This window comes from Leisingera aquaemixtae (assembly GCF_019801145.1).
GTDB classification, from domain to species: domain Bacteria; phylum Pseudomonadota; class Alphaproteobacteria; order Rhodobacterales; family Rhodobacteraceae; genus Leisingera; species Leisingera aquaemixtae_A.
On sequence record NZ_JAHVJQ010000010.1, the window covers coordinates 55,303 to 111,535 of the forward strand.

Genomic DNA, 56,233 nt, shown 5'->3' on the forward strand with positions numbered 1-56,233 from the left:
GCGGCGCTGGCGGTGAAGAAGGCGGCGTAGCTTTCGACCTCTGCCGCGATCTCTGCCCAGGTGCGGGTGATCACCTTGGCGGCGCCTGTGGTGCCAGAGCTCATTTGCACCAGCACGCCGCCGCGCGGGGCAGTGCCTGTTTGCGGCAGGGCAGTCTGCTTCAGCCCGTCGCTGAGCATCACGTCGCAGCCCGCGGCCTGCGCCATTTCGCGGGCGGTTTCCGGCGGGAGGCTCGCGTGGATCGGGAAGACGCCCGCGTTCTGGGCGCGCAGGTACAGCAGCGCCGAGAGCGCGGCGCCGGCGTTCTGCATGTGCAGGCCGTAGCGGTGCGCGGCGGGCTCCGTCAGCACACGGTCTAGCCGCGCGGCGAGGTCTGAGGGGGCGATGGGGGTATCGTTCAGAACAAACATGTCTGTCATCCTTTTCCGGTGGCCAAGGCGTTGGCGATCAGGTGGCCATGCTGCGGCCTGTCAGGGTCTATCTTGCGGGAAATCAGGCTTTCGGCGCGGATCTGCGGGGTGAAGGGCGCGAAGGCGGCCTGGCGCTGCTGCAGGCCGTGTTCGGCGGTGTAGCGGTCCAGACGGGTGCGGACGCGGCGCCAGAATTCAGTTTCTGCAAAACCATAGTGGCGTTGCAGGAGGTCGGAGAGGTCGGCAAGATTGAAGACAAACAGCGTGTCCATCACCAGCCAGCGCAGTTCTTCGGCGCTGGACATGCGGTGGAATTTGTCCGGCGGCGCATCCTTGTAGACCGAGTCGATCTGCGCGAGGTCCGGGCAGAGGCCGGGGCGCGACAGCAGCTCCGGCACGTATTCCAGGCTTTCGTGGAAATCGCGGGCGATGAGGCCCGCGGGCCAGCCGTTTTCGTGCTGCAGGATCAGGTTCTGTCCATGCGCCTCCAGCCCGATGCCGTGGGCCACCATCAGGTGCCAGATGGGAAGCACCGCAGCCTCTATCAGCCGGGCGAGCCAGGCGTCCAGGCCGTGGGTTTCGATCCAGGGGGCAATCAGCGGCGTGCCGCCGGGTTCAGTCAGGGCGAGGCCGTTGAAGGGCATCATGCTGTTTGCGAGCAGGCCGATGGATTCCGGGCTTTGCCGCCAGATCGCGGCCAGGTGCCCGTCGAGCGCGGTGCCGCGGCCGGCGGTGATGGCGGCGTATTCCGGCAGGATCGTCAGCGGGTAGCGGCTGGTGAACAGCGGGTCGCTGTCCAGCACCTGCGCCAGCCAGTTGGAGATCGCCGGGGCGACGGCAACCGACTCTGGCGCGAGGGTGCGCAGCGAGGAGGTGTTGCGCATCGCCATCGCGGTTTTCACATGGGCGCGGGAGGGGTCTGCGGCACTCATCAGGGTGCGGATTGACTGAGTGGCGCGGTAAGGCGCGCCGATGGGGCCGATCTCTGCCAGCTGGCCGGCGCTGCGCCATTTGTTGAACAGCGGGTCATCCTGAAGTTTGGCGTGCTGCCAAGGGTGCAGGGGCAGAAGCTGGAAGGCGCCGGGCGGGGTGCACTGTTTCTCCACCAGCACGGTGAAGCGCTGCCATTCTTCGCGGCCCAGTTCGTGTTCCCAGAAATCTTTGTGCGGCATTTCCTGCTGCAACAGGGACTGGTGGAACAGCACGCCCATCAGGCGGAAGGTCTGGCCGTTTTCCGGCCCGTAGGCGAAGTGGTCGGTGTCCGAGAACCCGCTGCGGGCCTTGTAGCAGGGGTGATACGGATGGCCCTCCTGCAGGGTGGTTTCAAGGGCAGAGATGCCCAAACGGTGCCGCCGAGTTGCGGCGGGGATATGCAGCGCGGTCAGATCGCTGAGGTGCTCGGTGTGCTTAAGGTCGGCGTGCAGGATGTCGAGCGCGCTGGAAGGCTCCGCCACTGCCGCCAGCACATCCGCGGTGGTGGCGGGGCGCCATCTGGAGTTGTCATGGACCTCGATGCTGCCCTCCTGCAGCCGGTAGCGGCCAAAGGCGCCGCGGCGGCCGCGGGCGCGGAATTGGGCCTGCCGGAAGGACCAGCTGACGGTTTGGCTGCGGTCCAGTTGCAGCGATGCGGCCCAGCCCTCGCACAGGAGCGCCTCGCACAGCTGGCGCAGGACGCGGGGGGCGGATGTTGCGCGGGTTAAGGGCTCATGCAGGGACATCGGCACGCTCCTGCACTTGCTTCGGCTGCACCGCGGCGATGGGGTTGGGCATCTGCAGGAACAGCCCCTCCTGCGCTTGCGTTTCCAGCTCATCCACGTTGCGGGCGCGGGTCAGCAGGTTGGCCTTGGCGCTGAGCGCCGGTGAGGTCAGAAGGTAGCGGGCAAAATCTGCCCCGGCGCCGCTAAGGCGGCTGGCGGCAGAGGTCAGGCGGCGGCGCAGCTGCAGCAGCAGCGCGGGTTCCGCCGCCAGTCCGTCGCAGCCCAGGCGGCGGATCACCGCGAAGATCTGGTTGACCACCAGGTAATAGGCCATCCGCTCGTTGATATGGGCGCGCGGGTAGACCAGTGCGGGCTGCTCGGTCAGCGAGGGCTCCAGCGCGCTGAGGCGGGGCAGGGCGTCCTCGGTGATGAAATAGCCCTGGTTGTCGCGGTAGTAGCCGCAGGATGGCAGGCCGGTGCTGAGGTCCAGGAGGCTGTTCTGCTGGTGCGCCTCCAGTGCGATGCCGTGGCAGTCATAGAGGTCCAGCACCGGGTCGAGCAAGCAGTCAAGGTAGGCCTCGAACCAAAGGCGGGCGGTCTCTGCCGGGGCTTCGCCGCGCTGTGCCGCCAGCCGTTTGATGAGGCTGGTCAGGAGCGCGCTGCGGCCCGGAAGCGGATCGGCGGTGAGGGCGGCGAGGTTGTAGATACCGTTGCCCGCCGCGCCCATAAAGGGGTTGTCTCGCAAGATCACCTCAAACCCGCTTTCGCGGCGGCCAGGCAGGGACAGGGTCAGATAGGCCGGGTCGCTGATGATGCGGAAACGGGGGCTGTCGGCGTCCAGATGGTTCAGCAGCCGCGCCATCAAGACGCCGGTTTCCAGCTCATTGTGCTTGGTCACGCGCAGGGAATTGGTGAGCCGCACCGGGACCGAGAATTTCAGCATCCAGGGGCAATCGGGCGCGAAGAGCGTGCGCATGGAGGAAGTGGCGGCGAAGGCGCAACCGCCCTCCCCCAGATCGCGCAGGCGGCGGGAGGCTAGCAGCGCCTGCACGCCTGGGTCGAGCCGCAGCATCTGCGCCTGCAGCGGGTGGGTCGGGATTAGCACCTCATCGGGACGCAGCCGGAAGGCGCCGTCGAGGCCGGGGATCTGGCGGAGCAGATCGGAAGCTGTGCCTCGCGCGGCGCCTTGCGATACGAGGCTTTTGTCGGCGGCAAAGAAGGTGAGGCGGAATTTATTAGCATATTCAGGCGCATAGGCTGCTTGCTGCCAGGGCGTCAGCCCGTCGCGGCTTTTGGGCGTGGGGTGCAGCCAGTGGCCGTAGGAGAGCGCCTGCTCTGCCGCCAGGAAGCTGCCGGGCTCGGCCGTGTTCGCGTGGCGGCGCAGGATATTCTCGATCTCGGCATTACTGTTGAAGAGGCCGCGCAGGAATTCCGGCAGATTGCCCGCATCACGGCTGTTCAGCCGAACGAAGCAGTCCTGCGCAATCAGGGTCAGGACTTGAACCGCCGGCGCCGCCTGCCAGCTGGTGGAGCCGTCAAAGAGGATTTGCGCAGGGCCGAAACGGTGGGGGCCGGCCTCCGAGAAATAGGCGATCTGGACCCGCAGCCGGGCGGGAATGTGGCTGAGCGGCAATTCAACCGCATCGCGGCTGCCGGTCAGGATGGCGCTGCCGGGGGTAATTTCGCGCAGGTAGGTGTTGAGCAGCGCCTGCAGCGAGGCGGTTTGCGCTGCAGCTGCGGCGCAGGGGCCGGGCTGGTGAGGGGGCTGAAAGCTCATCGCGGGCCTCCCGGCAGGGAGGGGGAAGGGGCGGGGTGCATGGTGCAAACGGGTCCCGTAGCCGTGCCGCGGCGCGCGCGGCAGGCGCCGGCGCGGTGCCGGGCCAGCGGGCGGGCCGGGTCAGATTTCGACAAGAACTAGCGGGATGGCTGGCTGCGGAGCGGCGCGGGCAAAGGGCTGGGCGCCGGATGTGAAGGTGAGATCACGCCGCCTGTTTAGCCTGTTCGGCAGCGCGGGGAAAGGGATTTCTGACTATTTTACTGAGGTTTGCGGCTTCGCGCGGAAACCTACCGCAACAGGCAGACGGAGCGGCAGCGCCGGGCAGGCGCTGCCGCGGGATGCTTAGAACTTGAGCGTGGCAACAACAGAGATGTTGCGGCCCGGCTCGTTGAAGGCGGTGATCACGTCGGACGTGTATTCGTTGCCATAGGTCGCGCGGTCGGCGTATTGCTTGTCGAACACGTTGTCGATGGCGGCGCGGATGGTCAGGCCGTTCAGCGACGGCGGGCTGTATTCGGCAAAGAGGTTCAGCACCGCGTAGCCCGGCTGTTCCTGAGTATAGTCAGCATGGACGCCATTGTCGTTGGACAGGGCGGCCTCGACGCTGCCGCCGACTAGCAGGTTCATGGCAGAGACCTCCTGCTGCACCTCAAACGTCAGAACCTTTCCGATCGGGGTGCCGGAATCGACCAGGAAGAAGCTTTCGGCTGGGGCGTCGTTGAAGGAGACGTCGCTGTTGTTCATGCTGAAGCGGGCAAAGCCGCTGTTCCAGCCGTAGGTGGCGGCGATGTTGAAGCCCTTGCTCTCGAAGTCGTTGGCGATGACCGTGTTTCCGGCAACGCCGCGGATGTTGTCGATATTCGTCTTGAACAGTTCGCCGCCCAGCGTCCAGTTGCCGCGCTGCCAGTCGGCGCCGACGATGATGTTCCTGGCGCGCGAGGATTGCAGGGCGGAGTAGTCCCAGTCTCTGAAGAACAGGAAGTTGTCCTCCAGGTCGTAGCCGCCGAAGACGTTGGAATAGCCCGCGTGCAGCGACAGCGCATCTGTCACGTCATAGACCAGCGACAGGTTGCCGCTTGCCCCGGACGGCGAGTCGGTGAAGGCGTTGCCGGTCTGGCCGAAGTCCTGTCCGGTGAAGTCCTGCCAGTCATAGCGCAGGCCGGCCGAGACGCTGAGGCGGTCGGTGGGATCGAGCCGGGCCTGAGCGAAAACGCCGATGTTCTTGCTTTCCTCGCCGGTTTCGCCGTTGGTCCAGGTTGCGGTCACCGTGCTTTCGCGGACCTGGTAGTCAACGCCGGCGGTGATTGTGTTGCGGTCCGACAAGTGGAAATCGTTCTGCAGCGTCAGCGCATATGTTTTCGAACTGGTCGCAGTGGAGTCGCCGAACGGGTCAGAGGGGCGGTCGACGTTGATATCGGAGAAGCCGAGGGTCGCCGAAGGGTCCCAGAGGCCGGTTTCATTGCCGCTTTCATAGCGCAGCGAGGCGATGCGCCGCTTGGTGTAGTAGGGGGCGAAGCCGCGGGTGCTGGCGCCGAAGTTGGGCTGGAAGTTGCGGATCTCGTTGTCTTCAGCCTGCTGGAGCGACAGTTCGACCCGGTCGCCCTGGTCGCCCTCATAGGCGAATTTCAGAAGGCCCGCGGTCAGGTTTGCATTGCTGCCGGTCACCTCGTTGCCGTCGCCGTCCTCGAAGTTGTCGCCGGTGGCGCGCTTGGCGTAGGCGAGGATTTCAAAGCCGTTGCTGCGCCCGGCAAGCGTCAGCGCACCCTGGGCGGTGTTGCCGTTGCTGGAATAGGACAGGCGGGACTGGCCGCCGAAGGTCGCGCCGTCCTCCAGGATGTCCCCGGCGTCGATGGTTTCCATCACCACCCGGCCGGCCAGCGCGCGGGGGCCTGCGTCGGCAGGGGCAACGCCGGGATCGACGCGCACGGATTTCATCAGGCCGGGGTCAAAGGCATTGGCGCTGACGTGGTGGAAGGTGCGGTTGTTCTGGCTGACGCCGTCCACTTGCACTGCGAGGTTCAGCATGTCGACGCCATTGACGAAGATCTTCTGGGCGATGGGGATGCCGCCGCCGACGGAGACAGCGGCGATGCCCGCAAACAGGTCCTTGAGGTCGCCCATGGCGGCGCGTTCGATCTCGGCGTCGGCCACATAGATCGAGGTGGCGCGGTCGGCGGCGTTGCCGATCGGATCGCGCTGTTTGACCACGATCGGGTCGAGCGACAGGACCTCGTCGTCCTCCGCCAGCGCGGCGGAGGCGGTGATGAGAGTGAGCGCGGTGCTGCACAGCAGCCCGGACAGGCGGATGTTGGAAGTAGGTGCCATAATTAACCCGTGTTCTAAGAGCTGTTAGCTTGGGTTAATTCCTGGCTTGCCTTTTCAAAGGCTTGGGCCTCTTAGGGAGCTGCCGTGCCGGGGGCAAGAGGGTATTGTTGAGTAAATTAGTTCGGTTCTCGCTGTTGCAGTTTTGCCGCTCAAGTGCAGCGGCCGGACGCAGTTGGCCCCGGCCGCCAACGCGTTACTTGGCCGCTGCGAAAGACATCAGCGCATAGGTTATCTGGGCGGTGGTGAATTCCGACACCCGGCTGTCCTCGGTCGGGGCCAGCTCCACTACGTCGCAGCCCGCCAGATTGCGGCCTGCCAGCGCTGAGCGCACGATGTTGAGCGCCTGATAGTAGCCGAGGCCGCCGGGGACCGGGGTGCCGGTGGCGGGCAGGATTGCCGGGTCCAGACCGTCGACGTCAAAGGAGACATAGACGTCCTGCGGAAAATCCTCGGGCAGGGTGACGGAGTGGATGTTGCCGGTGACCAGTTCCTCTGCGTCGATGGAGATCACGTTGCAGGCGGCGCGGCGGTCGACTTCCTCCTGGCTCATGGCGCGGACGCCGTACTGGGCGATGCGGATGCCATCCTCCTCGGCCAGCAGCTGCATCACTGAGGCGTGGGAGTGGCGTTCGTCCTGATAGGCCTTGCGCAGATCGGCGTGGGCGTCGATCTGGACGATGCCGACGGGGCGGCCCAATGCCCGCGCAACGCCGCGCACCGCACCGTAGCTGAGTGCGTGCTCGCCGCCCAGCGTCACCGGCACCGCGCCTGCGGCCACGGCGGCCTCGGTGCGGGCGGCGATGCGCTCCATCACCTGGGGCAGTGGGCCAGTGCAGTCGACGGCGTCCTGAGTCACGATGCCCGCGGCGCAGGGTTCAGCATCGCGGTAGAGGCGTTCCAGCTCGACGCTGGCCTCAAGAATGGCCTCCGGGCCGCCCTCCGTGCCGCCGCCGTAGGAGACGGTGCGCTCCAGCGGCACCGGAATCACCCGGAAGCGGGCGGTGGCTGGATCGCGTTCGGCGTCGCTCAGTTCGCCTTCGAGGAAGTAGGTCATGACAGGCGGTCCTTGAAATCGTCATAGGAGGGGGTGCGCAGGAGTTTCAGCGCGTCGGTATCGGAGTTCCACAGCGCAATTGCGGGCAGGGGAACGCCGTTGAAGGTGTTGGTCTTGACCATCGAGTAATGCGACTGGTCGAGGAAGGCGATGCGGTCGCCGGGCTGCGGCGGGGTTGCAAAGCCGTAATCGCCGATCACATCGCCCGCCAGGCAGGACGGCCCGCCCAGCCGGTGCGGCGGCACGTCTGTGACTTCGCCCAAGAGGTCGGGGCGGTAGGGGGCCTCGATCACGTCGGGCATGTGGCAGGTGGCGGAGATATCGGTGATCGCTAGCGGCATGCTGTTTTCCGCCACATCCAGGATCTCGCCCACCAGGATGCCGGAATGCAGCGCCACCGCCTCGCCCGGCTCGATGAAGACCTCGACGCCGTAGGTTTCGCGGATATGGCGGATCAGGGCGATCAGCCCGTCGCGGTTGTAGTCCGGCATGGTGATGTGGTGGCCGCCGCCGAGGTTGATCCATTTCAGCTGCTTGAGGCGGCCGCCCATTTTCTCTTCCAGCGCGGCAAAGGTGCGCTGCAGCGGCTCGAACAGCTGTTCGCAGAGCGTGTGCATGTGCAGGCCTTCGACGCCGTCCCAGTCCTGATCGTTCAGCTGCGACACCGGCGTGCCGAGGCGCGAGCAGGGGGCGGTGGGGTCGTATTTCTCGTTCCATCCTTCGGAATGCTCCGGGTTCACGCGCAGGCCGATGGAGATGCTCTCGCCTTTCGCGCGGGCGTCGGCGATCAGCGGCGCAAAGCGGCGGTGCTGGGCCGGGGAGTTGAAGATCAGGTGATCCGACAGGCGGATGATTTCCGGCAGGTCGTCTGCCTTGAAGCCGGCGGAATAGGTGGTGACCTCACCGCCGAATTCCTCGCGCGCCAGCCGCGCCTCGTACAGGCCGGAGGCACAGGTGCCGGACAGGTAGCGCCGCACCAGCGGAGCCACGGCAAACATGGAGAACGCCTTGAGCGCCAAGAGGACGTTGGCACCGGAGGCATCCGCGACCTGTTTCAGGATCGTCAGGTTGCGCTCCACTGCGACCTCATCCACCACAAAACAAGGGGAGGGCACGCGGTACAGGTCAAATTTAGCGAAGCTGTCGGTAGAAAGCGCTTTGATGTCCATGGGTTTCTCTGATCCAGAGGCCCGGTAAGCACAACAGAGCTGAGCGGCTGCCCGGGCGGGGGCGGAACGCGCCCGCCGTGGGGCGGGCAGGCGCGTGCCAGCCGCTTGCGCGACTGGCGTTTGTGCAAGGAAAGCCGAAGCTGATCAGAACTCCGGGTGGCCTTCCAGTTCGACCACCTGCCAGGGCAGGCCGTCGGTGTTCAGCATGTCCATGAAGGCATCCGGGTCCAACTGTTCCGTGTTCCACACGCCCGGCTCGCGCCAGGTGCCGTTCATCACCATCGCGGCGCCGATCATCGCAGGCACGCCGGTGGTATAGGCCACTGCCTGGCTGCCGACCTCGGCGTAGCATTCCTCGTGGTCGCAGATGTTGTAGATGTAATAGGTCTTCTCTGCGCCGCCGTCCTTGGCCGGGCCGGTGATGATGTCGCCGATGCAGGTCTTGCCCTTGGTCAGCTCACCCAGTTCCGACGGATCCGGCAGCACGGTTTTCAGGAACTGCAGCGGGATGATTTCCTGGCCGTTGTGGATCACCGGTTCGATGCTGGTCATGCCGATGTTCTGCAGCACGGTGACGTGGTTGATGTAGGCATCGCCGAAGGTCATCCAGAAGCGGGCGCGCTCAATCTCGGGGAAGTGGGTCGACATCGACTCCAGTTCCTCGTGATACATCAGGTACATGTTCTTCTTGCCGACGGCGGGGAAGTCGAACTCGTACTTATGGGTCATCGCCGGGGTTTCGTGCCAGGCGCCGTTTTCCCAGTGGCGGGCCGGTGCGGTGACTTCGCGGATGTTGATTTCCGGGTTGAAGTTGGTGGCAAACGGCTTGCTGTTGTCGCCGCCGTTGCAGTCCAGCACGTCGATCAGGCGGATGCCCTCCAGCTTGTGCTTGCGCACCCAGGTTGCCATGATCGAGGTGACGCCCGGGTCGAAACCGGCGCCCAGGATCGCGGTGAGGCCCGCTTCCTTGAAGCGCTCCTGATAGGCCCACTGCCATTTGTATTCGAACTTGGCCTCGTCCTCGGGCTCGTAATTGGCAGTGTCGAGGTAGTGGATGCCGGCCTCGAGGCAGGCGTCCATCAGCACCAGGTCCTGATAAGGCAGGGCCAGGTTCACCAGCAGTTCAGCGCCGGTTTCCTTGATCAGCGCCACGGTGTCGGCGACCTTCATCGCGTCCAGCTGGGCGGTGCGGATGGTGACGCCGGTGCGTGCCTTGACGTTGGCGGCTATGTCCTCGCATTTCGAGACCGTGCGGCTGGCCAGGGTGATCTCCTTAAAGATCTCCGGGTGCATGGCCATTTTTGTGACAGTGACGGATCCGACGCCGCCGGCGCCAACAACCAGAACCTTTTCCATATGTTTGTTCCTTTGCAGAAGGGGCCGAGACCCCGGTGTTCCGATGTGCCCCTGGGTCGTCTTCCGGGGGGCGGCTTCAGTCGAAATAGGTGCTGCCGGCAAGGCTGTCCTTGTAGGCGGCAATCATCTGGCGGCGCTCCGCGGCGTTGACCTTGCCGGATTTCACGGCGCGCTCCACCCGCTTGCGGAAGGTCTCCAGGCACTGGCGCGGGTCGTATTCGACATAGGACAGCACCTCAGCGATGGTATCGGCCTCGGTCTCGTGCTCGATATCAAAGCCGCCCTGGCCGTCCAGAGAGATGGTGACCACGTTGGCATCGCCAAACAGGTTGTGCAAGTCGCCGAGCGTTTCCTGGTAGGCGCCGACAAAGAACACGCCGATCAGGTAATGCTCATCCTCGCGCAGGTCATGCACCGGCAGCGCATTGGATGTTCCGTCGGCGAGGATGAAGTGATCCAGCTTGCCGTCGCTGTCGCAGGTGATGTCGGTGATCATCGCGTTGCGGGCGGGGGCCTCGTTCAGGCGCTGCAGCGGCATCATCGGGTGCAGCTGGTCGATCGCCCAGACATCCGGCAGTGACTGGAACAGCGAGAAGTTGCCCTGGTAGTGGTCGGTGAAGGCGCCAAGGGCGCTGGCGGCCTCTGTCAGGCTGTCGTCGCCGCGGGCAGCGGATTTGAACAGGCCGGCCAGATACAGGAAGCCCTGTTCGGCGCGCGACAGCTGCTCCAGCCCGATCTGGCCGCGGCGGAACAGCGCCCGCAGCTCGTCCCGGTAATAGATCGCGTCGTTCAGCGCCTCCTGGAAGCGCGGTGCGCCGATATAGGCCTCTACCGCCATGAGGTCGGAGACCAGGTGGTGGTCGTCGGGCTGCACCTCCGGTTTCTGCGGCGCATCGTACAGCGTGGCGCCCAGCACCTCGAAGATGAAGATCGAGGAATGCGCCACCACGAAGCGGCCGCTTTCGGTGACGATGGTGGGGTGGGGCAGACCCGCCTCATCCAGCGCATAGCGGACGGTTTCGACGATATTGGTGCAGTATTCGTTGACGGTGTAGTTGACCGAGTTGTCGTCCGGGCGGCGGGCGCCGGTGTAGTCGACGCCCAGGCCGCCGCCGAGGTCCATATGGGTCAGCGGCGCGCCCATGCGGGTGAGTTCCACAAAGAATCGGCAGGCCTCATCCGCGGCGCGGCGGATGTCGAAGATGTTGGGCACCTGGCTGCCCAGGTGGCTGTGCTGCAGCACCAGGCAGTCGAGGAAGCCGCTGTCGCGCAGGCGGCCCATCAGCGTCACCAGATCATGGGCGCCGAGCCCAAAGGTGGAGCGGTCGCCGGAGCTGGCCTGCCATTTGCCGGTGACGCGCTCGGTCAGCTTGACCCGCACGCCCAGAAGCGGCCGGATGTCCAGATCCTCCGCCACCCGGCGGATGATGTCGAACTCCTCAAGTGTTTCGATCACGATCACCGTGTTGTGGCCCAGCTTGCGCGACAGGATCGCCAGCCGGATAAAGGCCTCATCCTTGGAGCCGTTGCAGATCAGCAGCGCGTCCTCAGGAAGGGGCTGCGACAGGGCAATCATCAGCTCCGGCTTGGAGCCGGCCTCCAGCCCGTAATTGAACTGCTGGCCCGCGGTCATCAGGTGGCCGATCACCTCGGCCTGCTGGTTCACCTTGATCGGGAACACGCCGCGGTAGCGGCCCTTGTAGCCCGCGGCCTCAATCGCTCCGTTGAAGGCGTCATGCAGCTGTGTCAGCGACTGTTCCAAGAACTGCTGCACCCGCAGCACCACTGGGGCAGAGATGCCGCGCGCCTCGATTGCCGCGATGACCTCCGGCAGCGGGGTCGGCTTGGCGCCGGGCGCCTGCGGCAGCCGCAGCGCCACGGCACCGTCCGGGGTCACTTCCAGCATGCCGCTGCCCCAGGCGTCGAGGCCATAGAGGCCCTCGAATGTCTCCGCGCCGCCGCTCATCGGATGCGCGCCTGTGCAGGGCGTTTCGGGAAATCTGAGAGGGGGAGGCGGTGCGGCATCGCGGGGCCTTTCTGTCCAGAGTTCGAGGGGCTGGGAGGTGCAAAGCTGACGGTTCGGGTCGAAGCCTTATCAGGTGCAGGACCGTGCGGTGGCCGCTTCCTTACAATCGGGGGTCCGCTGCATCAAGAGGTTTTCTGCAGACAGGCCGGTGATTTGCGCGCCTTCGCCGGGCGGCCGCAGCAGCTGGCTGCCGTGGCGGCAGCGAAATGGCGCATCTGGACTTTTGCAGCACGTGCCGGTAAGCCCCCCCTTGATTTTCAGCAAGCCTTCGCAGCCAGCCGAATTCCATCTCATCAGAGGACAGGAAATGGCACATTGGAAGGTTTTGCAACTGGCGGCGCCGGTTTTTTTCGCCATGGCGGGTGCGGCATCGGCGCAAGGCGTGGCGGTGGAGACCGCGCGGGGCAGGGTGGACCTGCCTGAAATCCCTGAGAGAATCGTGGTTCTGGACGTGGCCGCGGCGGATACGCTGGACGCGCTTGGGGTGCAGCCCGTGGGCGTGCCGGCGCAGATGTTTGTGAGTTACCTGGACGATCTGCAGCAGGGGGCCGACTCCGTCGGCACGCTGTTTGAGCCGGATTTCGAGGCAATTGCCATGCTGGCGCCGGACCTGATCGTGGCGGGCGGGCGGTCCTCCACCCAAGTTGAGCCGCTGGCGGAGATCGCGCCAGCCATCGACATGACGATCTGGGGCACCGATCTGGCCGCGCAGGCGCTGGCGCGATTGCGCACCTATGGGGAGCTGACGGGGCGCGCGGACCGGGCGGCGGAGCTGGAGGCGGCGTTCGAGGCCAAACTGGCAGAGGCCCGCGCGGCGGTGGCCGGGCGCGGCGATGCGCTGATCGTGATGACCAACGGGCCGAGGGTCTCGGCTTATGGGGCGCAGTCGCGGTTCGGCTGGCTGCATCAGGCGCTGGAACTGCCGGAGGCGGTGCCGGATCTGGATGCGCAGACCCATGGCGAGGCGGTCTCGTTCGAGTTCATCGCCGCCGCCGATCCCGACTGGCTGATCGTTGTCGACCGGGCGGTGGCGCTGGGGCAGGGCAATCAGGCCGCCGCAGTGACGCTGGACAATGCGCTGGTAGCAGGAACCAAGGCCTGGTCGCAGGGCCGGGTGATCTATCTGAACCCGGCCAATATCTATGTTGCGGGCGGCGGCATCCAGTCGATGAGCGCGACACTGGACGAAATCCGGGCCGGGTTTGCGTCAGGTGAGTGACCCCGCCGTTTCCCAAGCGCGCGCACCGCGCCGCCGGCTGCTGCTGGTGGCAGTGCTCTTGGTGCCGCTGGCACTGGTCAGCCTGCTGGTGGGGGCCGGGCCGCTGCCGCTGGGCACGCTGCTGAGCGACCCGCAGGCGCTGCAGGTGCTGGCGGTCAGCCGTATCCCGCGCACCGCTGCGGTGCTGCTGACCGGCGCCGCGATGGCAGTGGCAGGCGTCATCATGCAGCTTTTGGTGCGCAACAGGTTTGTCGAGCCGGGCACCACCGGCACCAGCGAGGCAGCGATGCTGGGCCTGCTGGCGGTGACGCTGCTGGCGCCCGGCGCGCCGATTCTGGTCAAGATGCTGGCCGCCGCCGGGGCGGCGCTGGCGGGCACCGGGGTCTTCATGCTGCTGGCCCGCCGCATCCCGCCGCATCAGGTGCTGCTGATCCCGCTGTCGGGGCTGGTCTATGGCGGGCTGCTGATGGCCTGCGCCACCTTCATCGCCATCGAGGCCGGGCTGCTGCAATACCTTGGCGTCTGGATGAGCGGCGAGTTTTCCGGCATTCTGGCGGGCCGGTATGAGCTGCTGTGGCTGGCAGGCGGGCTGGCGCTGCTAGCCTATTTTGCCGCCGATCAGTTCACCATTGCCGGACTGGGCCGGGATGTCAGCCTGAACCTGGGTCTGCGCTACGGGCGGGTGCTGGGGTTCGGCATTGTCACCGTGTCGCTGGTGTCGTCCCTGGTGATCGTAACGGTTGGGATGCTGCCCTTTATCGGCTTGGTGGTGCCCAATCTGGTGTCGCGGCTGATGGGCGACAACCTGCGCGAAAGCCTGCCAGTGGTGGCCGCTGCCGGGGCCGGGCTGCTCTTGGTCTGCGATATTCTGGGGCGCGTGCTGCGCTACCCGTATGAGATCCCGGCCGGCACCGTTTTCGGCATCTTCGGGGCAGCGGTATTCTTGTATCTTCTGCTGGGGCGGCAGGCCAATGGCTGACCGGCGGCTGATCGCGCTGGGTTGCCTGCTGGCGGCGGCGGCGGCGCTGTTCCTGTTCTGGGGCTTGCGCGGTCCGACCGCCTATATTCTGGAATTGCGGCTGGTTAAACTGGCGGCTTTGCTGGCGGTCGGCGCCTCTGCCGGGGTGGCGACGGTACTGTTCCAGACCATCAGCCAGAACCGCATCCTGACGCCCTCGATCATGGGCTTTGATGCGCTGTTTCTGCTGCTGCAGACCGGGCTGGTGGCGGGTCTGGGGGCTGCCGGGGCCAGCCGGATCAGCGGCCTGCCGGGGTTCGCGCTGGAGACCGCGGTGATGCTGGGCGCAGCGTTGGTGCTGTTCACCAGCCTGCTGGGCCGTACCCGACACGACATCCAGCTGATGGTGCTGGCGGGCGTGGTGCTGGGGGTGATGTTCCGCACCCTGACGGTCTTTTTGCAGCGGCTGATGGAGCCGTCGGAATTCACCATGGTCGAGGCGCGGATGTTTGCCCAGTTCAGCGGCATCGACCGCTCCGCGCTGATGGCGGGACTGGGGCTGATGGCGCTGGCGGGCCTGTGGCTGGTCCGCAACCACCAAGTGCTGGACGTGGCCGCTCTGGGCCGTACGCCGGCGCGCAGCCTTGGCGTGGCCTACGACGGGCTGCAACTGCGGGTGCTGTGTCTGATTGCGGCGTTGGTCTCAGTCGCGACGGCGCTGGTGGGACCGCTGGCCTTTCTCGGCCTTCTAGTCACCAGCCTCGCCCACAGCCTGATGCAGAGCCACCGTCACGCGCTGCTCTTGCCCGCGGCGGCGCTGATCGGGGCGCTGATCCTGGTGTCGGGCCAGACCGTGTTTGAACGCCTGCTGCATCTGCAATCCACCCTGGCGGTTGTCATCGAGTTCTGCGGCGGATTGTTGTTCCTGGTCCTGCTGGTGAAAGGAAAAATCCGGTGATTCAAGTCTCGAACCTCAGCTTTGGTCCGGCGGCGAACCCTATTTTGCAAGGCATAGATGCCGAGATCCCCGCAGGCCGGGTGACAGCGCTGATCGGCCCCAACGGCGCGGGGAAATCGACGCTGCTGAAGCTGATCGCCCGGCAGCTGACGGCCAGCAGCGGCCGTATCCGCATGGACGGGATGGACTTGGCGCAGACGGTGCCCGCGCAGCTGGCGTGCAAGATGGCTGTGGTGGCGCAGCATCTGAGCGTTGCCAGCCGGGTGCGGGTGCGCGACCTGATCGGCTTTGGCCGCTGGCCGCACAGCGCGGGGCGGCTGGGGGTGGCCGATCATGCGGCCATTGCGAATGCGGTTGAGCTGTTTGATCTGGGAGATTTGCAGACGCGGTTCCTGGATGAGCTGTCGGGCGGCCAGCGGCAGCGGGCCTTTATCGCCATGGCCTATGTCCAGGACACGGACTGGCTGCTGCTGGACGAGCCGCTTAACAACCTCGACCTGCACCACGCCCGCAACCTGATGGCGCAGCTGCGGCATCTGACGGAGCTGCAGGGCAGGGGCATCGTGATCGTAGTGCATGATCTGAACTATGCGATCAGCTGGTCCGATCATGTGGTGGCGCTGCGAGACGGGAAAGTGGCCTTTCAAGGTCCGGTGGCAGCGGCAGCCACCGCCGAGCGCCTGAGCGCGCTCTATCAGACGCCGGTGGCAATCACCCGGCTGGGCGGCCAGCCCTTTGCCCAGTATCACCGCTAGCCAAGGGCGCCTCCCGCCCGGCGGCCGGCAGGGACTTTGGTCGAATACCGCGGCTTTTGCCGATGGTCTAAGCCTTTAGGCAGCACCGGACCGAGTGCCTGCAATCGAAGGTGCATGGCCGCCAGTTCCGCTGCATTTCTTGGATCAATTCTTGGGAGGAATGGCATGAACATCCACACGAACGGGCTGGCCAACGCGGCACTGGACACGGCGCATCTGGGCGTCGATTTTCCGTTCAAGCCGCGTTATGGCAACTTTATCAACGGCGAATTCACCGAGCCCCGCTCGGGCCAGTATTTCGAAAACACCACTCCGATCACCGGCGATGTGATCTGCGAGATTGCCCGGTCCAACGCGGAGGATGTCGAGGCAGCCCTGGATGCGGCCCATGCGGCGTTTCCGGCCTGGGGCAAGACCTCGACCACCGAGCGCGCCAACATGCTGCTGAAGATCGCCGATATCATGGAGGAAAACACCCAGCTGCTGGCGGCGGCAGAGACGCTGGACAACGGCAAGCCGATCCGCGAGTCGATCCACGCCGACCTCGCTCTCTGTGTGGATCACTGGCGCTATTTCGCGGGCTGCATCCGCGCCGAGGAAGGCCATATCTCCGAAATTGACGCCGACACCTATGCCTATCACATTCCGGAACCGCTGGGCGTGGTCGGGCAGATCATCCCGTGGAATTTCCCGCTGCTGATGGCGGTGTGGAAGCTGGCGCCGGCGCTGGCGGCGGGCAACTGCGTGGTGCTGAAACCGGCGGAACAGACACCGGCCTCGATCATGGTGCTGGCGGAGCTGATCGCCGGAGTGCTGCCGGCAGGCGTCCTGAACATCGTCAACGGCTTCGGGCTGGAGGCGGGCAAGCCGCTGGCCTCGTCGAACCGGATCGCCAAGATTGCCTTTACTGGTGAGACCACCACCGGGCGGCTGATCATGCAGTATGCCAGCCAGAACCTGATTCCGGTGACGCTGGAGCTGGGCGGCAAGTCCCCGAACATCTTCTTTGAGGATGTGATGGCCGCCGATGACGCCTATTTCGACAAATGCTTGGAAGGCTTCACCATGTTTGCCCTGAACCAGGGCGAGGTCTGCACCTGCCCCAGCCGGGCGCTGATCCAGGAGTCGATCTACGACGACTTCATGGCCCGCGCCATCGAACGGGTGAAGGCGGTGAAGCAGGGCAACCCCCTGTCGATGGACACGATGATCGGCGCTCAGGCCTCGACCGAGCAGAAGGAGAAGATCGCCTCCTACCTGCAGCTGGGCAAGGATGAGGGCGCCGAGCTGCTGACCGGCGGCAATGTCTCTGCCCTGGAAGGGCTGGAAGGCGGTAACTATATCGAGCCGACGGTGTTCAAGGGCCACAACAAGATGCGGATTTTCCAGGAGGAGATCTTTGGCCCGGTGCTGTCCGTCACCACCTTCAAGGACGACGCCGAGGCGCTTGAGATCGCCAATGACACGCTTTACGGGCTGGGCGCCGGCGTGTGGACCCGCGACACCAACCGCGCCTTCCGCTTTGGCCGCGACATTCAGGCGGGCCGGGTCTGGACCAACTGCTATCACGCCTATCCGGCCCATGCGGCCTTTGGCGGCTACAAGCAGTCGGGCATCGGGCGGGAAACCCACAAAATGATGCTGGATCACTACCGGCAGACCAAGAACCTGCTGGTCAGCTACAGCCCCAATGCGCTGGGGTTCTTCTGAACAGCCGTGTGACAGGCGGCCCCGGGTTTCCGGGGCCGTTTCTTTTTCATTCAGCCGGGGGAGTGTGCAATGACCGGGGCAACAGGCATGACCGTGACGGCCACAGAAGCGGCGCTGCAACTGATCGGCGAGCTGAAGGCGCGCTTCGGGCCGGATCTGCTGTTTCACCAGTCCGGCGGTTGCTGCGACGGGTCCGCGCCGATGTGCTTTCAGCAGGGCGACTACATCGTCGGCGGCAGCGATGTGCTGGTGGGGGAGATCGGCGGGGTGCCGTTTTACATGAATGCCGATCAGCACGCGCGCTGGCAGCACACCAATCTGGTGATCGACGCGATCGACGGCATCGGCGGGATGTTCTCGCTGGAAAACGGCAGCGGCAAGCGGTTCCTGACCCGCTCCGACGTGTGCCTGCGCTGAGGCGCGCCGCGCCTTGGTCAGGACAGCGCGCGCTCCAGGAAGCCGCGCAGTTCGCCGGTGTCGATCGGCTTGTGCAGCAGCGCCGCGTTCAGCCCGGCGCAGGCCGCCGCCAGATCCGGTGAGCGGTTGGCGGTCACCAGGCAGGCCGGAACCGGGCCGTGCTGCGCCCGGAGTGCGGCGATCGCATCGGTTCCCAGCGCGCCGTCGTCCAGCTGGTAATCGGCGATGATCGCATCCGGGCTGATGTCGATTTCCAGCAGCAGCGCAAGGGCGTCGGCGCAGCTGGCGCAGGGCAGCACGTTCAGCCCCCAGCTGTCGAGCGTGATCTCCAGCGCTGCCCTGAGGCCGGCGTCGTTCTCGATCAGCACCACGATCCGGTTTTCGAACGGGACCGCGGCGCCGGTGCCGGGGCCGGGCAGCGGCGATGGCGCGCGCGTAACCGTGCTCAGCGGCAGCTCCACCGAAAAGCAGGTGCCGCGGCCGACCTCCGAGGTGAGGTTCAGCGGATGTTCCAGCAGCCGGCAGGCCCGCTCGACAATGGCGAGACCCAGCCCCATGCCGTCCGACGGGCTGGCCTTGGCGTTGAGCCGCTGAAACTCCTGGAACACCCTGTCCTGATGCTCCGGCGGGATGCCGGGGCCGGTGTCGCGGACTTCGAGCAGCACCCGGCCGCGGCGTTGTCGCACCCCGATCAGCACCTTGCCGCTGGTGGTGTAGCGCACCGCGTTGGAGGCGAGATTCTGCAGGATTCGACGCAGGTAGGCGGCGTCGCTTTCCACCACCGCGCCGCTGCGCACGACCCGGAATTCCAACCCCTTGAGCCGGGCGACAGGTTCCAGTTCGTCCTTCAGCTGGTCCAGCATGCTGCCCAGGCTGATGGCGGTCCGGTCGATTGCCGCCAGGCCGGAGTCGAGCTTGGAAATGTCCAACAGGGCGCCGAGGATGCGCTCGACCGCGACCAGCGCGTTGCCGGCCTTGGCCGCCCGGTCCCTGAAGCCCGCATCCTGCAGGTCGTCCTCCAGCGAGCCGACATAGAGTTTGGCGGCGGACAGCGGCTGCAGCAGGTCGTGGCTGGCGGCGGCGACGAACCGCGACTTGGAGGCATTGGCGCGCTCCGCCTCCGACAGCGCGTCCTCCAGCTCCAGCGTCCGTTCGGCCACCCGCTGCTCCAGCGTTTCGTTGACCTGGGAAATGGTGCGGACCGCGGCGCGTTCAGCGGTGACATCGGTAAAGCTGATGACAAAGCCCTTGTCCGGCATCTGCTGCGCAAAGACCGCCAGGATTCGGTCGCGGCCCAGTCTGATCTCGAACGACAGGGGTGCCCGCTTGGCGGTGCTGGCTACCCAGGCCTCGACCTCTTCCGGCCGGGTGCCGCCGAGCAGGCGGATGCTGTCCGCTGCCTGGCGGTAGAGGGTGGCGAAATACATGCCCAGCTGGAACTTGCCCGCGGGCATCGACAAGAGCTCTCCGGCGCGGCGGTTCCAGCCGACCAGGCGGTTCTGGGCGTCGAAGATGCAGACCCCCTGGTCGAGATGCTCCAGCGTTGCCTTGATCACCCGCGACTGGTCGTCGAGCAGCCGCTCGCGCTCCTGCCGCTCCAGCCGCATCATGTCGGTGATATCGGTCTGCAGGATTACGGTGCCGCCGTCCGGGGTGCGGTGCTCGCTGACCTGCAGCCAGCTGTTGCCGGCCATCATCACGTTGAACACCGCGTGATCGTCCTTGTGGCGGGCGATCCGGTAGGCCTCCCAGTCGGCGGCGGTCTCCCCCTCCGGCAGCGCCAGATGGGCGCTGGTTGCCACCAGGTTCACGTAATCGGCGAATTTCAGCCCCGGCCGCAGTAGATGGTAGATATCGGCCATGTGCTTGCCGAACCGGGTGTTGCACATGACCAGCACGTCCTGTGCGTCAAACAGCGCAAAGCCTTCCTGCACCGTCTCGATCGCATTGGCCAGGTTGGCGCGGGCGGCCTCGGTCTCGGCATTGGCCAGCGCCAGCCGGGCGTTCGACTCGTTGAGCAGGTCCAGCGCGTGCTCCAGCTCGCGGGTGCGCAGGCGCACCTCCTCCTCCAGCATCACCGCGCGCTGGAACTGGGCGTAGGCCTCGTCGGAGGCTTCCGAGCTCTGCTCGGCCCGGCGCATCAGGGTCTCGACGATTTTCAGCAGCTTCTGGTTCTGACGCTCCGGCGGGTCGCGGGGGTCGATCAGCTCATGCACCATTGCTCAGCCCTCGTCCGGCGGGTAGATCGCCACCCCGGTCAGGGTCTGGTTGACATGCATCGAGTTGATCTGTTCGCCATAGGTCGAAAAGCCGACCACCCTGTTGTCGCGCAGGATGCGGGAAATGTCCTGCGAGACCTGCTTCTGCTGCGCTTCCAGCCGCCTCAGGATGCAGTCGCAGGCCAGGATGATCTCGGGGCGGCGCTTGGCGCTGAGCGCGGCCATCTCGCGCTCCAGATGGGTCACCATGTCCTCCGGCTCGGCCAGGGTCAGCACCACGCCCTCGTCGATGGCGGAGAAGAACACCAGCTCGTCATTGTCGGCGACCCGCTGGATGGCGCGCACATGGTGCTGGTCGCCGAATTGCACCGCGACGGGATGCGCGGCAAAGGTGAAGGCGGTCAGCTGCTCCGGGTCCTTGCCCAGCACCCGGGCGTATTCGCGGGCGGCGGGTTCGGCATTGATCTCATGCACCACCCGGCGGGCGGGATCGGCCCCGGTCACCACCATGCGTTTCTGCGACGGGATCAGGTGGTCGGTCTTGAACACCTTGATCGGGCAGCGGCTGCGGACCTGGATCAGAATGGCGGCGTTGGAATGGGCCTGGCCGCCATGCAGCACATAGGTCTTGCCGAAGTTGGTGCCGTCGCCCGCCGAGCCGCCGAAAAAGGCCACCGGCCCCAGCCCCACCGCCAGTTGCGAGGTCAGCGCGTCCTCCTTGGTGGAGAGCCCGTCGACCAGCAGGAAGGTGAAGTCGGAGATCCAGCCGCCGGCCTCCTGTGCCATGTGGCTGCGGTTTCGGATCATCCGCTCGATCACGCTGTGCGGATCGAAGCTGCCGAGATCCTCGATCAGGATGGTGCGGGTCTGGAAATGCGACTGGGCAAAGCCGATGGCGACGATTTCGCCCTCGACATAGCCGGCTGCCGAAATCTCCCCCGCGGTGGTGCAGCCGACAACCTGCGCCGGGGCGAACCGCCGTTGCGCCTCGCCGATCAGCCGGTCAACGTCGGTGTCCGGCGACAGGAACAGCACCACCAGCGACAGGCCGTTCGGGTTCAGCGCCTGGGCCAGCTGTTCGACAGCGTCCGGCGCCCGGCAGTCGACCGAGCCGGACCGGACAACCTGCGGCTCCGCCACGGGCGCGCCTGACGGGCCATCGACAGGGTCCATCCTCTTTCTCCTCCCCAAATTCCGCCCGTCAGACTAGGCGGGCGGCGGCGCGTCTTGCAAGACGTTTGCAAAGCTCGCCTGCTTGGCGGCCAGCACCGCCTGGGTGCGGCTTTGCACCCCCAGCTTGCGCATGATGGCGGTGATATGGGCCTTGACCGTGGTCTCGGCGATCGACAGCTCGTAGGCGATCTGCTTGTTCAGCTTGCCTTCGCAGATCAGCTGCAGGATCCGGGCCTGCTGATTGGTCAGCTGCGACAGCCGCTGCAGCACGTCGTCGCTGCTGCCGGCCTTGTCATCGAGCAGCACGCAGCCGTCGGGCAGGAACACCTTGCCCTGATTGATTGCTTCCACCGCCTTCTGGAACACGTCGCGCTGGCTGTGCTTGGGAATGAAACCGTTGGCGCCGGCATGGATCACCGAGCTGACGATGCGGTTGTCGGCCATAGAGGAGACCACCAGGATCGGGCAGTCCGTCACCTTGCGCAGCCGCAGCAGCCCGTCCAGCCCGTTGACGTCGGGCAGGTTCAGGTCCAGCACCACCAGGTCGATGCGGATGCCGTCGGCGATCATGTCGAGCGCGGCCTGCAGGGCCGGCGCGGTGTGCATGCTGCTGATTGCGGTGACCGCCTGCAGTGTCATCGCCAGGGCGTCGCAGAACAGCGGGTGGTCATCCACCAGCAGCGCCGCGTGGAACCCTGGGGTGGTCGGCGTGTCCGTGTGTGTCGGCATATCTGCACCAGAGCTGTTGTTTTCCTGCCAGCTTAGCAAGCGGGCGGCAGCAGCGGTATACGCCTAAAGTCGCATATGGAGGGCGCGCCCCCGCAGGAGGCGCGCCCGGGTTTGTTGCCTGCGGCCCGCAGCCGGGGCGGGGTCAGTCCGCCTGCGCCAGCTGGCGGGGCAGGCGGAACGTCCAGACCATGCCGCCCTGGTTCAGGTAGTTGACCTTCTTGGCGACCTCGCCGCCCCACAGCGGCACCGCGCCGCCCCAGCCGGACACGACCGAGACATACTGCACGCCGTCCTGTTCCCAGGTGACCGGCTGGCCGACGATGCCGGAGCCGGTCTGGAACGACCACAGCTCCTCGCCGGTCTCGTCGTCAAAGGCGATGAAGCGGCCCTCGGGAGTGCCGGTGAACACCAGCCCGCCCGCGGTGGTCATCACCCCGGCCCATAGCGGCGCGTCGTTCTTGTATTCCCACTTGATCTCGCCGGTGTCCGGGTCGATCGCCTTGAGGCTGCCGATATGGTCCTCGTAGTTCGGCTTGATGGTGAAGCCCGCACCCAGGTAGGCGGCGCCCTTCTTGTAGCTGATCGGCTCGTTCCAGATGTCCATACCCCATTCGTTCGAGGGCACATAGAAATTACCGGTGTTTTGCGAGAACGCCATCGGCATCCAGTTCTTGCCGCCCAGGAACGACGGCGAGGCAAAGATCACCTCCCCCTTGTTGCCATCGGCTGCGTCCGCCGGGTTTCCGGGGCGGTTTTCCTCGACAAAGACCGGGCGGCCGGTGTCGTCGATGCGCTCGGCCCAGGTGATGTCCTTGACGAAGGGCGTTGCGCTGACGAATTTGCCGTCCTCGCGGTTCAGGACATAGAAAAAGCCGTTGCGGTCGGCGGTGGCGAAGCGCTTGTTGCCGCTGCGGTCGGTGTAGGCGACCACCTCGTTGACGCCGTCATAGTCCCAGCCCTCGCGCGGGGTGGTCTGGAAGTGCCACTTGATCTCGCCGTTGGAAGGGTCGATGCCGATGCGGCTGGCGGCATAGAGGTTGTCGCCGGCGTTGCCCTCCACCGGGGTGCCGGCGTTGCGCAGGTGGCTGTTCCAGGGCGCCGGGTTGCCGGCGCCGAAGACCAGCGTGTCGGTCTCCGCATCATAGGAGCCGCCGAGCCAGGTGGCGCCGCCGCCAGTCTTCCACATGTCGCCCGGCCAGGTGGCGTTCAGGGTGCCGGTCATGGTGCTTTCCTCACCCTTGAAGGTGCCCATGTGGCCCTCGATCACCGGCCGGGTCCAGACCAGCTCGCCGGTTTCGGCGTCGCGCGCCTGCACCTCGCCGACGATGCCGAACTCGCCGCCGGAGTTGCCGGTGATCACCAGCCCGTTGACGATCAGCGGCGCCGCGGTCAGCGAATAGCCGGCCTTGTAGTCGGCCACCTTCTTGCGCCACTTCACGTCGCCGGTCTTGAGGTCCAGCGCCACGATGCGGGCGTCCAGCGTGCCGAAATAGAAGGTGTCGCCATAGATCGCGCCGCCGCGGTTCACCACGTCGCAGCAGGGCAGGATGCCTTCGGGCAGCCGGGCGTCGTACTGCCAGATCTCGCGGCCGGTCTCGACGTCGATGGCATAGACCCGGCTGTAGGAACCGGTGATATACATGATGCCGTCATAGATCAGCGGCTGGGTCTCCTGGCCGCGCTGCTTTTCGCCGCCGAGGCTGAAGGCCCAGGCGGGTACAAGGTTTGCGACGTTGTCCCTGTTCAGCGTGTCCAGCGGGCTGTAGCGCTGCAGGTGGCGCCCCATCCCGTTGGTCACCACCTGGGTGGTGGTTGTCTGGTCGTTCCTGAGGTCGTCCTCGGTGACCCCGGCGTGGCTGACGCCCGCCATCATGGTCCCTGCGGCGACCGCCGTGATGAAGCGGTTCATTGGGCTCCTCCCTTTCATTGGATCATCAACAGCCACTGCCCGGTGCGGGCTGCCGGCCTGCCACAGTATCCAAGGCGCGCCGGAAGAGCGGTATTGCACAATGGTCGTAAGCGGAGGGCGGCAGGGGCAGGGGGGAGGGCCCGGCACGGCAGCGCCCGGCGCCTTGCGGCCCGGATCTACGGTGCAAGTCCCGCGCTGCGTCAGCCTGCGGCGCGGAGCGGGGCGGTTCAGCCCTATTTCGCGGCCTTGCGGATCAGCCCGCGCGCCGGGTCGTAGCCCCAGACCGCCAGTCCCAGCCAGACCAGCCCGGACAGCAGCACCCAGGCCAGCGCGGCGGTGTTCAGCTGCTGATAAAGCGCAAAGCGGATCAGCTCGACCGCCTGGCTGAAGGGGTTCACGGCGCAGATATCGTGCAGCAGCGCCGAGCTTTCGGCCATTTTCCACAACGGGTAGAGCGCGGTGGACAGGAAGAACATCGGGAAGATCACGAAATTCATCACCCCGGCGAAATTCTCCAGCTGGCGGATCACCGAGGACAGCGCCAGCCCCAGCGCCCCCAGCATCAGCCCGGCCGGGACAAGGGCGGGCAGCAGCGCGGCATAGCCGCCCCAGCCGAAGCGGATGCCGAAAATCGCCGCAAGCGCCAGGAACACATAGACCTGCAGGATAGAGATCGCGGTGCTGGCGAGCAGGCGGCAGACCAGCAGCCACCAGCGCGGCAGCGGACAGGTCAGCAGCAGCCGCATCGAGCCCATTTCCCGGTCAAAGACCATCGACAGCGAGCTTTGCATGCCGTTGAACAGAAGGATCATGCCGCACAGGCCTGGAACGATATAGACTTCGTAGGTGGTGTAGGTGGCGTAGGGCGGGGTGATCGACAGGCCAAGCGCGGCGCGAAAGCCCGCGGCAAAGACCACCAGCCACAGCATCGGCCGCACCAGCGCCGCGACGAAGCGGGCGCGCTGGCCGATGAACCGCAGCGCCTCGCGCTGCGTGATTGCCGCCAGGGCTGCGAGCCAGGCGGTCATGCCGGCTCTCCTGTCAGCCTGAGGAAGTGATCGGCCAGCCCGAGCCCGCCGCGCAGCTGGCGGGCCTTGCCGTCTTGCGCCAGCTTGCCGCGGTGCAGGATCAACAGCTGGTCGGCGTCTTCGATCTCGTCGGTGAGATGGGTGGCCCAGAGCACCGTCAGCCCCTTGCGCCGCGACAAGTCGTGCACATGGGCGGTGATCGCGCGCCGGGTTGCCGCGTCCAGCCCCACTGTCGGCTCGTCCAGCAGCAGCACCTTGGGATGGTGGATCAGGCTGCGGGCAATCTCCAGCCGGCGGCGGTGTCCGCCATTGAGGTCGCGCACCCGCTCACCCAGCCGGCCGGGCATCTCCAGCCGCTCCAGAGCGGCCTCGATCCGGGCCTGCGCCCTGGCGCCGTGCAGACCGTGCAGGGCTGCGAAATAGCTGAGATTGCGCTGCACCGTCAGGTCTAGGTCCAGCGTCGGCTGTTGGAACACCACCCCCATCCGGCGCAGCGCCTTGCGCGGGGCGCGGGCCATGTCGTGGCCGTCGATCTCGATCCTGCCCTGCGGCGCGGTGAACAGCCGGGTGAGCAGCGCAAACAGCGTCGACTTGCCTGCGCCGTTGGGGCCGAGCAGGGCGCAGAAGGTGCCGGGTTCAACCCGGAAGCTGACTGCGTCCAGCGCCTGCCGGGCGCCGTAGGCATAGCTCAGGTTTTCCAGCCGCAGCCCGGTCATCGGATGGTAATCTCCAACCGCTGGGTGTCGCCGGTGGAGCCGGGCACCTTGAGGTGGTAATTCCCCGGTTTCAGCGCGATAAATCCGATCTCCATCTCGCCGGCCTCGTCGAATTCGATGCTGTCGAGCCCCAGCGGGCGGATCTCGAGGCCCTCCACCACGATCTCGTCGATCCAGATGGCGCGGAAGAACTCCGCCCCCGTCAGCGCCAGTTCCTGGCTGCCGTCGCCCTGGATCTCGAACTCGTAATATGTGCCGGAGTTCAGCACCCAGGGTGCATCGGCCAGCGGCATTCCCGCCGACAGGGTGATGGGCGGCAGGTCCTCCTTGTTGGCGGCGGACAACAGCCCGGCAAGGCCAAAGCCGGCCTTGCCCGGATCATCACCGTCAGCGGCCAGGGCGGCGGCCGGCAGCGCAAGGCACAGCGCCGCGGCGAAAAGGCAGGTTTTCAGCATCGGGGATCCTCCTGTCAGGATGCGCCGCGCCGCCGGGGCGCGGCAGGTCTCAGGGGCGCAGCGCCGCGCCCCAGGGAAAACGGCCGACCTTGATCGACTTCAGCGCCTGGCGCTTGGCGGTGTCGATCACGGTGACATCGCCGGACACGCCGTTGGTGGTGAACAGCAGCGACTTGTCGGGCGAAAACGCTATGTGCCAGACCCGGCGGCCGACCAGGATGTAATCCTCCACCTCCAGCGTCTCAGCATTGACCACTGCCACATGGTTGGAAGGCCCCAGCGCCACAAAGGCGGTCTGTTCGTCTTCGGTGAAGGCAAACCCTACCGGCTGCACCCGGTCGGGGTGCACGCCCTTGACATCAAAGGTTATCTTGCCGGTCTCGGCCTGGGTGGCGGTGTCGAATACGGTGATGGTGCCGCCGATCTCGGAGGAGACCCACAGCGCGCTTCCGCCGGCGGTGAATTCTGCGTGGCGGGGGCGGGCGTCGACCAGGGTGTTGGCAAACAGCTGTTGCGTCTGCGTGTCGATCCAATGCGCCATGTTGGTGGTCTCGGAGGTGGTGATTGCGATCCGGCCATCGGGCGAGACCGCCATGCCCTCGGGCTCGATCCCGACATTGATCTGGGCAACCACCTTGCGGGTTTCCGTATCCACCACCGTGGTCACGGCGTCGTCCTCGTTGGCGATGTAGAGATGCCGGTCGTTGGGATGCAGCACGAATTGCTCGGGATCCTCGCCGGAAGGCAGGTCGTGCAGGATCTTGCCGGTGGCGGCATCCAGCACCTGAACCGTGTCACTGTCGGAGGCGCAGACATAGACCCGGGAGAAATCCTTGGAGAAGGTGATGCCGCGCGGCCGCTCCCCCGTTGCGATGGTGCGGACCACCTCAAGCGTGGCGATGTCGATCACGCTGATGGTGTCGTCCTTTTCATTGGTCACCCAGATTTCCGCGGCGCCTAGGGGCGGCGCCGGGGCCAGCAGCGCCGAGAGGGCGAGGGCGGCAAGGGATTTTGCAGCAAATGTCATTGGAAGGCTCCGCAGCGGCTTTCGGGCGCATCAAGGCCCAGAGTGTCGAGTTCGCTGTGCTGGTGCAGGAAGCCGGGCAGGGGCGCCTGCGCCGCCAGCGCGCGGGGAGTGGCAAGCGGGATCGGTTGGCGCAGCTGGCCGTTCCAACTGCGGTAGCTGAGCGGGCGGCCCTTGAAGCCGGCTAGCTCGAATGCGTCCGACAGCAGGTAGCGGCGCAGGACGCCCGCGTCGGCCGAGCCAGTGCGGGTCACCGCCTCGCCGATGCTGCGTACCGCGGCCCAGGCGGCGTAATCCCGCGCCAGCATCTTGCGCCCGGCAAGCTCCTGGAACCGCGACTGCAGCTGCGCGGCGCCCCATTGCTCGACCACCGGCGCCCAGGCGGCGGGCACCAGGCCCTCGGATCCGGCGACCGGCCGCGGCAGCCAGGTGTTGTAGGGCAGATAGCGGGCGAAATCCTGCAGCTCATCGGCGACCAGCAGCAGATCGTGGCGGCCCAGGCCCTGTGACATGAGCGGCACCTCCTGGGCGGCGTTGCGGCGCATGTCGGCGCCATAGTCCCAGGTCCGTTCGGCGGCGATTTCCAGCCCGAACTTGGCGGCGCTCTGGCGCAAGGCACCGGCAAAGGCCTGGTCCTGCGGGTTCTTGCCGGTGATCAGCGCCAGCCCGGTCCAGCGCTTGGACAGCGCAAACTGCATCAGCGCATCGCTGCGCATTAGGTCCGAGGGCAGGGTGTGCAACAGGTTGCGGCGGCAGTCGCCGCTGCGCAGGCCGGTGTCCGGGCTGGCGGTGTTGAACAGCAGCGCCTCCTGCGCCTCCGGCAGGGCGGCGGCGGCCAGCAGCGCCGGTTTGGGCGCATCCAGGATCAGCAGCGCGCTGCGTGCCAGCGCTGCCCGCGCCGCAGCGGCAAAATCGCCGCCAGGCGGCACTGCCACTGTCTCCAGGCTGTAGCTGTGGCCAAGGAAGCTGCCGGTGGTCCGGTTGTCCGCCAGCCCCAGCCGGGCGCCGGTCTCGCCCAGGTCCGCGGGCTGAGGGTCGAGATTGGAGAGGGTGGGGGGCTGCTGCTCCTGCTGTTTCAGGTAGATGACCGGCACCTCGATCCCGGCGGCCGTGGCAAAGGCGGCGGGGCAAAGGGCCATCAGGAGTGTGATCAAAAAGCGCATCGTGGCACCCGGTTCTGGCTGCATGGGCCGAGCGTACTGCCGCCCGCAGCTCCGCGGCCATTGGACCAAGGTCGTAGGCCGCCGGGGCCGGAGGCCGACTTAAGTCGCGTATCGGGGCAAGGCCTGGGCTGGCTATGGTTGCGGCAAGCTCAAACTTACGGGAGGAACTCATGTTCAAATTGCCTCTTGCGGCCCTCGGGCTCGCGGCTCTTGCCACAACGGCGCAGGCCCACGGAGACGTCGCGCCGCAGCCTGTGAATACCGATGCCCTGCCCGAAGTGGGCGAAGAATGGCTGACCGAAAACCCCTATCGCGGCCAGGAGGCGGAAGTCTGGCAGGCGGCGATCGACATCGGCGGCAGCGGCTACAACCAGAACTGCGCCCGCTGCCACGGGCTCGGCGGCGTCTCCGGCGGGCTGGCCCCCGATCTGCGCTACCTGGAGGCAGAAGAAATGGGTGACGAATGGTTCGTGGAACGGTTCCGCACCGGCTACACCCAGAACGGCATCACCAAGATGCCCGCCTTCGGGGAACTGCTGGGCCAGAAGGCCGCCTGGGCCATCCGCACCTATTTGGAAACCCGGCCCGATGACGGCGCGCTGGACGAGGCCACCGGCCGGCTGCTGGAAATCCGCGATGAGCTGGCCGCCCTGGCCGGCGGCAGCGGCGGGGATGCGGCGGCGCTGCAGGCGGAGCTGTCGCAGATTGCGCAAGCGGTTGAAACCGGGTCCGGCGCGCCGGTAGCCGACAGCGCGGCCTACCGGGCGGCCAGCCTGATCGGCGGCGCGCAGCCGGACTTCGCCGGTGCCGCGGAGGCCCTGACCGTCGGCCTTTCGGCGGCGCACTGACACGGAGGGGCGCGGCATATGAGACAGCAGCTGGCCGGGCTTCTTGCGATTGCCGCGCTGGCCTGCGGCTGGGCGCAGGCGGGGCAGGCCCGCTGTGCGGATCATGTGCCGCAGCCCAAGCCGCAGAACGCCTCGCGCGATATCGTCGGTCAGGATCTTGAGACTATCCTCGAACGCGGTTTCATCACCTTTGCGGCCTATGAGGATTTTCCCCCTTGGTCCTATCAGGAGGCGGGCCGCATCAAAGGCGCCGACATCGACCTGGCCCGGCTGATTGCGGCGGAGCTGGGGGCCGAGGCCCGGTTCACGCTGGTTGCGGCGGGCGAGACGCTGGATGCGGACCTGCGCAACTGGATCTGGAAGGGGCCGGTCGTGGGCGGCAGCGTGGCCAACGTCATGCTGCATGTGCCCTATGACAGCGAATTTGCCTGCCGGGTCGAACAGGTGGTGTTCACCGGCCAGTACCATGTCGAGGAGGTGGCCATCGCCTACCGCCGGGACGCCTATCCCGAAGACCCGCCGGTGCCGGCCTATTTCCGCTTCGACAGCGTCGCGGTGGAGAACGACTCGATTGCCGATTTCTACCTCTCGTCCTTTCCGGGCGGCCAGCTGAGCGGCAATATCCGCCGCTATCCGACGGCGGCAGCGGCCATGGCGGGCCTGGACCGGGCCGAGACCAAGGCGGCGATGGGGCCGCTGGCGCAGCTAGAGGCCGGGCTGACCGCGCAGACAGCCGTTCACACGCCGCCGCTGCCCGGGTTTTCCGCAGGCACCTGGACCGCCGGTGTGGCGGTTCATTTTTCCTATCGCCCGCTTGCTTATGCGGTGGAGGACGCCATTGCCGCCGCGCTGCAGGACGGCCGGATTGCCGCCATCTTTGCGGCCCACGGCCTGAGCCACCGGCCGCCGGAGCTGCGCTGATCCTGTCTACTCCAATGTTTTCACGCTGCCATCCCACGCCAGCAGGGTGACACTGGCACTGCCCGGAAGGCGCGCCAGCGCGGCGGTGATTTCCCATTCACTCATCAGGCAGAAGGCGGTGGAGGCCGCATCCGCCAGTGCGGCGCTGGCGGCCTCGGTGCTGACGGTGGCCCACTGCGGCCGGCGGTCGAGGGCAGGGTGCAGGATATGCGCCGCGCCCCGAAGCTGAAGGGCGCCGGGGCTGGAGGTGGCGATGGCGCCACCGGTCAGGCTGCGGGCGGCAAAGACGCCGCGCTCCGGGTCGGCCAGGCCGATACGGAACGGGCCGCCAAGGGCCGCAAACTCCCCGGTATTGACCAGAACCCGCTCCAGCCCCAGGCGGTTAAGTGCTGCGCGGACCATGTCGGTGGCAAAGCCCTGGGCAATGCCATTGAAGGTCAGCGCCTGGCCCGGTGCCAGCCGGATTTCCTGCGCTGTCACGGACAGCTTGTGCCAGCCGGTGAGCCGGGCGGCCCTGCTGATGCCGTCTCCGCGCGCAAGGGCCTGCCACAGCGGCTGCACCGTGGGGTCGAATACGCCTGCCGTTGCCGTGTGCACACGGGTGCAGAGCCGGGCCAGATGCAAAAACGGCGGCGGCGGGCTTTTCAGAACCCCGGTCCGGTTCAGCCGGGACAGGACTGACGCCGGATCATAAAGGCTGAACAGCTGTTCGGCCTGCCGCAGCTGCGACAGCGCGGCAGCAATTGCCCGGTCTGCCAGCCGCGGCGGCGCGTGGATGGTCAGGCGCGCCTCGGCGCCGAGGGCAAACCCGTGCCAGGTAACGGGTGCGGCCCGCGCCGCCGGCGCCGCGGCGCCAAGCGCGGCGGCAGAGATTGCCAGGAACCGGCGGCGTGTCAGTTGTGCGCTCATTCCGCGGCCTCCAGATGTTGTTTCCGGCGCGCCGCCAGGATCAGCGGCACGCAGCGGGCCGGATCGTCGTGGATCGACACGCAGTCGAGGCAGCCGAAGCATTCGTCATACCGGACCGCTCCGGATGGCCCGATCGCGCCATAGGCGCATTTCACCCGGCACAGCTGGCAGGGGCTGCCGCAGGCGGCGCGCCGGGCAATCCAGTTGCGCTGCCGCAGCAGCCCGCCAGCCGCCATGGCCGCGCCCAGCGGGCACAGATAGCGGCAAAAGGGCTTGAACAGCACCAGCCCCGCCGCCAGCCAGAAGACCGCATAGGCGGTGAAATACCACTCGCGCAGGAAGTAGGTGGTGATCGCGGTCTTGAAGGGTTCGACCTCGGCCGCGGTGTCCACATGTTCCGGCGCCAGGAAAACCAGCGATACCAGCCCGGCCAGCACCCCGTACTTGAGGTATCTGAGCCGCCCGTCCCAGGCCGGCGGAAGGGCGGTCCGCGGCAGACCCAGCCTGCGGCCAAGATGGTGCGCGAATTCCTGCAGCGCGCCGAACGGGCACAACCAACCGCAGAACAGGGCCCGCCCCCACAGGACAAGCCCGAGGATGGCAAAGCCCCAGAGCAGCAGCGAAAACGGGTCATAGGCAAGAAAGGCAAAGCTGCCGCCCTCGGCCGCGGCGCGCAAAACGCCCAGCACTGTGACGATGGACAGCTGGCCCTGCCCCCACCAGCCGGCAAACAGGGTGACAGCTGCCAGCACTGCGAGTCGCAGCGGTGTCAGTGTCTTGCGGGCGGCGATCCGGCCTTGGCCCAGCAGCAGCGCGGCGGTCAGCGTGGTCAGCAGCAGCGCCAGCAGGATCAGGTCGGTGCTGCGGCTGCGCAGCGCCTCCAGCCAGGGCGGCACCGGCGCCGGGGCCTCATCACGCAGGAAAAACCGTTCGGGGGTCCGGTGCGTGACAGGAAATTCCACGGTGCCTGTCTCGGGCTGGAACATGCCGTGCGCGCGCACCGCCTGGGCGTGCAGGGTCCACTCCCGCGCCGGGTCAAAGCCGAGGCGGCGGTCGGCCCGCAGGATCATCGCCGTGCCTTCGTGCAATGGGCCGGGCAGATCCGGCGACAGATCCACCAGCAGGTCGCTGTCCCGCAGCGCCACCGGCAGCCCGTTCTGGGTGGCAAACACCCGGTCCGGCGCGGTGTTGCGGATGAATTCCAGGCTAACCAGCCCGTGGCGGCCGGTCTCGACCAGCAACAGCGGCTCATCATCGGGGGAGATCGCCAGGAAATCCTGCAGCTCGTTGTAACCGTCGCGAGAGAGGACCGCCTGCGCAATTGAAGGCGGGCCGAGGTCGACAATCCAGAGATCCAGATAGGGCGCCTCAGGGTGCTGCTGCGCCTCCGGATCGTCATCCGCCCACAGGGTGCCGGCAAAGGCCGCATCAACCTCCGCGTTGGAGACGGTGGCGCGGGCGGCCAGTCCCTGATCCGCCAAGGCCGCCCAGTCCAGCGGCTCGCTGTGGTCCGGGTCAGGCCGGGCCGGAGGCGTGGTGATGACGCCGTGCATCTTCTCGCGCGCGACCGCCAGCGCTGCCGCCATTACCGAGTCATGCGCGATCCGCACTGACGCGGTCGCCTTGCTGACCCCGTCGAGATAGACTAGCGATGAGCCGGAACCGGTCTTTCCGTAGGGGGTGCCGACGGTGATCACCGAAAAGACCGACAGGCCAGGGTACTGCTCGAAGAACCTGTGGAACGGGGCGGGGCCAAGCCCGGAGACAAAGACCGGCTCGTTATGGCTGATCAGCCGGACATCCAGAAATTTGCCGTCGAGATCCATGAGCACCAGCAGGTTGACCGGTGCGCCGGAAAACCCGGGCAGCGGGGCCAGGGGTTCGGTTTCAAAGGCATAGCCTGCCTCCGCGCCGCCGGAGTTCAGCAGCGTGTAGACGCCCTTGCCGTTCACCGGCTCCCCCAGGGAGAATGGCGGCATGATCAGGGCGCTGATCTCCTCACGCGGCAAGGGCGACGCTGACAGAGCGCCAGCCGCAAGCAGCCAGGCCTGAATCAGAAGTATGGATAGGAGGGCGCGCATGTTCGGAAGTTTGCCGGGGGCCGCGCCAGCGTGCCATTGGACCAAAGTCTGAGGCCGCGCAATGACCCTGTCCCTACGACCAAAGGCCAATACCGGGGCCGGGGACGGGGGGCTAGGCTGACGGGATTAGAGCCAGCAAAGGAGGATGAAATGGCCTGGTCTGCCCCGAAACTGAAAGAAATCAACTGCGGCATGGAAATCAACATGTACTCCCCGTCCGAGGACGAGGGCCGCGAATACGAACCCGATCTGTTCTGATCGCGAAACAGGAAGACGGCCATGCGGTTTCTGGTTCTTGGTGCGGCAGCGGGTGGCGGCCTGCCGCAATGGAATTGCGGCTGCCGGAACTGCCGGGACGCGCGTCTCGGCAGGATCGCTTCCGCCACCCAGTCCTCGTTGGCCGTGACACTGGACGGGCAGAACTGGGCGGTTTTGAACACCTCTCCCGATATCCGTGTTCAGCTGCAGAACTGCCCGTCCATGCACCCGCAATCGCTGCGCCACAGCCCGCTGCGCGCGGTGCTGCTGACCAATGGCGACATTGACCACATCGCGGGTCTGCTGTCCTTGCGGGAACAGTCGCCTTTCAGCCTGTTCGCCACGGCGGGGCTGCTGGAATTGCTGGCGGCGAACCCGGTGTTCAACGCGCTTCCGGCGGCTGTCGGCCGCCATCCGGTGCGGCTGAGCGAGGGTTTCGAGCTGCTTCCGGGGCTGCAGGCAACGGTTTTCCCGGTGCCGGGCAAGGTGCCGCTGTTCATGGAGGACGGGCAGGTGCAGACGGATGTGATGGGGGAACAGACGGTCGGCGTCCGGCTGAGCGACGGTGCGAAATCCGCCTATTACATCCCCGGCTGCTCCGGTGTGTCGGGCGGCCTGCTGGAGATGCTGTCGGATGCCGATCAGATCTTCTTTGACGGCACGCTCTGGCACGACGAGGAGATGATCCAGAGCGGGACGGGCAGCAAGACCGGCCAGCGGATGGGGCATATCTCCATCAGCGGCCCCGAGGGCTCGATCGCCGGTTTGCAGGCCGTGGATGCCGCCAAGACGTTCATTCACATCAACAACACCAACCCCGTCTGGCAGCCTGGCAGCGCCGAGCGCGCGCAGGTGCTGGCCGCCGGGTGGACAATTGCAGAGGATGGAATGGAGATCGCGCCATGAATGCACACACCCGGAATACGTCTGCGAGCGGGCCCCTGGAGGCCCGTCTGCGCGCCATCGGCGCCGCCCGTTACCACGACAAACATCCGTTCCATCACAGGCTGCACGGCGGCGAGTGCTCCCCTGACCAGGTCCGCGCCTGGGTGATCAACCGCTGGGCCTACCAGGCGGCGATCCCGATGAAGGATGCTGCCTTTCTGTCCCGCTGCGCTGATCCAGCCATGCGCAGGGTCTGGCGCAGCCGGATCGAGGACCATGACGGCGGCATCAGCGAGGGCGGCGGCATCCGCCGCTGGCTGCGGCTGGCCGAAGCGGTCGGGCTTGACCCGGACTACGTGGCCTCTGGCCGCGGGGTTCTGCCGGCCACCCGGTTCGCTGTCGATGCCTATATCCGCTATGTGCGCGACATGCCGCTGCTGCAGGCGGTGGCCTCGTCGCTGACGGAACTGTTTGCGCCTGCCATCCACGAACAGCGGATCGAAGGCCTGCTGCAGCACTACGACTTTGCCAACACTGCCAGCCTGTCCTATTTCCGCAAACGGCTGACCGAAGCGCCGAAGGATGTGAAATTCGGCCTGGCCTGGGTTCTGGAAAACGCAGACACCCCCGAAAAAGAAGACGCCGCCTGCGCGGCGCTTATCTTCAAGACCGATGTTCTGTGGGCGCAGCTGGACGCGCTTTGGGGCGCCTATGTGGAGCCGGGGCGGATCCCGCCGGGCGCATGGCAGCCGGGGGAGGGACTGGCATGAAGCTGGCGCTGGCCCCCTCCGACCGCCCCTTTCTGCCGCGCGGCGTGCGCCTGGCGGCGGACAAGGTGCGGGGCGGCACGGTGCTGCTGTGCCCGGAAAAGGCCATTGCGCTGGACGCCATAGGCGAGGCGATCCTGTCGCGGGTGGATGGCAGCACATCGTTCAAGGAGATTGTTGCCGCTCTGGCGGTAGCCTACGACGCCCCGGCAGAGCAGATCGCCGGAGACGTGCAGCGCTTTCTGGCTGGCCTGCGGGCGCGGATGTATCTGGCGGTGCGGCCATGACCGTGCCTCCGCCCATCGCGATGCTGGCCGAGCTGACGCACCGCTGCCCGCTGGCCTGCCCCTATTGCTCCAACCCGCAGGACCTGCTGGGCCGCGAGGCGGAGATGACAACCGGCGAATGGGCGGATGCCTTCCACCAGGCTGCGGAGCTGGGCGTGCTGCAATTGCACCTGTCCGGCGGCGAGCCCGCCGCGCGCCCGGATCTGGCAGAGCTCACCGCGGCGGCACAGGGCTGCGGCCTGTATACCAACTTGATCACCAGCGGTATCGGCCTGACGCCCAGGCGGCTGGATGCGCTGGAGGCAGCGGGGCTGGACCATATCCAGCTGTCCCTGCAGGGCACCAGCGCCGGGCTTGCCGATTGGATCGGCGGCTACAAGGGCGGGTTTGACCGCAAGATGAAGATCGCGGCGGAGATCAAGACCCGGGGAATTCCCCTGACGCTGAACGCCGTCATGCACCGGCACAATCTGGACGATCTGGAACGCACCATCGAAATGGCTGTCGAAATGGGCGCCCGGCGGCTCGAAGTGGCCAGCGTGCAGTTCCACGGCTGGGCGTCCCGCAACCGGGCCCAGCTGCTGCCGACGCGCGCGCAGACAGAGGCCGCCAAACGCATCGTCGCAGAGGCTGAGCAGCGGCTGCGCGGTGTGCTGGCCTTCGACTTCGTGCCGCCTGACTATTATGCGGATTATCCCAAGGCCTGCATGGGCGGCTGGGGCACGGCCGGGCTAAACATTGCGCCGGACGGCACCGTGCTGCCCTGCCACGCGGCCCAGACCATCCCGCACCTGGACTTTGACAACGTCCGCAGCAAACCGCTGGCGGCGATCTGGTACGAGGGCGCGGCATTCAATTCCTACAGGGGCACAGATTGGCTGCCGCAGCCCTGCCGCAGCTGCGACCGCAAGGAAAGTGATTTCGGCGGCTGCCGCTGCCAGGCGCTGGCTCTGGCCGGGGACGCAGGCGCAGCCGATCCCGTGTGCCGCAAGTCGCCCCGGCACCAGGCCGTGCTTGACTTGCTTGAGGCGGGAAGCACCGGGGACGGCGGTGGCTTTGTCTACCGGCGTGCCGCTGGCTGAGGAAACCGGCACCGGCTGCCCGCAAGCGGGAAGCGGCCGAGCGGCCGCTGCTGCCGCAAGCTTTTTCGGCTCCCTTTAACCAGTTTATTGCGGCACGGTGGCTACCGCGCGCAGGATTGGGCATGGAACCCCCCGGTGCCCACGCGGCCTGCGGCGCTTTCGATGCTCTGGCAGATGACGATAGAACTGTTCCTCGCGGCCATCCTTGGAATAGGTGAAACGGTAGATCGTCTCGTGGCTGACCCGGACCGGATGACGCTCGAGCCGCATCCGGCCGGCGATCTGCTCAGGTGACCATCCGGCCTTGAGACGGTCTTCGACCGCTTCTTTCAGTTCCGGGTGGACGATCATCTTCCGCTGGACCGCGCGCCGCTGCTCATACATCTCCTGGGCGGCCACGGCGTGGTATGCGTTCAGCTCAGGAAGTTCCTTGTCATCAAAGAATTTACGCTTGAGTTCACGGTAGATCGTAGATGATGCGCGGCCCAGCCGTTCTGCGATCTCAGGCACCGGCATTTTAGCTTCACGCTACTTGGTAATCTTCCGGCGTTCTTCCAAACTCAGGTGAGGGTAATTGCGTCCCGTCAATAGCTCCATGCAAGCATCTGTTTTGATACATAATTTGCACTTCGGGTGTGACTCCACCGGCGTCGCTGACAAGACACCTGTAATCTGGATTATGTTAATAAAGATGGTGAAACCGGGCTTCAGTGCTGCCAGCTGAGGGCGGCGCAGCCTTTCAACGCAGCGGCATCATCTAGAATGACGTGAACAGGCGCAGCAATCCGGGCATCCAGCGCAAACGGCTGCTGGAACAGCTCCGCAAACACCTGCCGTGCCGGGGAGGCCAGCAGGCTGCGGGCCACTGCGCCGGCGAAGTACACACCCCGCGCGGGCAGGAAGGCCAGAACCAGGTTGCGCGCCAGCAGCGCCAGCAGTTCCGCGTAAAACGTTTGAAAGGCCCGCGTGCCTGCCGCATCCTCCGTAAACTGCGCCCGCACCGCCGCATGGCCGCGGCCGGAAAACAGATGCTCCACCGTCGGGAATTCTGCCGCGGCATCGCCGGTTCGGCGGCGCAGATGCTCCGCCACGTCCAGCGGCAGGCTGACATGGCCGTATTCCACGTGGAGGCAGTGAACCTGCCCGCCTGCGTGCAGCACAGGCGACAGGTTGAAACCGGTGCCGATGCCCACCACCAGCCGTTGGCCGTCTCCACCCGCACTGTCTGCGGGGGCGATCACCGTATCGAGGCAGTCTGCCCCAAGATGCGGGCAGGCCTGCCCAAGGGCTGCGAGGTCGTTGAGCAGATGCACGCGTGCGCCGCGCAGATGCTGTGACAGCTCAGCTGCGTCAAAGTGCCAGTCCCGGTTGGTCAGCCGCGCGGTGCTGCCTGTAACAGGCCCGGCGATGGCAATGGCGACCTCCGCCACGCCGCCAGGGGCGGCGCCCTGCAGATACTGGTCCATAACCTCCGCAAAACCCTGAAAGGTATCGTTGCGGAAGCTTTGCACCGTGTCCGCCAGCAGCACGCCGGCCTGCGCCAGCCCCAGCCGCGTATTGGTGCCGCCAACATCGGCGGCCAGCCGCAGCCGGGTCAATTTAGACGCTCGCCGGTTGCGGGCGAGAAATAGGAGACCTTGGAGAGATCAAAGGCTAGGTCCAGCATCTGCCCCGGCTGCGCCCGGGTTTCGGCGTGCAGACGCGCCGTCACTTGCTTGCCGCCGAGATTGGAGACCACATAGGTGTCTGCACCCGCAGGCTCCACCATGTCGATGAGGCAGGCGGCCTCCTGCACGCCTTCACCGGCGCGGAAGCCCGCCTCGGCGATGTCTTCGGGGCGCACGCCCAGGATCACGTCCTGCGGCAGGCCGGTGGCGCGGCTGTCCTTCAGCACGATCGGGGCGCTGCCGCCGCAGGCCATCTCGATCCTTGTGCCCTCGCCGTTCGGCTGCGCACGCGCCGGGATCAGGTTCATCGCCGGGCTGCCCATGAAATCGGCGACAAACAGGTTGGCGGGCTTGTTGTAGATCTCAGCAGGCGTGCCGATCTGCTGCACTACGCCGCCCTTCATCACCACGATCTTGGTCGCCAGCGTCATCGCCTCGATCTGGTCATGGGTCACATAGACCATGGTGGCGCCGAGGTTGTGGTGCAGCTTCTTGATCTCGGTGCGCATCTCGACCCGCAGCTTGGCGTCGAGGTTCGACAGCGGTTCATCGAACAGGAACAGCTTGGGGTCGCGCACCAGTGCCCGGCCCATCGCCACCCGCTGGCGCTGGCCGCCCGACAGCTGGCCGGGGCGGCGGTCCAGGAGCGCCTCGATCTGCAGCTGCGCCGCGACCTCCTTCAGCTTGCGCTCCTGCGTCGCGGCATCGGCGCCGCGCACCTTCATGCCAAAGGTGATGTTCTTGGCGACCGTCATCGTCGGGTAGAGCGCGTAGGACTGGAACACCATGGCAATGTCGCGGTCCTTGGGGCTGACACGCGTCATGTCGCGCCCGCCAATCTCGATCTGCCCGCCGGAGATCGGCTCCAGTCCGGCGATGCAATTGAGCAGTGTGGACTTGCCGCAGCCCGAGGGGCCGACCAGCACCAGGAAGTCGCCTGGCTCGATGCTGACGTTGATGTCCTTCAGGATCTCGGTTGCGCCGTAGTTCTTGCGCAGGTTGGTGATGTCCAGAATAGGTGCCATGGATTTACCCCTTTACGGATCCGGCGGTCAGGCCGCGGATGAAGTATTTGCCGGCAACGGCATAGACCAGCAGCGTCGGCAGCGCGGCGATGATCGCGGCGGCCATGTCGACGTTGTATTCCTTTACGCCGGTGGTCGAGTTGACGATATTGTTCAAAGCCACGGTCACCGGCTGGGTGCCCGCCTGGCTGAAGGAGACGCCGAACAGGAAGTCGTTCCAGATCTGGGTGAACTGCCAGATCACGGTCACGACGATGATCGGCAGGCTGAGCGGCAGGAAGATCGACCAGAAGATGCGGAAGAACCCCGCTCCGTCCACCTTGGCCGCCTTCACCAGATCCTGCGGGATGGTGACATAGAAGTTGCGGAAGAACAGCGTGGTGAAGCCGATGCCATAGATCACATGCACAAAGATCAGCCCCGGAATGCTGCCCGCCAGCCCCATCAGCCCCAGCATCCGTGCCATCGGCAGCAGAACCACCTGGAACGGGATGAAGCAGCCGAACAGCATCAGCGAGAAGATCAGGTTGGCGCCGCGGAACCGCCACTGCGCAATTACATAGCCATTGGCCGCGCCCAGCATGGTGGAGATCGCCACCGCCGGTACAGCGATCACCACGGAGTTCCAGAAGAACGGGCGCAGGCCCTCGCATTGGATGCCGGTGCAGGCCTCCGACCAGGCGGTGCGCCAGGCGTCGAATGTCACCTCGCGCGGGAAGGCTATCAGGCTGCCGGTGCGGATTTCCTCCAGGCTTTTCAGCGAGGTGGTGATCATCACAAAGAGCGGCATCAGGTAGAACAAGGCAAACAGGCCCAACAGGGTGAACAGCGTCCAGCGCAGGGCGAAGTGGCTCCAATTGCGGCTGTTTGCTGCGGCGGCGGGGGTGAGCGTCGCATCAGTCATGTTTGGCCCTCAGCTCAGAGTAGAGATACGGAACGATGATTGCGAAGACCACGCCCATCATCACCATGGCAGAGCTGGCCGCCTGGCCGATGTCGCCGCGGGAAAAGGCCATCGTGTACATGAAAGTGGCGGGCAGGTCGGTGGCATAGCCGGGGCCGCCGCCGGTGAGGGCAATCACCAGGTCGAAGCTCTTGATCGCCAGATGCGCCAGCACGATGAAGGCAGACAGGAAGATCGGCGCCATCGAGGGGATGATGATCGCGGTATAGATCCGCCAGGTGGGGATGCCATCGACCTGTGCGGCCTTGATGATCTCGCCGTCGACCCCGCGCAGGCCCGCCAGGAACAGCGCCATCACAAAGCCGGACGCCTGCCAGACACCGGCGATGACAACTGCATAGATCGCCTTGTCCGGGTTGATCACCCAGTCGAAGGTGAAGCTATCGAACCCCCAGCCGCGCACCATGGCCTCCAGCCCCAGGCCAGGGTTCATGATCCACTTCCAGGCGGTGCCGGTCACGATCAGCGACAGCGCCATCGGGTAAAGATAGATGGTGCGCAAAACGCCTTCGGTGCGGATCTTCTGGTCCAGCAGGATTGCCAGCATCAGCCCCAGGAACATCGAGATCAGGATGAACAGGGTGCCGAACACAAACAGGTTTGACATCGCGGTGTCCCAGCGCGGCGCATTGAACAGGCGCTCGTACTGGATCAAGCCTTCGATTTCGTATTTCGGCAGCAGGCGGGAGCGGGTCAGCGACACCCAGGCGGTCCAGGCAATGAAGCCGTAGACAAACACCAGCACCGCGGCGAAGGACGGTGCCAGCACCATCTTCGGAATATGACGTTCAAGCCATTCAGTCATGGTAACGGCCCTTGAATAGGTGGCCCCGCATCCCAGGGGACGCGAGGCCCAGGGAGGATCAGAGAGAGTTGGCGACTGCGTCGGCCAGCATCTGCACGGCCTCAGCCGAGGACATGTCGGAGTTGAAATGCGCAGTCACCACATCGGTGATGGCACCGGCCTGCGCGCCGCGCAGGGCCATGCCGTGGGCATAGCTGGGCAGCAGCGAGCCATTGTCTGCGCTGTCGCCCATGTCCTTGGCCGACAGATGCGCGCAGGTGTCAAACGCATCCAGTTTGACGTCCACCCGCGCCGGGATCGAACCCTTGTTGAGGTTGAACACCTCCTGGAACTTCGGCCCGACGATCAGCTTAGCCAGCAAGTCCTGCCCGGCCTGCTTGTCCTCGCCGTCCACCTCGAACATGGCGAAGCTGTCGACGTTATAGAGGAACCCGTCCCCCGGCACCGAGGCGCAGAGGAAATCCTTGCCCGGCTCCTTGCCCGCGGCCAGGAACTCGCCCTTGGCCCAGTCGCCCATGATCTGGAACGCCGCCTCGCCGTTCATCACCATCGAGGTGGCCAGGTTCCAGTCGCGGCCCGGGAAGTTGGCATCCACATAGCCGCGCATCTTGCGCATCTGGTCAAAAACGGCGGCCATCTTGTCCGACTTCAGGGTGTCCATGTTCAGTTCGACAAAGGCCTTGCGGAAGTATTCCGGCCCAAGGATGCCGAGCGCCACCGCCTCAAAAACGGTGGCGTCCTGCCAGGCCTGTCCGCCGTGCGCCAGTGGGGTGATGCCCGCGGCCATCAGCTTGTCGGCGGCGGCGTTGAACTCCTCCCAGGTCTGGGGCATCTCGATGCCGTTGGCCTCCAAGAGCGCGGCATTGGCCCAGATCCAGTCGACCCGGTGCACGTTCACAGGCGCCGCGCACCATTTACCCTCGCATTTCATATGCCCCGCGATCGAGCCGGGCAGCACGTCCGCCCAGCCCTCTGCCTCCGCGACGGAGGAGATATCGGCCAGCACGCCTTCCTCGTACCATTCCTGGATTGCGGGGCCTTTCAGCTGCACCGCGGTCGGCGCGTTGCCGGAGAGCACCCGGGCGCGCAACGCGGTCATCGCCGCATCGCCGCCGCCGCCGGCCACCGGCATGTCGGTCCAGATGCCGCCGTTGTCGGCAAATTCCTGTTGCAAGACTGCAGCCGACTTGGCCTCGCCGCCGGATGTCCACCAGTGCAGAACTTCGGCCTGCGGTCCGGCCGCTGCCGGTGCCGCACAGGCCAATGCCACGGCCGATACGGCCGCAAAAGCGGTATTTTTCATCGCTCATTCCTCCCTTATGTTCCGGCTGCTCCCCGCAGCCTTCCCCATCAGCTTGCAAAACCGCGGCACCGCTTTTCAATTGTCCAGCGCCGCCCTGCGCACGCCGGAATGCAGTTTTTCCGCCAAGCTGTTACCTGTTGTTACGCAGCAATTGATTTTGTTGCATGATGTTACAAACAAGCAGCCGGAACAGCCATATCGGCGGTTTCCGGCGAGGAGAGCAACAGATGGCGATTCCGCGGCTTCTGGTGGTGGATGACGATGCCGAGACGCGCATGATGCTGACCCAGTACCTGCGCCAGAACGGCTTTATCGCCCTGCCCTGCGGCAGCGAGGCGGAGATCCGCGACCAGATCGGCGCGGGCCGGATCGACCTGATCCTGCTCGACGTGATGCTGGGTGACGAAAACGGGGTGGAGATCTGCACCCGCCTGCGCGCCGAACAGGATGTGCCGATCATTCTGGTCTCCGCGCTGTCCGCCGACCACCAGCGGATGGCGGGCTATGAATCCGGCGCCGATGACTACATCGCAAAGCCGTTCAACCCCGACCTGTTGCTGGCCCGCGTCCGTGCGGTGCTGCAGCGGGCGCGGCGGTCGTCCTCGCTGATCTACCGGCGCAGCGTTGCCATCTTCCGCTTTGCCGGCTGGACCTATGATGCCAAGCGGGATGAGGTGATTTCGCCCGCCGGGGTGCAGGTGGCGCTGTCGCGGCGCGAGACCGGCTTGCTCAAGGTGTTTCTGGCCAACCCGCATATTCCGCTGACGCGCGAGGAGATCGCCGCGGCCCTGGATGTGACAGGCGAGGGCGGCAGCGACGAAGGTTCCGGACGCGCCATTGACGTGCTGGTCGGGCGGCTGCGCTCCAAGATCGAACAAAGCCCCAAGGAGCCGAAGCTGCTGCGCACCGAGCGCGGCACCGGCTATGTCCTGGCGGTGGATGTCGAGACCGGCGGGGACTGAGGCGGGTGGCGCTGCGGCTCAGAACCCGGGGGCTGATCCTGCTGCCGCTGGCCTTTGCCGCCGGGCTGGGCGGCGCTTGGGGCTGGTTCCACTCCACCGCCAGCTGGCAGGCGCATCTGACCCGCGCCGCCATCGCGGGGATCACCCTGGACGGTACACTGCGCCGCGCCGCGCCGCCGCCTGCGGGAGTGTCGGTAACGGCTCTGGGGCCGGATCAGGCCGCGTTTCTGGCGGCAGGCGATTACCTGCGGCTGGAGGGAATCGCCAAACCCGCCTTCTTCACCAATGTCTCGATCCTGGACAGCGGCCCCGATCCCCTGTCGGGGGAGGTTCTGGCGCTGGTCATCGCCTCCCCTGCCCTGCGCTACCCGGTGGCAGAGCTGCCGCCAGCGGGTGCAGCCTCCGCGGCAGAGAAACTGGGGGCTGTCACCCGGCTGCTGGCCACCTATTGCAGCGAGCCGGTGGTATTTGCCCGCGCGGGCTACGGCCCGTGGCAGCGGGTGGACGGCACCGCCGTCTGGGGTTGTTCCGCGGCGCCGCGCGACCTGCGCCTGCCCGCTGTGCTGCTGTCGCTGCTGGCCTTGGCGGTGCTGGCGACACTGGTCATGGACACCTCGGCCCATTTCGACCGTTTCGCCCGGGCCTTGCGCCACCGCCGCCGCCTGGGCGGGCCGGACGCCTATGCAATGCAGGGGCCGGGCGAGCTGCAGGAGATCGTCTCGGCGGTGAACAGCTATCTGGAGACCGAGCGCGAGCAGCTTGCCAGCCGCGCTGCGGTGCTGTCCGGCGTCAGCCACGATCTGGGCACCCCCGCCACCCGGCTGCGGCTGCGGGCAGCGCTGATCCAGGACGCGGAGCTGCGGCAGAAGTTCGAGACCGACCTCGACGCCATGACCGGCATGATCGAAAGCGTGCTGACCTACACCCGCGCCGAGATGAGCGCAGAAACGCCGCGCCGCCTGTCGCTCAGCTCGCTGGTGGAGGCGCTGGCCGCTGATTACCAGGACACCGGAAAGCCGGTGGAACTGCTGCCGCCGGAGCCGCAGGTGGCGGCGGGCGGGCGCTCGGTTTTCACCTCCGCCCCCGGCCGCAGCGCGATGCCCGAGGGTCAGCCGATGCTGGTAGTGGCCCGCCCGGTGTCGCTGCAGCGGGCAGTCACCAACCTGATCGACAACGCACTGAAATACGGCCGCCGCGCTGCCATCACCCTCAGCGCCACCGCCGATCACGCCATCATCACGGTCGAGGACGAAGGCTCCGGCATGACGGCGGCGGAGATCACCGAAGTGATTGCCCCGTTCCGCCGCGGCGACAATACAAGGGCCATCGACGGCTTCGGCCTGGGGCTGACAATTGTCGCCACGGTGGCGGAGCAGCACGGCGGGCGGCTCTACTTCGAGGACGGCCGGCGCGGTCTACGCGCCGTCCTCGAAATTTGCCGTAACTGAACGGGCTGAGGCTCAGCCTAGCACCGCCTTGACCGCGCGTAGGGTGGCCTCCACCACCTGATCGGCTTCCGCCCGGCTAAGGCAGAAGGGCGGCGCAAAGCCCAGGATATCGCCCTGCGGCATGGCCCGCGCGATCACCTTGTCCTGCTCCAGGAGCTTGGCGGCGATCTGCGGGCCGATTTTCTCCGCGGCATCAAAGAAGGTGCGGCTGTCCTTGTCTTTCACAAATTCGACCGCACAGAGCATCCCCTCGCCGCGCACCTCGCCCACGTTGGAATGGCCCGACAGCGCCTCTGCCATGGTCGCGTTCAGATAGGCACCGGTCTCACCTGCATTGCTGACAAGGTTCAGTTCATCAATCAGCTTGAGGTTCGCCACCCCTGCTGCCGCCCCGATCGGGTGCGCCGAATAGGTCCAGCCGTGGCCGATCGGGCCGTTTTCCTCAGTGCCCTGCTCCAGCACCTTCCAGACCTTCTCCGAGACGATTGACCCGGAAAGCGGCGCATAGGCCGAGGTGAGGCCCTTGGCGATGGTGATGATATCGGCCTCGATCCCGTAGTGATCGGAGCCGAACATGGAGCCGAGCCGCCCGAAGCCGGTGACGACCTCATCCGCGACCAGCAGGATATCGTGTTTCTTCAGCACCGCCTGAATGGCCTGCCAGTAGCCCGCAGGCGGCGGCACGATGCCGCCGGTGCCCAAGACCGGCTCGCCGATGAAGGCGGCGATGGTGCCCGCGCCCTCGCGTTCGATCAGCGCTTCCAGCTCCGCCGCGCAATGGGCGGTGAACTGCTCTTCGGTCTGATCCAGGTCGTCACGGCGGTAGTAATAGGGCGCCTCGGTATGAATGACCTGTTCCACCGGCAGATCGAATTTCTTGTGGAACAGCTCGAGGCCTGTCAGCGAGCCGGTGACGAGGCCCGAGCCGTGATAGCCGCGCCAGCGGGAGATGATCTTCTTCTTTTCGGGCCGCCCCAGAATGTTGTTGTAGTACCAGATCAGCTTGACGTTGGTTTCATTGGCGTCGGAGCCGCCAAGACCGAAATAGACCTTGGACATGTTGGCAGGCGCCCGGTCTAGGATCATTTTCGCCAGCGTGATCGAGGCTTCGGTGCCATGGCCCACGTATGAATGGTAATAGGCCAGCTCCCGCGCCTGATCGGCGATGGCTTCGGCGATTTCCTGGCGGCCATAGCCCGCATTCACGCAGTAAAGCCCGGCAAAGGCATCCAGCAGCCGGTTGCCGTCCCGGTCCTCGATAAACACGCCGGAGGCAGTTTTAATGACTCGGTTGGGGCTTTCACCGCGGGCGTGCTGGGCCAGATGGGTTGAAGGGTGGAAAAAGTTCTCGCGATCCCACTGGTCAAGCTGGTCGTTCTTCAGCATTGGTCATCCTCACAAATAAGGCGGCGCGCCGCCGGTTGAATTTCGGGAGGAGGGTTGCGCGGATCCGGCGCAGGTGTTGCGCGGGATGTGCGGGTATCTCCACCCGACCCACAGCAGCAGCGCGCAATGCCTTTATTGCCAGGGTAAGACAGGCCTATACGGCCTGCCCGGTTATTTCCAGAGTTTGTTTATGCCGCCGAGACCCCAATCACCGCGACGCAGTCGCCGGATTTGATCAGCCCGGGAAAGTGGCGGCTGATCAGCAGCCCGCCCCGGCGGGCGCGGTATTCCACCGGCGGCTGGCCGGTGCGGTCCAGCGGCCAGACCCGCGCCAGCAGGTCCCCCTTGGCAACCACTTCGCCCAGATCCGCCATGATCTCGAACATCCCGCCGCCCTCGCTGAACAGAAAGCAGTCATCATCCGGCATCGTCAGGCTGACAGTCTCCTCCAGCTGCATCTCGCCCTGCAAAATGCCCGCATGGATCAGCACGTTGCGCAGCCCCTTCTTGGCAATTGCATTGCTGCGCGCGGTGGAGGAGCCGCCGCCGCCAAGCTCCGTTGTGACCAGAACCTTGCCCATCTGCTCCACCGCGGTGTCATACATGCCCGCGCTGTCGATCTCCAAGAGCTCCACCGAATAGGGCGCGTTGAACGCTTTCATCGCGGCAAAGCACGCCTCCTGCGTCGGTTTGTCCTCCAGGATATGGGCGGCGGCAAAGGGCACGAAGTCCAGCGTCTTGCCGCCGGAGTGGAAATCCACCGCCAGATCCGCCAGCGGCAAGAGCGTGCGCTGGAAGTAATCCGCGATCTTCTCGGTCACGGTGCCGTCGGGGCGGCCCGGAAAGGCGCGGTTCATGTTGCCCCTGTCGATGGGCGAGGTGCGGGTTCCTGCGCGGAAGGCCGGGTAGTTGAAGGCCGGCACGATGATCAGCCTGCCCGTGATGTCCTCAGACTTCGTGGTAGCGGCAAGCTCCTGCAGCGCAATCGGACCTTCATATTCATCGCCGTGGTTGGCCCCTGTCAGAAGCGCCGTCGGCCCGTCTCCGTTCCTGATCACCGTCAGCGGAATCATTACCGAGCCCCAGGCAGAGTCATCCCGGCTGTAGGGCAGTTTCAGGAAGCCGTGATGCACCCCGTCGCGGTCCAGCGGGATGGTCGGGGAGATTGGGTTTTTCTTCATGGCTCAATCCTTCACGAACATCTTGCGCGGCACATCCGACAGGCAGTCCGGCCTGTCTGCCCCGATGCGGATGCTTTCGGTGATCTCAAAACCCCAATCCTCCATCCACAGGCCGGTCATGAAGTGGAAGGTCATGTTTTCCTGCAAGACGGTGGTGTCGCCCGGGCGCAGCGACATGGTCCGCTCGCCCCAGTCCGGCGGGTAGCTGACGCCGATCGGATAGCCGGTGCGGTTGTCCTTCTCGATGCCGTATGTCTTCAGCACCTTGAAAAACGCCTTGGCGATGTCCTCGCAGGTGTTGCCGGCCTTGGCCATTTCGAGGCCCGCCTCCATGCCCTCCAGCACCGCCTTCTCCGCGTCCATGAAGGTCTGCGTCGGCTTGCCCAGGAACACGGTGCGCGACAGCGGGCAGTGGTAGCGGTGGACGACGCCCGCGATCTCGAAAAACGTGCCCTCGCCGGATTTCATCGGCATGTCGTCCCATGTAAGATGCGGCGCGGCGGCGTCGGAGCCGGAGGGCAGCAGCGGCACAATCGCGGGGTAGTCGCCGCCGAAACCCAGCTCCGCATCATAGCGCAGGCCTGCGTCATAGATATCCGCCACCAGATCGCATTTGCGCATCCCCGGTTCGATCTTCTCAACAATGCGCCGGTGCATCCGTCCGACGATCTGCCCCGCCTGCCGCATATACGCCAGCTCCGCCTCGGACTTTACCGCCCGCTGCCAGTTGACCAGCGCATTGGCATCGGCAAAGCGCGCATTGGGCAGGTGCTTCTGCAAGGAGGCAAAAGCGGCGGCGGTGAAGTAGTAGTTGTCCATCTCGACGCCGATCACGCCGCCGTCCAGCCCGCGGTCTTTCAGCTGCGCAGACAGGTAGTCCATCGGGTGCCGCTCGGTCGACTGCACGTAGTGGTCCGGGTAGCCGATGATATTCGCGGGATCCATCCAGCAGGTGCGCAGGGCGCCGTTGGCATCCTGGCCGCGGCCGTACCAGACCGGCGCGCCGTCCATGCTGACGATAACGCATTGATGCACGTAGAAGGACCAGCCGTCATAGCCGGTCAGCCAGTTCATGTTTGAGGGGTCTGTGACGATCAGAAGATCGATGCCGCGGCGGGCCATCTCTGCCCGGGTCTTGCCGAGGCGCGCCTGATACTCCGCGCGGGTGAAATACAGCTTGGGGTCTGCCATATGCGTGGGTCCTGATTGATCAGCTGGTAAAGGTGGCGCCTGCCCCCGCCGCATCAGCGCGGGAGCTTGCAAGGGTTGCGATGGCGGTGTCCTGCACGCCGGTGCCGGTGAGGTCGGCAATGATCAGGTCGCTGGCGGACTGGCGGCCTTCGGCCTTGCCAGCAGCAATGTCTCCGAGTTCGGCAAAGCGGCGGTCCCCGGCGATCAGCCCCGCCGCCACGGCGCTGCGCAGCTCGCCCTTGTCGGCGCATTGCGCTTGGCTGTCGGGCACATAAAGGTCCGCCTTCGCCAGGCAGGCGGGGTCCAGCTCGCATTTGTGCGCTTGGTCCGATCCCATTGCGATCACCAGCTGCCCCGGCTGCAGCCAGTCGGCCCGGACCACGGGCTCCGCCGCGGGGGTTGTGGTGACGACGATATCCGCCGATGCAACCGCCTGGGCGATATCCGTGCTGGCGGTGACATTCATTCCCAGGTCTTCGCGCAGGCCGGCGGCTGCGGCTTCTGCCTTGGCCGAGTCCCGCGCCCAGATTTCCGCGCTTTTGATGCCGCGCACCAGGGTCATCGCCTTTAGCTGCATCCGCGCCTGCACGCCCGCGCCGATAATGCAGACACGCGCTGCATCCTCCCGCGCCAAATGGCGCGCCGCGACCGCTCCCGCCGCGGCGGTGCGCACATCGGTAAGGTAGCCATTGTCCAGAAGCAGCGCCTCCAGCAGGCCGGTCTTGCTGGAAAACACCACCATCAGTCCGGTAGTGCTGGGCAGGCCGAGCCTGGGGTTGTCGAAGAACCCGGGGCTCATCTTCATGGCAAAGCTTTCGATGCCCGGCACATAGGCGGATTTCACGCAGACCTCGCCGTTATGGTCGGGGACCAGCAGCGTCATGATCGGCGGCATCTCCACTCCGCCCCCGGCGAGCGTGGTAAATCCCTGTTCGACGCAGTCGACCGCGCCGGTATCAAGCGGCACCAGTACGCGCAGGTCCGCCTCGGTCAGGATCTTGATATCACGCATCCGCGCCACCCCCGCTTTCTGCCGCCATGTCCGCATCCTCGCCATCGATTATGCGCTTGTGCAGGCCCATGCCGATGTTCTGGCCGCTGACCAGCACCGCGCAGCGCCCCGGCTCTTTGATCTTGCCCGCCAGCAACGCCGCGATGCCGACACTGCCGGAGCCCTCGATCACCTGCCGCTCCTCGAAATAGGCGTGGCGGATGGCGGCGGCGATTTCCGCTTCGGAGACCAGAACCGCATCATTCACCAGCGCCTGCGTCATCTTGAAAGTATAGGCATTGTCGAGCCCGATGCCGCCGCCCAGCGAATCCGCCAGCGTCGGCAGCTCCTCGACCTGCACCGGCCTGCCCGCCTGCAGGCTGGCGTGCATCGCAGCGCCGCGTTCCATGCTGACGCCGATGACGCGGATGTCCGGGTTTGCCGCCTTCATCACCATGCCGACGCCGGAGATCAGCCCGCCGCCCGAAAGCGGCACCAGCACCGTTTGCAGACCCGGCATCTGCTCCAGCATCTCCAGCGCCACGGTGCCTTGCCCGGCGATGACATCCGGGTGGTCAAACGGCGGCAGCATGGTCATGCCTTCGGCGGTCAGCCGCTCCGCCTCTGCTTGCGCGTCATCCTGGGAGCGGCCAATGATGCGCACCTCGGCGCCGTGGGACCGGATGCCTGCGACCTTGTTCTGCGGCACCAGCTCCGACATGCAGATGACGCAGCGCACGCCGGACTGTGCCGCCGCATAGGCCAGCCCGCGCCCGTGGTTTCCGGTGGAAACGCCCACCACGCCCGCCGCGCGCTGTTCCGGCGTCAGCGACAGCACCGCGTTCACCGCGCCGCGCAGCTTGAAGCTGCCGGTGATCTGGCTGTTCTCCAGCTTCAGCGCCACCTGCCCGCCGCAGAGCCGGCTCAGCGTGGGCGAATCCATCATCGCGGTCTGACGGATGCGCCCCGCAATCCGCGCCCGGGCCTGATAGCTGTGCTGAAGCGTGATCGTCTCTGTCATCGGGCTCGTTCTGCAAGGCAGGTGTCAGGAAAGGCCCGCCGCAGCCTGCACCGGAACCCGTGGTTCCGGCCCGGCCGGCGCGCCCTGATCCAGCCTTGGAAAGACTTGTCCTGCGAGTCAATTTTTTTTTGTCGCGTGACAATCAGAAAGCCAGTGCCGCCGCCGCCTCCGGCGGCTGGCGCAGCATTCCTGCCAGCAGCTCCAGCGCCTGCCGGAACCGGTCCGGATCCTGCACGCTGCCCAGCGAGATCCGCACTGCGTTCTGCGGCGGCACCCGCGGCGCCAGGAACGGGGTATCCGGTGCCACCGCGACATTCAGCTGCCGCGCGTAGGCCGCGAAGCCCTCGCTGGTCCAGCCGCCCGGCAGCGTCAGCCACAGGTGCAGCGCCGCCGGGTGGCCCTGCCAGTTCCAGCCCTGAAGCGCCTCCGCGGCGATGGCGTGGCGCTCCGCCAGGGCGCGGCGCTGCCAGCGGGCCAGCTCCAGCGCGGTGCCGTCCCGAACCCAGCGGCTGGCCAGCTCGCACACCAGCGGAGTGGCCATCCAGCTGAACACCACGATCCGCCCGGTGAGCGCGGGCAGCAGATGCTCCGGTGCTGCCAGATAGCCCGCCCGCAGCCCCGGCAATGTGCATTTGGTGAAGGTGGTCAGATACACAGTACGCTCCGGCGCCAGCGCCGCAACCGGCACCGGGCGGTCCTCTGCCACCGGGCCGAAAGCGTCGTTTTCGATGATCAGAAGATCATGGCGGCGGGCAACTTCCACCAGCGCCCGGCGCCGCGCCTCAGGCATCATCCCGGCAGTGGCATTGGCTAGGGAAGGAAGCAAAAACAACGCCTTGGGATTGTTGTTGCGGCAAAATTCCTGCAGCGCGTCCGGCAGCATCCCATCGCCATCCATTTCCAGCCCGGCCAGGGTCAGCCCCAGGCTGGCGCAGGCCGAGACCAGCAGGTGATGGGTGATCTTGTCCGCCACCACGGTGTCGCCGGGACGAGCCAGCGCCGTCAGTGCCGCCGACAGCCCGTGGCTGACCCCGTTGGTCATCAGGATCCGCCCGGCCGGCACCTCCAGCCCGCAGATCCTCAGCCACTCCGCGCCGGCCTGCCGGTGCGCCTCATGGCCCGCGTTGGGACGGGTGGACAGATAGCAGGACGGATCCAGCCCTTCCGGCAGCTGCTGCAGCGCCTGCTGGAACCGATCCGCGTGCAGCTGCGCAAACAGCGGCCGCGAAATTGACAAGTCAAAGCCGCCGCCGGTCTCCGATTGCAGCCGGTAGGGCGGGCTGCCGGCCGCCTCCGGCCCGGTCACAAAGCTGCCGCGTCCGACCTGGCCGTCGATCAGCCGCTGCCGCCGCAGGCTGTCATAGGCCTTGCTGACGGTGTGCACGCTCAAGCCCAGCTGCTCAGCCATCCGGCGGTGGGTCGGCAGCTGCGCCCCCTTGGCCCAGCGGCCGTCGGAAATTGCCTTGGCAAGCGCCTGCGCCAGGCTGGCATGCAGCGGAGAGGTCAGGGATTCGGGATCGGGATGCCACATTGTCATGCGACAATCATAACGGCAGCGGGGGGAGTTTCCCACCCCCCTTGCGCCGCTCCCGCAACTGCAGGCCCGGCCGCCTCGCACCCGGCACGCGCCGGATGACCGCCGCCTGGCCCGGCGGGATAGGTGCGCAGTTTAACTAACTTCAAAGCAACTAGCCGACCGCGCGTTAACCCAATGTTTGCTGCCCTTTCGGGACAATTGCGGCGGAAATCGGGCGGATCTGCCCCAATTGCCCGAATGGGGCCGTGAACATTCCCCATTCCGCCGGCAGCGTTAAGGTCCAGCCGCCCTGTTCCGGCTGCGTCCCTGCTGCCACGAGGAAATGCCAACGTGCCTCACGACACACCATCTGCCGATCCGGCACCGGTCTGCGAACTGCCCTGCGGCGTCAAGCTGCTCCAGGGCCAGTACCAGATCGAGCGGCCGCTCATCAGCGGCGGTTTCGGCATCACCTACCTGGCGCGCGACAGCCTGGAGCGGCGGGTGGTGATCAAGGAATGTTTTCCTGCCGGTCTTTGCCGCCGCGATGGCCACGAGGTGGCGCCGGCCGCGCCGGAGCACGCCAAATCATGCCGCAACGTGCTGCGTGCCTTCCTGCGCGAGGCGCATCTGCTGGCCCGCGCCGAACATCCCGGCATCGTCGGTGTGCACCAGGTCTTCAAGGAAAACCAGACCGCCTATATCGCGATGGAATTCATCGACGGGCTGGACCTGCTGACGATCCGCGAGGAGCAGTCGGAGCGGCTGACCGCGCCGCTGCTGCGGCAGATCCTCGACCAGGCGCTGGAGGCGCTCGGCTGTCTGCACGGGCTGGGTATCCTGCACCGCGACATCTCGCCCGACAACCTGCTTCTGGGCAAAGACGGCACCCTGACCCTGATCGATTTCGGCGCCGCGGCCGGCAGCACCCCGCGGGATGACACCGCGCTGCCTGTGCTGCTCGCGGTCAAGGACGGCTATTCCGCGCATGAGCTGTACAAGCCCGACCTGCCGCAGCGCCCGGCCTGCGATATCTACGCGCTTGGCGCCACCTTCTATTACCTGATCACCGGCGAGGTTCCGCCCGGCAGCCAACAGCGGCTGACCGCGGTGACGGCCGGCAACCCGGACCCCTGCCCGCCACTTCTGGGCGGCCCCTGGGCGGCGGATCCGGCGCTGCTGGCGACCGTGGACCAGGCCATGTCGGTGCTGCCGGCCGAGCGTTTCCAGTCCGCCCGCGCCTGGGCCGGGATGCTGGCGGAATGCGATGCCGCGGACCCGGCGCTCGCCGCCGCCGCCCAGCCGCAGGCGGCCGCCGCGCTAGAGGACAGTGGCGCACTGGACCTGGCCATCGCCGATCTGGTCGCCGCCACCAATTCGAGCCTCACCCCAGGCCAGCCGCGCGCCGCCCGCCCGGACCCGGACCCGGCGCCGGAACCGGCTGCGGACAAGCCCTGCCAGATGGTCAATCTGTTCGGCGAGCCGGTCAGCGATCTGGAGGCCTGGCTGGCAGAGGAGGACGCCCTGGCGCGGCGAAGCAAGAACGCCCCTGCCGCCGGGCAGCCGCCCGCGGCGGCCGCCCTGGGGGAGGCGCCGCCCAAACCCACATTGGCAGGCCGCCTGCGCAGGATTTTCGGGTTCCAGAACGGCAGCCCGGCAACGGTTAAGAACTGAAGGAAACGGTTATGAAGTTCATCAAGGATATCATCGGCGAAAAGCGGGAACGGGTCCGGATGGACGCGCCTGCCGCGGAACCGGTGCAGCCGCCTCCGCAGGACCCCTTTGCCTCGCTCACCGGCGGGGCCGAGGCGGCGGCAGGCAGCGGCGGCGCGCCGCTCAGCCTGGACCGCGGCTTCCTGCTGGACCCGGATCCGGAAGAGGACACCGCTGAGGAGTTTTTCCTGCCGGAGGATTTCCTGGAAGACAGCCCCGCGGACTCGGACGAAGAGGACACCGAGGCCGCTGCCGATCTGCAGGACATGGCAGAGGACATCACCGGCAGCCTGGACACCGGAGCACCTGAGGAGGACGCTATCGCCGCCTTCTTTGCCCGCGAGCAGGCCCCGGCGCCCGCCGCGGCCCCGCAGGCCGCCCCCGAGCCCGGGCAGGAACCGGCGCAGCCCGACACATTGGACGGCTTCGGCGCAGCCGCCGAGGAGCCGGAGCAGGAAGCCTATGCGCCGGAGGACGCTTACGCGGCTGGCGAAGACGAGAATGGCGGTTATCTGCCTGAGGATGAAGAAGATTTCCAGGACACCTTCGAAGCGGAGGCCGATTTCGGCCGCCTGCAGCAGCCGGAGGCGGCGGCAGAGCGCCCGGGGGGCTACCGGATTTTCCGCCGCAATGCCGTCCGCGGCGCCGGCGAGCCCGAAACCGCTCCCGATGGACCTGCCGAAGCTCCGGAGGCGGCCGCCCCGCAGCCGGAAGCCGTGTCCGCGGCGGAGGACGGCCTGAGCGGGTCCACCCGGCCCGCGGCGCAGCCCGCTCCGCAAACGGCCTGGCAACCGGACCCGCAGGCTGCTGCTGAGGCCCCCCAGCCCGCTGCCCCGCAGGCACCGCCCGCCGCGGCTGCGCCGATCGACGTGCCCGCGCCCTCGATGGGCCGCGGCGCCAGCCGCGCAGGCCGCGTCAAGACCCGCCTGCTGGGCTTCAGCCCGGCGCAGGCGCCCGGCAGCGACCCGTTCTCGCGCAGTGCCGAGGGTGCCGCGCCCGGCTACACTCAGTTCCCGGTCGGCTGGCTGGCAGTGGTGCAGGGCCCGGGCCGCGGTGCCGCCTTCACCCTGTTCAGCGGCGTTTCCGTGATCGGCCGCGGCGAAGACCAGACCGTGCGGCTGGACTTCGGGGACAACAGTATCTCGCGCGACAATCACGCCGCCATCGCCTATGACCCGGAGCAGAAGTCCTTTTACATCGGCCACGGCGGCAAGGCGAACCTGGTACGCCGCAACGGCCGCCCGGTGCTCAGCACCGAGGAGCTGGCGGCGGGCGACGTGATCCGCATCGGCGAAACCACACTGCGCTTCGTGCCGCTTTGCGGCGCTGATTTCGGCTGGGACCAGCCGCAGCAACGCGATGGCTCCCATGCTGCATTCAGCTGAGCTCGAATACGACGCCGCGACGGCCATCAGCCAGGGCCGCCGCGACCGTCAGGAGGATGCCGTGGCGGCCGATTTCCTGGCCGGCGCCGGCACCGGCTTTGCGGTGCTGGCCGACGGCATGGGCGGCCATGCGGCGGGTGATGTCGCCGCCAAGATCGTGGTCACCGAGGTGTTCAGCGAGCTGAAGCTGCGCGCGGGCGAGCCGGAGCAATTGGAGCCCGCCATCGGCGAGGTGCTGCATAGCGCCGCCGACGGCGCCAACGCCTGTCTCGGCGAATACGCCAGCCACCAGCCACAGCTGCGGGCCCAGGGCATGGGCGCCACCCTTCTGGCGCCGGTGCTGTTCCGCGACCGGCTCTACTGGATCTCGGTGGGGGACTCGCCGCTCTACCTGTTCCGCGACGGCGCGCTGATCCGTCTCAACGCCGACCACTCGATGGCAGCGGAGCTGGAGAAGCTGGTGGCGCGCGGCCGCATGGACCCGGCCGAGGCCGCCGCCCATCCGGACCGCCACTGCGTGACCTCGGTGCTGACCGGCGCCGACATCCCGCACATTGACTGCCGCAGCGCCCCGGTGCGGCTGCAGCACGGCGATATCGTGCTGGCCGCCAGCGACGGGCTGCTGTTTCTGGCAGAAGAAGAGATTGCCGAAGTGCTGGCCGCCGAATGCTGCAGCCCCAGCGCCCGCATCGGCGCCGCGCTGATGCAGCGGCTGGAAGCGCTGGACGCGCCGGAGCAGGACAACGCCGCCTTCTGCGTGATCAAGCCTTTCGACCCGCAGGCAGCCCCCGAACTGCCCGCCCCGCCGCTCTCCGCCGAGGCCCCGGCGGCCGGGCCGCTGCCTGCGGAAGCGGAACCGCTGCCGGGCAGCCAGCCCGCCGCTCCGGCCCGCCCGCGCACCGGCCGCCGGGTGATCACCTTCCTGGCCACCGCAACCTGGCGCGATACGCCTGGCGGCAGCCGCAGCAAGACGGATGCATCCGCGTGAGCCTTCCCCAGAGAGACATAAGCCCGCTGGCAGGCCAGCTGGAGCGGACCCTCAGCACCGGCCTGCTGCCCTCGGAGGTCAGCGGCTGGGGTAGCCAGCTGCTGCAGCGCCTGCGCCAGCCGGTGCAGGTGGCGGTCGCTGGCGCCCCCGGCGCCGGCAAATCCGCCCTCATCGACATGCTGCTGGGCCGGGTGGTCATCGGCCGCAACGGCAGCGGCCTGCTCGTCGACATCTGCCACGGCCCGCAGGAGGCCGTGGTGTTCGAATCCGCTGCCGGCGAGCGCCTGCAGCAGCCGGGCGTGCTCGCCCGCCTGGAGGTGCCGGAAGGCACCCGCCGCGCGCGCCAGATCCTGCCCGACCCGCAGCTGTGCTGGCACAGCTACCGCGAACTGCCGCTGGCCG

General features: G+C 66.5%; 50 protein-coding genes and 1 pseudogene (2 of these 51 running past the window's edge). 20 read left to right on the plus strand and 31 right to left on the minus strand.

The features are described from left to right. From KUW17_RS19230 to speA, 8 genes are all read right to left on the minus strand, one after another. Positions 1–410 carry the 5' portion of an AMP-binding protein gene (locus KUW17_RS19230; protein ID WP_222481927.1) on the minus strand. 823 nt of this gene lie to the left of the window's left edge, so 410 of the gene's 1,233 nt are visible here — the first part of the coding sequence; the start codon lies at positions 408–410; its stop codon lies beyond the left edge, outside the window. 5 nt (positions 411–415) lie between these two features. Continuing rightward, complete coding sequence (locus tag KUW17_RS19235; protein ID WP_222481928.1) at positions 416–2,128, minus strand: IucA/IucC family protein; 1,713 nt, start codon at positions 2,126–2,128, stop codon at positions 416–418. Then, complete coding sequence (locus KUW17_RS19240; protein ID WP_222481929.1) at positions 2,115–3,884, minus strand: IucA/IucC family protein; 1,770 nt, start codon at positions 3,882–3,884, stop codon at positions 2,115–2,117. Before KUW17_RS19240 ends, KUW17_RS19235 begins: the two co-directional genes overlap by 14 nt. A 342-nt stretch (positions 3,885–4,226) precedes the next feature. Continuing rightward, positions 4,227–6,209, minus strand: a complete 1,983-nt coding sequence (locus tag KUW17_RS19245) for a TonB-dependent receptor plug domain-containing protein (protein ID WP_222481930.1) — start codon at positions 6,207–6,209, stop codon at positions 4,227–4,229. 193 nt (positions 6,210–6,402) lie between these two features. Continuing rightward, complete coding sequence (gene speB / locus KUW17_RS19250; RefSeq protein ID WP_222481931.1) at positions 6,403–7,263, minus strand: agmatinase; 861 nt, start codon at positions 7,261–7,263, stop codon at positions 6,403–6,405. After that, positions 7,260–8,432 (minus strand): carboxynorspermidine decarboxylase, encoded by a 1,173-nt coding sequence (locus KUW17_RS19255; protein ID WP_222481932.1) that lies wholly within the window; start codon positions 8,430–8,432, stop codon positions 7,260–7,262. Before KUW17_RS19255 ends, speB begins: the two co-directional genes overlap by 4 nt. A 144-nt stretch (positions 8,433–8,576) precedes the next feature. Continuing rightward, positions 8,577–9,788 (minus strand): saccharopine dehydrogenase family protein, encoded by a 1,212-nt coding sequence (locus KUW17_RS19260; RefSeq protein ID WP_222481933.1) that lies wholly within the window; start codon positions 9,786–9,788, stop codon positions 8,577–8,579. Between the two features lie 76 nt (positions 9,789–9,864). Continuing rightward, on the minus strand, positions 9,865–11,754 hold the full coding sequence (gene speA / locus KUW17_RS19265) for a biosynthetic arginine decarboxylase (protein ID WP_222481934.1): 1,890 nt from the start codon (positions 11,752–11,754) through the stop codon (positions 9,865–9,867). A 367-nt stretch (positions 11,755–12,121) separates the two neighbouring features. On the opposite strand from speA, the gene KUW17_RS19270 reads away from it, so the two are divergent. From KUW17_RS19270 to KUW17_RS19295, 6 genes are all read left to right on the plus strand, one after another. Beyond that, positions 12,122–13,033 carry a siderophore ABC transporter substrate-binding protein gene (locus KUW17_RS19270; protein WP_222481935.1) on the plus strand — a complete coding sequence of 304 codons (912 nt, stop codon included), beginning with the start codon at positions 12,122–12,124 and terminating at the stop codon, positions 13,031–13,033. Beyond that, positions 13,026–14,012, plus strand: a complete 987-nt coding sequence (locus KUW17_RS19275; RefSeq protein ID WP_315899410.1) for an ABC transporter permease — start codon at positions 13,026–13,028, stop codon at positions 14,010–14,012. The genes KUW17_RS19270 and KUW17_RS19275 overlap by 8 nt, the downstream gene beginning before the upstream one ends. Further along, positions 14,005–14,949, plus strand: coding sequence for an iron chelate uptake ABC transporter family permease subunit (locus KUW17_RS19280; protein WP_222481936.1), 945 nt, complete (start codon positions 14,005–14,007; stop codon positions 14,947–14,949). Before KUW17_RS19275 ends, KUW17_RS19280 begins: the two co-directional genes overlap by 8 nt. Further along, positions 14,946–15,704, plus strand: coding sequence for an ABC transporter ATP-binding protein (locus KUW17_RS19285; protein ID WP_222481937.1), 759 nt, complete (start codon positions 14,946–14,948; stop codon positions 15,702–15,704). The genes KUW17_RS19280 and KUW17_RS19285 overlap by 4 nt, the downstream gene beginning before the upstream one ends. 165 nt (positions 15,705–15,869) lie before the next feature. Continuing rightward, complete coding sequence (gene adh / locus KUW17_RS19290) at positions 15,870–17,414, plus strand: aldehyde dehydrogenase (RefSeq protein ID WP_174148710.1); 1,545 nt, start codon at positions 15,870–15,872, stop codon at positions 17,412–17,414. Positions 17,415–17,483: 69 nt separating this feature from the next. Continuing rightward, entirely contained in the window at positions 17,484–17,831 is a 348-nt protein-coding gene (locus KUW17_RS19295; protein ID WP_222481938.1) for a DUF779 domain-containing protein, read from the plus strand. 17 nt (positions 17,832–17,848) lie between these two features. Here the strand turns inward: KUW17_RS19295 and KUW17_RS19300 are convergent, their stop codons facing one another. The 9 genes from KUW17_RS19300 to KUW17_RS19340 form a co-directional block, all read right to left on the minus strand. Then, entirely contained in the window at positions 17,849–20,050 is a 2,202-nt protein-coding gene (locus KUW17_RS19300; RefSeq protein ID WP_222481939.1) for a PAS-domain containing protein, read from the minus strand. Between the two features lie 3 nt (positions 20,051–20,053). Next, positions 20,054–21,223, minus strand: a complete 1,170-nt coding sequence (locus tag KUW17_RS19305; protein ID WP_065268943.1) for an FIST N-terminal domain-containing protein — start codon at positions 21,221–21,223, stop codon at positions 20,054–20,056. A gap of 33 nt (positions 21,224–21,256) precedes the next feature. Continuing rightward, on the minus strand, positions 21,257–21,952 hold the full coding sequence (locus KUW17_RS19310) for a LuxR C-terminal-related transcriptional regulator (RefSeq protein WP_222481940.1): 696 nt from the start codon (positions 21,950–21,952) through the stop codon (positions 21,257–21,259). Between the two features lie 142 nt (positions 21,953–22,094). Next, positions 22,095–23,861, minus strand: coding sequence for a PQQ-dependent methanol/ethanol family dehydrogenase (locus tag KUW17_RS19315; protein WP_222481941.1), 1,767 nt, complete (start codon positions 23,859–23,861; stop codon positions 22,095–22,097). A gap of 233 nt (positions 23,862–24,094) precedes the next feature. Then, a complete protein-coding gene (locus KUW17_RS19320; protein WP_222481942.1) occupies positions 24,095–24,889 on the minus strand; it encodes an ABC transporter permease in 795 nt (264 codons plus the stop codon). Continuing rightward, the gene (locus tag KUW17_RS19325; RefSeq protein WP_222481943.1) at positions 24,886–25,605 is read right to left on the minus strand and encodes an ABC transporter ATP-binding protein; all 720 of its coding nucleotides are present in this window, start codon (positions 25,603–25,605) and stop codon (positions 24,886–24,888) included. Before KUW17_RS19325 ends, KUW17_RS19320 begins: the two co-directional genes overlap by 4 nt. Continuing rightward, on the minus strand, positions 25,602–26,060 hold the full coding sequence (locus tag KUW17_RS19330; protein ID WP_222481944.1) for a hypothetical protein: 459 nt from the start codon (positions 26,058–26,060) through the stop codon (positions 25,602–25,604). Before KUW17_RS19330 ends, KUW17_RS19325 begins: the two co-directional genes overlap by 4 nt. Positions 26,061–26,109: 49 nt before the next feature. Continuing rightward, positions 26,110–27,087, minus strand: coding sequence for a YVTN family beta-propeller repeat protein (locus KUW17_RS19335; RefSeq protein ID WP_222481945.1), 978 nt, complete (start codon positions 27,085–27,087; stop codon positions 26,110–26,112). Then, on the minus strand, positions 27,084–28,271 hold the full coding sequence (locus KUW17_RS19340) for an ABC transporter substrate-binding protein (protein WP_409996784.1): 1,188 nt from the start codon (positions 28,269–28,271) through the stop codon (positions 27,084–27,086). Before KUW17_RS19340 ends, KUW17_RS19335 begins: the two co-directional genes overlap by 4 nt. Positions 28,272–28,417: 146 nt before the next feature. On the opposite strand from KUW17_RS19340, the gene pedF reads away from it, so the two are divergent. Beyond that, positions 28,418–29,095 carry a cytochrome c-550 PedF gene (pedF, locus tag KUW17_RS19345; RefSeq protein ID WP_174148719.1) on the plus strand — a complete coding sequence of 226 codons (678 nt, stop codon included), beginning with the start codon at positions 28,418–28,420 and terminating at the stop codon, positions 29,093–29,095. A gap of 18 nt (positions 29,096–29,113) precedes the next feature. Next, positions 29,114–30,016, plus strand: a complete 903-nt coding sequence (locus KUW17_RS19350; RefSeq protein ID WP_222481946.1) for a substrate-binding periplasmic protein — start codon at positions 29,114–29,116, stop codon at positions 30,014–30,016. A 6-nt stretch (positions 30,017–30,022) separates the two neighbouring features. On the opposite strand, the gene KUW17_RS19355 is transcribed toward KUW17_RS19350, so the two are convergent. Both KUW17_RS19355 and KUW17_RS19360 read right to left on the minus strand, forming a co-directional pair. After that, positions 30,023–30,925, minus strand: a complete 903-nt coding sequence (locus tag KUW17_RS19355) for an FAD:protein FMN transferase (protein ID WP_222481947.1) — start codon at positions 30,923–30,925, stop codon at positions 30,023–30,025. Continuing rightward, complete coding sequence (locus KUW17_RS19360; RefSeq protein ID WP_222481948.1) at positions 30,922–33,006, minus strand: 4Fe-4S binding protein; 2,085 nt, start codon at positions 33,004–33,006, stop codon at positions 30,922–30,924. Before KUW17_RS19360 ends, KUW17_RS19355 begins: the two co-directional genes overlap by 4 nt. 150 nt (positions 33,007–33,156) lie before the next feature. Here KUW17_RS19360 and pqqA point away from each other — a divergent pair, with 150 nt between their 5' ends. Genes pqqA through pqqE form a run of 5 tightly spaced genes read left to right on the plus strand, consistent with a single transcriptional unit; the run spans position 33,157 to position 36,285 of the window. Then, positions 33,157–33,264, plus strand: a complete 108-nt coding sequence (gene pqqA, locus KUW17_RS19365) for a pyrroloquinoline quinone precursor peptide PqqA (RefSeq protein ID WP_027236494.1) — start codon at positions 33,157–33,159, stop codon at positions 33,262–33,264. Positions 33,265–33,285: 21 nt separating this feature from the next. Further along, positions 33,286–34,170 (plus strand): pyrroloquinoline quinone biosynthesis protein PqqB, encoded by an 885-nt coding sequence (gene pqqB / locus KUW17_RS19370; protein WP_222481949.1) that lies wholly within the window; start codon positions 33,286–33,288, stop codon positions 34,168–34,170. Further along, positions 34,167–34,919: a pyrroloquinoline-quinone synthase PqqC gene (gene pqqC / locus KUW17_RS19375; RefSeq protein ID WP_222481950.1), complete on the plus strand. Its 753-nt coding sequence runs from the start codon at positions 34,167–34,169 to the stop codon at positions 34,917–34,919. Before pqqB ends, pqqC begins: the two co-directional genes overlap by 4 nt. Continuing rightward, a complete protein-coding gene (pqqD, locus tag KUW17_RS19380; protein ID WP_222481951.1) occupies positions 34,916–35,203 on the plus strand; it encodes a pyrroloquinoline quinone biosynthesis peptide chaperone PqqD in 288 nt (95 codons plus the stop codon). Before pqqC ends, pqqD begins: the two co-directional genes overlap by 4 nt. Next, complete coding sequence (gene pqqE / locus KUW17_RS19385; RefSeq protein WP_222481952.1) at positions 35,200–36,285, plus strand: pyrroloquinoline quinone biosynthesis protein PqqE; 1,086 nt, start codon at positions 35,200–35,202, stop codon at positions 36,283–36,285. The genes pqqD and pqqE overlap by 4 nt, the downstream gene beginning before the upstream one ends. Before the next feature lie 132 nt (positions 36,286–36,417). Here pqqE and KUW17_RS19390 read toward each other — a convergent pair. The 6 genes and pseudogenes from KUW17_RS19390 to KUW17_RS19415 form a co-directional block, all read right to left on the minus strand. Continuing rightward, a pseudogene (locus KUW17_RS19390) lies at positions 36,418–36,882 on the minus strand (IS30 family transposase); the annotation flags it as partial. A gap of 110 nt (positions 36,883–36,992) precedes the next feature. After that, positions 36,993–37,883, minus strand: a complete 891-nt coding sequence (locus KUW17_RS19395) for a glucokinase (protein ID WP_222481953.1) — start codon at positions 37,881–37,883, stop codon at positions 36,993–36,995. Beyond that, positions 37,880–38,977, minus strand: coding sequence for an ABC transporter ATP-binding protein (locus tag KUW17_RS19400; protein WP_222481954.1), 1,098 nt, complete (start codon positions 38,975–38,977; stop codon positions 37,880–37,882). The genes KUW17_RS19395 and KUW17_RS19400 overlap by 4 nt, the downstream gene beginning before the upstream one ends. A 4-nt stretch (positions 38,978–38,981) precedes the next feature. Further along, positions 38,982–39,881, minus strand: coding sequence for a carbohydrate ABC transporter permease (locus KUW17_RS19405; RefSeq protein WP_222481955.1), 900 nt, complete (start codon positions 39,879–39,881; stop codon positions 38,982–38,984). Continuing rightward, complete coding sequence (locus KUW17_RS19410) at positions 39,874–40,746, minus strand: carbohydrate ABC transporter permease (RefSeq protein WP_222481956.1); 873 nt, start codon at positions 40,744–40,746, stop codon at positions 39,874–39,876. Before KUW17_RS19410 ends, KUW17_RS19405 begins: the two co-directional genes overlap by 8 nt. 58 nt (positions 40,747–40,804) lie before the next feature. Then, complete coding sequence (locus KUW17_RS19415) at positions 40,805–42,049, minus strand: ABC transporter substrate-binding protein (protein WP_222481957.1); 1,245 nt, start codon at positions 42,047–42,049, stop codon at positions 40,805–40,807. Positions 42,050–42,065: 16 nt separating this feature from the next. On the opposite strand from KUW17_RS19415, the gene KUW17_RS19420 reads away from it, so the two are divergent. The 3 genes from KUW17_RS19420 to KUW17_RS19430 are packed head-to-tail and all read left to right on the plus strand — an operon-like array spanning position 42,066 to position 44,459. After that, a complete protein-coding gene (locus KUW17_RS19420) occupies positions 42,066–42,308 on the plus strand; it encodes a hypothetical protein (protein ID WP_206540061.1) in 243 nt (80 codons plus the stop codon). Beyond that, entirely contained in the window at positions 42,277–43,011 is a 735-nt protein-coding gene (locus KUW17_RS19425; RefSeq protein WP_222481958.1) for a response regulator transcription factor, read from the plus strand. Before KUW17_RS19420 ends, KUW17_RS19425 begins: the two co-directional genes overlap by 32 nt. 5 nt (positions 43,012–43,016) lie before the next feature. Beyond that, positions 43,017–44,459, plus strand: coding sequence for a sensor histidine kinase (locus KUW17_RS19430; protein WP_222481959.1), 1,443 nt, complete (start codon positions 43,017–43,019; stop codon positions 44,457–44,459). Positions 44,460–44,471: 12 nt separating this feature from the next. On the opposite strand, the gene KUW17_RS19435 is transcribed toward KUW17_RS19430, so the two are convergent. The 6 genes from KUW17_RS19435 to KUW17_RS19460 all read right to left on the minus strand — a co-directional run bounded on the left by KUW17_RS19435 (position 44,472) and on the right by KUW17_RS19460 (position 51,766). Further along, positions 44,472–45,845, minus strand: a complete 1,374-nt coding sequence (locus KUW17_RS19435; protein ID WP_222481960.1) for an aspartate aminotransferase family protein — start codon at positions 45,843–45,845, stop codon at positions 44,472–44,474. A 188-nt stretch (positions 45,846–46,033) separates the two neighbouring features. Next, on the minus strand, positions 46,034–47,026 hold the full coding sequence (doeB, locus tag KUW17_RS19440) for a N(2)-acetyl-L-2,4-diaminobutanoate deacetylase DoeB (protein ID WP_222481961.1): 993 nt from the start codon (positions 47,024–47,026) through the stop codon (positions 46,034–46,036). Positions 47,027–47,029: 3 nt separating this feature from the next. Beyond that, complete coding sequence (gene doeA, locus KUW17_RS19445) at positions 47,030–48,217, minus strand: ectoine hydrolase DoeA (protein ID WP_222481962.1); 1,188 nt, start codon at positions 48,215–48,217, stop codon at positions 47,030–47,032. A gap of 19 nt (positions 48,218–48,236) precedes the next feature. Beyond that, the gene (gene eutC / locus KUW17_RS19450) at positions 48,237–49,229 is read right to left on the minus strand and encodes an ectoine utilization protein EutC (RefSeq protein ID WP_222481963.1); all 993 of its coding nucleotides are present in this window, start codon (positions 49,227–49,229) and stop codon (positions 48,237–48,239) included. Further along, on the minus strand, positions 49,222–50,229 hold the full coding sequence (eutB, locus tag KUW17_RS19455) for a hydroxyectoine utilization dehydratase EutB (protein ID WP_222481964.1): 1,008 nt from the start codon (positions 50,227–50,229) through the stop codon (positions 49,222–49,224). The genes eutC and eutB overlap by 8 nt, the downstream gene beginning before the upstream one ends. Positions 50,230–50,371: 142 nt before the next feature. Further along, entirely contained in the window at positions 50,372–51,766 is a 1,395-nt protein-coding gene (locus KUW17_RS19460; RefSeq protein WP_222481965.1) for a PLP-dependent aminotransferase family protein, read from the minus strand. Between the two features lie 330 nt (positions 51,767–52,096). Here KUW17_RS19460 and KUW17_RS19465 point away from each other — a divergent pair, with 330 nt between their 5' ends. The 4 genes in view from KUW17_RS19465 to KUW17_RS19480 are tightly spaced (at most 11 nt apart) and all read left to right on the plus strand, a layout consistent with a single transcriptional unit that may run on beyond the window. After that, on the plus strand, positions 52,097–53,419 hold the full coding sequence (locus KUW17_RS19465) for a serine/threonine protein kinase (RefSeq protein ID WP_222481966.1): 1,323 nt from the start codon (positions 52,097–52,099) through the stop codon (positions 53,417–53,419). Between the two features lie 11 nt (positions 53,420–53,430). Beyond that, positions 53,431–54,843: an FHA domain-containing protein gene (locus KUW17_RS23390; RefSeq protein WP_261397291.1), complete on the plus strand. Its 1,413-nt coding sequence runs from the start codon at positions 53,431–53,433 to the stop codon at positions 54,841–54,843. Next, positions 54,827–55,831, plus strand: a complete 1,005-nt coding sequence (locus KUW17_RS19475) for a PP2C family protein-serine/threonine phosphatase (RefSeq protein WP_222481967.1) — start codon at positions 54,827–54,829, stop codon at positions 55,829–55,831. Before KUW17_RS23390 ends, KUW17_RS19475 begins: the two co-directional genes overlap by 17 nt. Then, a protein-coding gene (locus tag KUW17_RS19480; RefSeq protein ID WP_222481968.1) for a zeta toxin family protein crosses the window boundary here: on the plus strand, positions 55,828–56,233 show its beginning. It continues 782 nt past the right edge of the window; 406 of the gene's 1,188 nt are visible here — the first part of the coding sequence; the start codon lies at positions 55,828–55,830; its stop codon lies beyond the right edge, outside the window. Before KUW17_RS19475 ends, KUW17_RS19480 begins: the two co-directional genes overlap by 4 nt.

What these genes read in the sequence shown, in the direction of transcription:
- KUW17_RS19235 (WP_222481928.1), bottom strand. Translation starts at nt 2,128, where the DNA reads ATGTCCCTGCATGAGCCCTTAACCCGCGCAACATCCGCCCCCCGCGTC.
- KUW17_RS19240 (WP_222481929.1), bottom strand. Translation starts at nt 3,884, where the DNA reads ATGAGCTTTCAGCCCCCTCACCAGCCCGGCCCCTGCGCCGCAGCTGCA.
- KUW17_RS19245 (WP_222481930.1), bottom strand. Translation starts at nt 6,209, where the DNA reads ATGGCACCTACTTCCAACATCCGCCTGTCCGGGCTGCTGTGCAGCACC.
- speB (WP_222481931.1), bottom strand. Translation starts at nt 7,263, where the DNA reads ATGACCTACTTCCTCGAAGGCGAACTGAGCGACGCCGAACGCGATCCA.
- KUW17_RS19255 (WP_222481932.1), bottom strand. Translation starts at nt 8,432, where the DNA reads ATGGACATCAAAGCGCTTTCTACCGACAGCTTCGCTAAATTTGACCTG.
- KUW17_RS19260 (WP_222481933.1), bottom strand. Translation starts at nt 9,788, where the DNA reads ATGGAAAAGGTTCTGGTTGTTGGCGCCGGCGGCGTCGGATCCGTCACT.
- speA (WP_222481934.1), bottom strand. Translation starts at nt 11,754, where the DNA reads ATGAGCGGCGGCGCGGAGACATTCGAGGGCCTCTATGGCCTCGACGCC.
- KUW17_RS19270 (WP_222481935.1), top strand. Translation starts at nt 12,122, where the DNA reads ATGGCACATTGGAAGGTTTTGCAACTGGCGGCGCCGGTTTTTTTCGCC.
- KUW17_RS19280 (WP_222481936.1), top strand. Translation starts at nt 14,005, where the DNA reads ATGGCTGACCGGCGGCTGATCGCGCTGGGTTGCCTGCTGGCGGCGGCG.
- adh (WP_174148710.1), top strand. Translation starts at nt 15,870, where the DNA reads ATGAACATCCACACGAACGGGCTGGCCAACGCGGCACTGGACACGGCG.
- KUW17_RS19295 (WP_222481938.1), top strand. Translation starts at nt 17,484, where the DNA reads ATGACCGGGGCAACAGGCATGACCGTGACGGCCACAGAAGCGGCGCTG.
- KUW17_RS19300 (WP_222481939.1), bottom strand. Translation starts at nt 20,050, where the DNA reads ATGGTGCATGAGCTGATCGACCCCCGCGACCCGCCGGAGCGTCAGAAC.
- KUW17_RS19305 (WP_065268943.1), bottom strand. Translation starts at nt 21,223, where the DNA reads ATGGACCCTGTCGATGGCCCGTCAGGCGCGCCCGTGGCGGAGCCGCAG.
- KUW17_RS19310 (WP_222481940.1), bottom strand. Translation starts at nt 21,952, where the DNA reads ATGCCGACACACACGGACACGCCGACCACCCCAGGGTTCCACGCGGCG.
- KUW17_RS19315 (WP_222481941.1), bottom strand. Translation starts at nt 23,861, where the DNA reads ATGAACCGCTTCATCACGGCGGTCGCCGCAGGGACCATGATGGCGGGC.
- KUW17_RS19320 (WP_222481942.1), bottom strand. Translation starts at nt 24,889, where the DNA reads ATGACCGCCTGGCTCGCAGCCCTGGCGGCAATCACGCAGCGCGAGGCG.
- KUW17_RS19325 (WP_222481943.1), bottom strand. Translation starts at nt 25,605, where the DNA reads ATGACCGGGCTGCGGCTGGAAAACCTGAGCTATGCCTACGGCGCCCGG.
- KUW17_RS19330 (WP_222481944.1), bottom strand. Translation starts at nt 26,060, where the DNA reads ATGCTGAAAACCTGCCTTTTCGCCGCGGCGCTGTGCCTTGCGCTGCCG.
- KUW17_RS19335 (WP_222481945.1), bottom strand. Translation starts at nt 27,087, where the DNA reads ATGACATTTGCTGCAAAATCCCTTGCCGCCCTCGCCCTCTCGGCGCTG.
- KUW17_RS19340 (WP_409996784.1), bottom strand. Translation starts at nt 28,271, where the DNA reads ATGCAGCCAGAACCGGGTGCCACGATGCGCTTTTTGATCACACTCCTG.
- pedF (WP_174148719.1), top strand. Translation starts at nt 28,418, where the DNA reads ATGTTCAAATTGCCTCTTGCGGCCCTCGGGCTCGCGGCTCTTGCCACA.
- KUW17_RS19350 (WP_222481946.1), top strand. Translation starts at nt 29,114, where the DNA reads ATGAGACAGCAGCTGGCCGGGCTTCTTGCGATTGCCGCGCTGGCCTGC.
- KUW17_RS19355 (WP_222481947.1), bottom strand. Translation starts at nt 30,925, where the DNA reads ATGAGCGCACAACTGACACGCCGCCGGTTCCTGGCAATCTCTGCCGCC.
- KUW17_RS19360 (WP_222481948.1), bottom strand. Translation starts at nt 33,006, where the DNA reads ATGCGCGCCCTCCTATCCATACTTCTGATTCAGGCCTGGCTGCTTGCG.
- pqqA (WP_027236494.1), top strand. Translation starts at nt 33,157, where the DNA reads ATGGCCTGGTCTGCCCCGAAACTGAAAGAAATCAACTGCGGCATGGAA.
- pqqB (WP_222481949.1), top strand. Translation starts at nt 33,286, where the DNA reads ATGCGGTTTCTGGTTCTTGGTGCGGCAGCGGGTGGCGGCCTGCCGCAA.
- pqqC (WP_222481950.1), top strand. Translation starts at nt 34,167, where the DNA reads ATGAATGCACACACCCGGAATACGTCTGCGAGCGGGCCCCTGGAGGCC.
- pqqD (WP_222481951.1), top strand. Translation starts at nt 34,916, where the DNA reads ATGAAGCTGGCGCTGGCCCCCTCCGACCGCCCCTTTCTGCCGCGCGGC.
- pqqE (WP_222481952.1), top strand. Translation starts at nt 35,200, where the DNA reads ATGACCGTGCCTCCGCCCATCGCGATGCTGGCCGAGCTGACGCACCGC.
- KUW17_RS19400 (WP_222481954.1), bottom strand. Translation starts at nt 38,977, where the DNA reads ATGGCACCTATTCTGGACATCACCAACCTGCGCAAGAACTACGGCGCA.
- KUW17_RS19405 (WP_222481955.1), bottom strand. Translation starts at nt 39,881, where the DNA reads ATGACTGATGCGACGCTCACCCCCGCCGCCGCAGCAAACAGCCGCAAT.
- KUW17_RS19410 (WP_222481956.1), bottom strand. Translation starts at nt 40,746, where the DNA reads ATGACTGAATGGCTTGAACGTCATATTCCGAAGATGGTGCTGGCACCG.
- KUW17_RS19415 (WP_222481957.1), bottom strand. Translation starts at nt 42,049, where the DNA reads ATGAAAAATACCGCTTTTGCGGCCGTATCGGCCGTGGCATTGGCCTGT.
- KUW17_RS19420 (WP_206540061.1), top strand. Translation starts at nt 42,066, where the DNA reads ATGTTCCGGCTGCTCCCCGCAGCCTTCCCCATCAGCTTGCAAAACCGC.
- KUW17_RS19425 (WP_222481958.1), top strand. Translation starts at nt 42,277, where the DNA reads ATGGCGATTCCGCGGCTTCTGGTGGTGGATGACGATGCCGAGACGCGC.
- KUW17_RS19435 (WP_222481960.1), bottom strand. Translation starts at nt 45,845, where the DNA reads ATGCTGAAGAACGACCAGCTTGACCAGTGGGATCGCGAGAACTTTTTC.
- doeB (WP_222481961.1), bottom strand. Translation starts at nt 47,026, where the DNA reads ATGAAGAAAAACCCAATCTCCCCGACCATCCCGCTGGACCGCGACGGG.
- doeA (WP_222481962.1), bottom strand. Translation starts at nt 48,217, where the DNA reads ATGGCAGACCCCAAGCTGTATTTCACCCGCGCGGAGTATCAGGCGCGC.
- eutC (WP_222481963.1), bottom strand. Translation starts at nt 49,229, where the DNA reads ATGCGTGATATCAAGATCCTGACCGAGGCGGACCTGCGCGTACTGGTG.
- eutB (WP_222481964.1), bottom strand. Translation starts at nt 50,229, where the DNA reads ATGACAGAGACGATCACGCTTCAGCACAGCTATCAGGCCCGGGCGCGG.
- KUW17_RS19460 (WP_222481965.1), bottom strand. Translation starts at nt 51,766, where the DNA reads ATGACAATGTGGCATCCCGATCCCGAATCCCTGACCTCTCCGCTGCAT.
- KUW17_RS23390 (WP_261397291.1), top strand. Translation starts at nt 53,431, where the DNA reads ATGAAGTTCATCAAGGATATCATCGGCGAAAAGCGGGAACGGGTCCGG.
- KUW17_RS19475 (WP_222481967.1), top strand. Translation starts at nt 54,827, where the DNA reads ATGCTGCATTCAGCTGAGCTCGAATACGACGCCGCGACGGCCATCAGC.